Origin of the sequence: Aeromicrobium massiliense JC14 (genome assembly GCF_000312105.1) — a bacterium.
Taxonomy (GTDB): domain Bacteria; phylum Actinomycetota; class Actinomycetes; order Propionibacteriales; family Nocardioidaceae; genus Aeromicrobium; species Aeromicrobium massiliense.
In genome coordinates, this window is record NZ_HE978637.1 from 579,523 (window position 1) to 635,804 (window position 56,282).

The 56,282-nt window shown below is 72.0% G+C and carries 61 protein-coding genes (2 of these 61 only partly in view); 50 read left to right on the plus strand and 11 right to left on the minus strand.

Annotated features, from left to right (window positions below; translation table 11 throughout):
• From rpsB to HGAM_RS18750, 10 genes are all read left to right on the plus strand, one after another.
• On the plus strand, window positions 1-756 hold the 3' portion of the coding sequence (gene rpsB, locus HGAM_RS10085; RefSeq protein WP_019145365.1) for a 30S ribosomal protein S2. Its footprint begins 165 nt before the window's first position; only the last 756 of its 921 coding nucleotides appear in the window; the start codon falls outside the window, past its left edge; the stop codon is at window positions 754-756.
• A 93-nt stretch (window positions 757-849) separates the two neighbouring features.
• Window positions 850-1,665, plus strand: coding sequence for a translation elongation factor Ts (tsf, locus tag HGAM_RS10090; protein ID WP_020691686.1), 816 nt, complete (start codon window positions 850-852; stop codon window positions 1,663-1,665).
• A gap of 41 nt (window positions 1,666-1,706) precedes the next feature.
• Complete coding sequence (gene pyrH, locus HGAM_RS10095; RefSeq protein WP_019145367.1) at window positions 1,707-2,453, plus strand: UMP kinase; 747 nt, start codon at window positions 1,707-1,709, stop codon at window positions 2,451-2,453.
• 87 nt (window positions 2,454-2,540) lie between these two features.
• The gene (gene frr / locus HGAM_RS10100; RefSeq protein WP_218915281.1) at window positions 2,541-3,095 is read left to right on the plus strand and encodes a ribosome recycling factor; all 555 of its coding nucleotides are present in this window, start codon (window positions 2,541-2,543) and stop codon (window positions 3,093-3,095) included.
• 10 nt (window positions 3,096-3,105) lie between these two features.
• Window positions 3,106-3,966: a phosphatidate cytidylyltransferase gene (locus HGAM_RS18740; RefSeq protein ID WP_019145369.1), complete on the plus strand. Its 861-nt coding sequence runs from the start codon at window positions 3,106-3,108 to the stop codon at window positions 3,964-3,966.
• Between the two features lies 1 nt (window position 3,967).
• Window positions 3,968-4,417, plus strand: coding sequence for a PGPGW domain-containing protein (locus HGAM_RS18745; protein WP_019145370.1), 450 nt, complete (start codon window positions 3,968-3,970; stop codon window positions 4,415-4,417).
• 40 nt (window positions 4,418-4,457) lie between these two features.
• Window positions 4,458-5,585: a dual-specificity RNA methyltransferase RlmN gene (rlmN, locus tag HGAM_RS10115; RefSeq protein WP_019145371.1), complete on the plus strand. Its 1,128-nt coding sequence runs from the start codon at window positions 4,458-4,460 to the stop codon at window positions 5,583-5,585.
• 101 nt (window positions 5,586-5,686) lie between these two features.
• Window positions 5,687-6,397, plus strand: a complete 711-nt coding sequence (locus tag HGAM_RS10120; protein ID WP_245532121.1) for an enoyl-CoA hydratase — start codon at window positions 5,687-5,689, stop codon at window positions 6,395-6,397.
• Window positions 6,394-6,846: an AMP-binding protein gene (locus HGAM_RS10125; protein WP_038951720.1), complete on the plus strand. Its 453-nt coding sequence runs from the start codon at window positions 6,394-6,396 to the stop codon at window positions 6,844-6,846. The genes HGAM_RS10120 and HGAM_RS10125 overlap by 4 nt, the downstream gene beginning before the upstream one ends.
• A 14-nt stretch (window positions 6,847-6,860) precedes the next feature.
• Window positions 6,861-7,403 (plus strand): GNAT family N-acetyltransferase, encoded by a 543-nt coding sequence (locus tag HGAM_RS18750; protein WP_019145373.1) that lies wholly within the window; start codon window positions 6,861-6,863, stop codon window positions 7,401-7,403.
• 6 nt (window positions 7,404-7,409) lie between these two features.
• Here HGAM_RS18750 and HGAM_RS10135 read toward each other — a convergent pair whose 3' ends face one another.
• Together HGAM_RS10135 and HGAM_RS10140 are read right to left on the minus strand one after the other, a co-directional pair.
• Window positions 7,410-7,862 carry an Lrp/AsnC family transcriptional regulator gene (locus tag HGAM_RS10135; RefSeq protein ID WP_019145374.1) on the minus strand — a complete coding sequence of 151 codons (453 nt, stop codon included), beginning with the start codon at window positions 7,860-7,862 and terminating at the stop codon, window positions 7,410-7,412.
• Window positions 7,859-9,256, minus strand: a complete 1,398-nt coding sequence (locus tag HGAM_RS10140; RefSeq protein WP_019145375.1) for an aspartate aminotransferase family protein — start codon at window positions 9,254-9,256, stop codon at window positions 7,859-7,861. Before HGAM_RS10140 ends, HGAM_RS10135 begins: the two co-directional genes overlap by 4 nt.
• 202 nt (window positions 9,257-9,458) lie before the next feature.
• Here HGAM_RS10140 and HGAM_RS10145 point away from each other — a divergent pair, with 202 nt between their 5' ends.
• From HGAM_RS10145 to HGAM_RS10180, 8 genes are all read left to right on the plus strand, one after another.
• Window positions 9,459-10,370 (plus strand): ABC transporter ATP-binding protein, encoded by a 912-nt coding sequence (locus HGAM_RS10145; RefSeq protein WP_019145376.1) that lies wholly within the window; start codon window positions 9,459-9,461, stop codon window positions 10,368-10,370.
• Window positions 10,367-11,128 (plus strand): ABC transporter permease, encoded by a 762-nt coding sequence (locus tag HGAM_RS10150; protein WP_019145377.1) that lies wholly within the window; start codon window positions 10,367-10,369, stop codon window positions 11,126-11,128. The genes HGAM_RS10145 and HGAM_RS10150 overlap by 4 nt, the downstream gene beginning before the upstream one ends.
• A gap of 32 nt (window positions 11,129-11,160) precedes the next feature.
• Complete coding sequence (gene dxr / locus HGAM_RS10155) at window positions 11,161-12,363, plus strand: 1-deoxy-D-xylulose-5-phosphate reductoisomerase (RefSeq protein ID WP_019145378.1); 1,203 nt, start codon at window positions 11,161-11,163, stop codon at window positions 12,361-12,363.
• Window positions 12,360-13,658, plus strand: a complete 1,299-nt coding sequence (locus HGAM_RS10160; protein WP_038951722.1) for a M50 family metallopeptidase — start codon at window positions 12,360-12,362, stop codon at window positions 13,656-13,658. The genes dxr and HGAM_RS10160 overlap by 4 nt, the downstream gene beginning before the upstream one ends.
• Window positions 13,655-14,806 (plus strand): flavodoxin-dependent (E)-4-hydroxy-3-methylbut-2-enyl-diphosphate synthase, encoded by a 1,152-nt coding sequence (gene ispG, locus HGAM_RS10165; protein ID WP_019145380.1) that lies wholly within the window; start codon window positions 13,655-13,657, stop codon window positions 14,804-14,806. Before HGAM_RS10160 ends, ispG begins: the two co-directional genes overlap by 4 nt.
• Before the next feature lie 64 nt (window positions 14,807-14,870).
• On the plus strand, window positions 14,871-15,710 hold the full coding sequence (locus HGAM_RS10170; RefSeq protein WP_020691684.1) for a GNAT family N-acetyltransferase: 840 nt from the start codon (window positions 14,871-14,873) through the stop codon (window positions 15,708-15,710).
• 18 nt (window positions 15,711-15,728) lie between these two features.
• Window positions 15,729-16,094: a DoxX family protein gene (locus tag HGAM_RS10175; protein WP_019145382.1), complete on the plus strand. Its 366-nt coding sequence runs from the start codon at window positions 15,729-15,731 to the stop codon at window positions 16,092-16,094.
• Between the two features lie 44 nt (window positions 16,095-16,138).
• A complete protein-coding gene (locus HGAM_RS10180) occupies window positions 16,139-17,881 on the plus strand; it encodes a proline--tRNA ligase (RefSeq protein WP_019145383.1) in 1,743 nt (580 codons plus the stop codon).
• Window positions 17,882-17,891: 10 nt separating this feature from the next.
• Here the strand turns inward: HGAM_RS10180 and HGAM_RS20625 are convergent, their stop codons facing one another.
• Together HGAM_RS20625 and HGAM_RS20630 are read right to left on the minus strand one after the other, a co-directional pair.
• The gene (locus HGAM_RS20625) at window positions 17,892-18,302 is read right to left on the minus strand and encodes a ferritin-like domain-containing protein (protein ID WP_019145384.1); all 411 of its coding nucleotides are present in this window, start codon (window positions 18,300-18,302) and stop codon (window positions 17,892-17,894) included.
• Window positions 18,299-18,724 (minus strand): hypothetical protein, encoded by a 426-nt coding sequence (locus HGAM_RS20630; RefSeq protein WP_019145385.1) that lies wholly within the window; start codon window positions 18,722-18,724, stop codon window positions 18,299-18,301. The genes HGAM_RS20625 and HGAM_RS20630 overlap by 4 nt, the downstream gene beginning before the upstream one ends.
• A 90-nt stretch (window positions 18,725-18,814) precedes the next feature.
• Here HGAM_RS20630 and rimP point away from each other — a divergent pair, with 90 nt between their 5' ends.
• The 8 genes from rimP (at window position 18,815) to HGAM_RS10230 (ending at window position 27,236) form a co-directional block, all read left to right on the plus strand.
• Window positions 18,815-19,261, plus strand: coding sequence for a ribosome maturation factor RimP (gene rimP, locus HGAM_RS10195; protein ID WP_019145386.1), 447 nt, complete (start codon window positions 18,815-18,817; stop codon window positions 19,259-19,261).
• Between the two features lie 4 nt (window positions 19,262-19,265).
• A complete protein-coding gene (gene nusA, locus HGAM_RS18760; RefSeq protein WP_019145387.1) occupies window positions 19,266-20,336 on the plus strand; it encodes a transcription termination factor NusA in 1,071 nt (356 codons plus the stop codon).
• 29 nt (window positions 20,337-20,365) lie between these two features.
• Window positions 20,366-20,647 carry a YlxR family protein gene (locus HGAM_RS18765; RefSeq protein ID WP_020691682.1) on the plus strand — a complete coding sequence of 94 codons (282 nt, stop codon included), beginning with the start codon at window positions 20,366-20,368 and terminating at the stop codon, window positions 20,645-20,647.
• Window positions 20,648-20,786: 139 nt separating this feature from the next.
• Entirely contained in the window at window positions 20,787-23,612 is a 2,826-nt protein-coding gene (infB, locus tag HGAM_RS10210; RefSeq protein WP_019145389.1) for a translation initiation factor IF-2, read from the plus strand.
• A 75-nt stretch (window positions 23,613-23,687) separates the two neighbouring features.
• Entirely contained in the window at window positions 23,688-24,125 is a 438-nt protein-coding gene (gene rbfA, locus HGAM_RS10215) for a 30S ribosome-binding factor RbfA (RefSeq protein WP_019145390.1), read from the plus strand.
• Complete coding sequence (truB, locus tag HGAM_RS10220) at window positions 24,122-25,003, plus strand: tRNA pseudouridine(55) synthase TruB (RefSeq protein ID WP_019145391.1); 882 nt, start codon at window positions 24,122-24,124, stop codon at window positions 25,001-25,003. The genes rbfA and truB overlap by 4 nt, the downstream gene beginning before the upstream one ends.
• A gap of 18 nt (window positions 25,004-25,021) precedes the next feature.
• A complete protein-coding gene (locus HGAM_RS10225; protein ID WP_019145392.1) occupies window positions 25,022-26,257 on the plus strand; it encodes a phospholipase D-like domain-containing protein in 1,236 nt (411 codons plus the stop codon).
• A gap of 43 nt (window positions 26,258-26,300) precedes the next feature.
• Entirely contained in the window at window positions 26,301-27,236 is a 936-nt protein-coding gene (locus tag HGAM_RS10230) for a bifunctional riboflavin kinase/FAD synthetase (RefSeq protein ID WP_019145393.1), read from the plus strand.
• Here HGAM_RS10230 and HGAM_RS18770 read toward each other — a convergent pair.
• On the minus strand, window positions 27,233-28,114 hold the full coding sequence (locus HGAM_RS18770) for an SGNH/GDSL hydrolase family protein (protein WP_019145394.1): 882 nt from the start codon (window positions 28,112-28,114) through the stop codon (window positions 27,233-27,235). The two genes, HGAM_RS10230 and HGAM_RS18770, sit on opposite strands and share 4 nt — an antisense overlap.
• A gap of 176 nt (window positions 28,115-28,290) precedes the next feature.
• On the opposite strand from HGAM_RS18770, the gene rpsO reads away from it, so the two are divergent.
• From rpsO to dapB, 10 genes are all read left to right on the plus strand, one after another.
• Complete coding sequence (rpsO, locus tag HGAM_RS10240) at window positions 28,291-28,545, plus strand: 30S ribosomal protein S15 (protein ID WP_131402585.1); 255 nt, start codon at window positions 28,291-28,293, stop codon at window positions 28,543-28,545.
• A gap of 225 nt (window positions 28,546-28,770) precedes the next feature.
• Window positions 28,771-31,002 carry a polyribonucleotide nucleotidyltransferase gene (locus HGAM_RS10245; RefSeq protein WP_019145396.1) on the plus strand — a complete coding sequence of 744 codons (2,232 nt, stop codon included), beginning with the start codon at window positions 28,771-28,773 and terminating at the stop codon, window positions 31,000-31,002.
• A 177-nt stretch (window positions 31,003-31,179) separates the two neighbouring features.
• A complete protein-coding gene (locus HGAM_RS10250) occupies window positions 31,180-32,271 on the plus strand; it encodes a hypothetical protein (RefSeq protein WP_147543651.1) in 1,092 nt (363 codons plus the stop codon).
• 219 nt (window positions 32,272-32,490) lie between these two features.
• Entirely contained in the window at window positions 32,491-33,771 is a 1,281-nt protein-coding gene (locus HGAM_RS10255) for an ABC transporter substrate-binding protein (RefSeq protein ID WP_019145398.1), read from the plus strand.
• A gap of 152 nt (window positions 33,772-33,923) precedes the next feature.
• Entirely contained in the window at window positions 33,924-34,796 is an 873-nt protein-coding gene (locus HGAM_RS18775; protein ID WP_019145399.1) for a carbohydrate ABC transporter permease, read from the plus strand.
• A gap of 2 nt (window positions 34,797-34,798) precedes the next feature.
• On the plus strand, window positions 34,799-35,620 hold the full coding sequence (locus tag HGAM_RS10265; RefSeq protein ID WP_038951727.1) for a carbohydrate ABC transporter permease: 822 nt from the start codon (window positions 34,799-34,801) through the stop codon (window positions 35,618-35,620).
• Window positions 35,617-37,005, plus strand: coding sequence for a GH1 family beta-glucosidase (locus HGAM_RS10270; RefSeq protein ID WP_019145401.1), 1,389 nt, complete (start codon window positions 35,617-35,619; stop codon window positions 37,003-37,005). The genes HGAM_RS10265 and HGAM_RS10270 overlap by 4 nt, the downstream gene beginning before the upstream one ends.
• 5 nt (window positions 37,006-37,010) lie before the next feature.
• The gene (locus tag HGAM_RS18780) at window positions 37,011-38,018 is read left to right on the plus strand and encodes a LacI family DNA-binding transcriptional regulator (protein WP_049798310.1); all 1,008 of its coding nucleotides are present in this window, start codon (window positions 37,011-37,013) and stop codon (window positions 38,016-38,018) included.
• 59 nt (window positions 38,019-38,077) lie between these two features.
• Complete coding sequence (gdhA, locus tag HGAM_RS10280) at window positions 38,078-39,415, plus strand: NADP-specific glutamate dehydrogenase (RefSeq protein ID WP_038951728.1); 1,338 nt, start codon at window positions 38,078-38,080, stop codon at window positions 39,413-39,415.
• A gap of 29 nt (window positions 39,416-39,444) precedes the next feature.
• Complete coding sequence (gene dapB / locus HGAM_RS10285) at window positions 39,445-40,188, plus strand: 4-hydroxy-tetrahydrodipicolinate reductase (protein WP_019145404.1); 744 nt, start codon at window positions 39,445-39,447, stop codon at window positions 40,186-40,188.
• 3 nt (window positions 40,189-40,191) lie between these two features.
• On the opposite strand, the gene HGAM_RS10290 is transcribed toward dapB, so the two are convergent.
• Genes HGAM_RS10290 through HGAM_RS10300 form a run of 3 tightly spaced genes read right to left on the minus strand, consistent with a single transcriptional unit; the run spans window position 40,192 to window position 41,733 of the window.
• Window positions 40,192-40,497, minus strand: a complete 306-nt coding sequence (locus HGAM_RS10290) for an AzlD domain-containing protein (RefSeq protein WP_019145405.1) — start codon at window positions 40,495-40,497, stop codon at window positions 40,192-40,194.
• Window positions 40,494-41,171: an AzlC family ABC transporter permease gene (locus HGAM_RS18785; RefSeq protein WP_019145406.1), complete on the minus strand. Its 678-nt coding sequence runs from the start codon at window positions 41,169-41,171 to the stop codon at window positions 40,494-40,496. Before HGAM_RS18785 ends, HGAM_RS10290 begins: the two co-directional genes overlap by 4 nt.
• 28 nt (window positions 41,172-41,199) lie before the next feature.
• The gene (locus HGAM_RS10300) at window positions 41,200-41,733 is read right to left on the minus strand and encodes a GNAT family N-acetyltransferase (protein WP_019145407.1); all 534 of its coding nucleotides are present in this window, start codon (window positions 41,731-41,733) and stop codon (window positions 41,200-41,202) included.
• A 50-nt stretch (window positions 41,734-41,783) separates the two neighbouring features.
• Between HGAM_RS10300 and HGAM_RS10305 the strand changes: the two genes are divergently transcribed.
• Complete coding sequence (locus HGAM_RS10305; RefSeq protein ID WP_019145408.1) at window positions 41,784-42,599, plus strand: thymidylate synthase; 816 nt, start codon at window positions 41,784-41,786, stop codon at window positions 42,597-42,599.
• The gene (locus HGAM_RS18790; protein WP_019145409.1) at window positions 42,596-43,084 is read left to right on the plus strand and encodes a dihydrofolate reductase; all 489 of its coding nucleotides are present in this window, start codon (window positions 42,596-42,598) and stop codon (window positions 43,082-43,084) included. Before HGAM_RS10305 ends, HGAM_RS18790 begins: the two co-directional genes overlap by 4 nt.
• Here HGAM_RS18790 and HGAM_RS18795 read toward each other — a convergent pair.
• The 3 genes from HGAM_RS18795 to HGAM_RS10325 all read right to left on the minus strand — a co-directional run bounded on the left by HGAM_RS18795 (window position 43,081) and on the right by HGAM_RS10325 (window position 46,158).
• Window positions 43,081-44,055, minus strand: coding sequence for a glycosyl hydrolase family 18 protein (locus HGAM_RS18795; RefSeq protein ID WP_019145410.1), 975 nt, complete (start codon window positions 44,053-44,055; stop codon window positions 43,081-43,083). The genes HGAM_RS18790 and HGAM_RS18795 overlap by 4 nt on opposite strands.
• Before the next feature lie 77 nt (window positions 44,056-44,132).
• On the minus strand, window positions 44,133-45,344 hold the full coding sequence (locus tag HGAM_RS10320) for a mechanosensitive ion channel family protein (RefSeq protein ID WP_019145411.1): 1,212 nt from the start codon (window positions 45,342-45,344) through the stop codon (window positions 44,133-44,135).
• A 46-nt stretch (window positions 45,345-45,390) separates the two neighbouring features.
• Window positions 45,391-46,158 carry a thioesterase family protein gene (locus HGAM_RS10325; protein WP_019145412.1) on the minus strand — a complete coding sequence of 256 codons (768 nt, stop codon included), beginning with the start codon at window positions 46,156-46,158 and terminating at the stop codon, window positions 45,391-45,393.
• Between the two features lie 88 nt (window positions 46,159-46,246).
• On the opposite strand from HGAM_RS10325, the gene dapA reads away from it, so the two are divergent.
• The 12 genes from dapA to HGAM_RS18810 form a co-directional block, all read left to right on the plus strand.
• Window positions 46,247-47,161, plus strand: a complete 915-nt coding sequence (gene dapA / locus HGAM_RS10330; RefSeq protein WP_019145413.1) for a 4-hydroxy-tetrahydrodipicolinate synthase — start codon at window positions 46,247-46,249, stop codon at window positions 47,159-47,161.
• 10 nt (window positions 47,162-47,171) lie between these two features.
• On the plus strand, window positions 47,172-48,851 hold the full coding sequence (locus HGAM_RS10335; RefSeq protein ID WP_019145414.1) for a ribonuclease J: 1,680 nt from the start codon (window positions 47,172-47,174) through the stop codon (window positions 48,849-48,851).
• A 4-nt stretch (window positions 48,852-48,855) separates the two neighbouring features.
• Complete coding sequence (locus tag HGAM_RS10340) at window positions 48,856-49,074, plus strand: hypothetical protein (RefSeq protein ID WP_019145415.1); 219 nt, start codon at window positions 48,856-48,858, stop codon at window positions 49,072-49,074.
• 194 nt (window positions 49,075-49,268) lie between these two features.
• Window positions 49,269-49,973, plus strand: coding sequence for a sirohydrochlorin chelatase (locus HGAM_RS18800; protein ID WP_019145416.1), 705 nt, complete (start codon window positions 49,269-49,271; stop codon window positions 49,971-49,973).
• 80 nt (window positions 49,974-50,053) lie between these two features.
• Entirely contained in the window at window positions 50,054-52,543 is a 2,490-nt protein-coding gene (locus HGAM_RS10350) for an FtsK/SpoIIIE family DNA translocase (protein ID WP_019145417.1), read from the plus strand.
• 2 nt (window positions 52,544-52,545) lie between these two features.
• Entirely contained in the window at window positions 52,546-53,028 is a 483-nt protein-coding gene (locus HGAM_RS20785; protein WP_049798234.1) for a hypothetical protein, read from the plus strand.
• Between the two features lie 5 nt (window positions 53,029-53,033).
• Complete coding sequence (gene pgsA, locus HGAM_RS10360) at window positions 53,034-53,657, plus strand: CDP-diacylglycerol--glycerol-3-phosphate 3-phosphatidyltransferase (RefSeq protein ID WP_019145419.1); 624 nt, start codon at window positions 53,034-53,036, stop codon at window positions 53,655-53,657.
• A gap of 1 nt (window position 53,658) precedes the next feature.
• The gene (locus HGAM_RS10365; protein WP_019145420.1) at window positions 53,659-54,153 is read left to right on the plus strand and encodes a CinA family protein; all 495 of its coding nucleotides are present in this window, start codon (window positions 53,659-53,661) and stop codon (window positions 54,151-54,153) included.
• A 28-nt stretch (window positions 54,154-54,181) separates the two neighbouring features.
• Window positions 54,182-54,475, plus strand: coding sequence for a helix-turn-helix domain-containing protein (locus HGAM_RS10370; RefSeq protein ID WP_019145421.1), 294 nt, complete (start codon window positions 54,182-54,184; stop codon window positions 54,473-54,475).
• A complete protein-coding gene (locus HGAM_RS10375; protein ID WP_019145422.1) occupies window positions 54,475-54,669 on the plus strand; it encodes a DUF3046 domain-containing protein in 195 nt (64 codons plus the stop codon). The genes HGAM_RS10370 and HGAM_RS10375 overlap by 1 nt, the downstream gene beginning before the upstream one ends.
• Window positions 54,670-54,860: 191 nt before the next feature.
• Complete coding sequence (recA, locus tag HGAM_RS18805) at window positions 54,861-55,964, plus strand: recombinase RecA (protein WP_019145423.1); 1,104 nt, start codon at window positions 54,861-54,863, stop codon at window positions 55,962-55,964.
• Window positions 55,964-56,282, plus strand: partial view of a regulatory protein RecX gene (locus tag HGAM_RS18810; RefSeq protein WP_019145424.1) — the 5' portion only. The gene runs 206 nt beyond the window's last position; only the first 319 of its 525 coding nucleotides appear in the window; its start codon is at window positions 55,964-55,966; the stop codon falls past the right edge of the window. The genes recA and HGAM_RS18810 overlap by 1 nt, the downstream gene beginning before the upstream one ends.

Genomic DNA, 56,282 nt, shown 5'->3' on the forward strand with positions numbered 1-56,282 from the left:
TACGTCAAGAACACCGTCGCCCGCGGCGGCACGATCCTGTTCGTCGGCACCAAGCGCCAAGCGCAGGAGCCGATCGAGGAGCAGGCCAAGCGCGTCGGCATGCCCTACGTGAACCAGCGCTGGCTGGGCGGCATGCTCACCAACTTCACCACGATGCACCAGCGCCTCCAGCGCATGAAGGAGCTCGAGGAGATCAACTTCGACGACGTGGCCGGCTCCGGTCGCACGAAGAAGGAGCTCCTGCAGATGCGTCGTGAGTACGACAAGCTCAACCGCACCCTCGGCGGCATCCGCGACATGGGCAAGACCCCGGCCGCGGTCTGGATCGTCGACACCAAGAAGGAGCGTCTGGCGGTCGACGAGGCCAAGAAGCTGGGCATCCCGGTCGTCGCGATCCTCGACACCAACTGCGACCCCGACGACGTCGACTACCCGATCCCGGGCAACGACGACGCGATCCGCTCGGTCGCCGTCCTGACCCGTGTCGTCGCCGACGCCGTCGCCGAGGGCCTCAAGGCCCGCAGCGGCGCGCAGGCCGCCACCGAGACGCCGGGCGCGGACGAGCCGCTGGCCGAGTGGGAGCAGGAGCTCCTGCAGACCGGTGCCGAGACTCCGGCCGCCGACGCCGCCGCCACGGAGGCTCCGGCCGCCACGACCGAGCCGACCGAGGCCCCCGCCTCGGAGACGGCCGAGGCTCCCGCCGAGACCACCGAGGCGCCCGTCGCCGAGGCTCCGGCCACCACCGAGAACGCCTGATCGGTCGGCTCCGGCCGACCACCCGACCACCGCGGACGGCGGTCGCCGAGCAGCGATGCTCGGCGGCCGCCACCACGACGTAAAGGACACCCCATGGCAATCACCGCCGCAGACGTGAAGAAGCTCCGCGACGCCACCGGCGCGGGCATGATGGACGCCAAGAAGGCCCTCACCGAGGCCGACGGCGACTTCGACAAGGCCGTCGAGATCCTGCGCATCTCGGGTGCCGCCAAGGCCGCCAAGCGCGGCGCCGAGCGCGAGGCCACCGCCGGTCTCGTCGCCAGCAACGGCAACGCCCTGGTCGAGCTCAACGCCGAGACCGACTTCGTCGCCAAGAACGACCAGTTCATCGCCCTGGCCGAGCAGCTCGCCGCCGCCGCCAACGAGAACAAGACCACCGACGCCGCCGCGCTCGCCGCGGTGACGCTCGAGGACGGCCGCACCGTAGCCGACACCGTGAGCCAGCTGGCCTCGGTCATCGGCGAGAAGATCGAGCTCGGCCGCGTGGCCTACCTCGACGGCGACGTCGCCGTGTACCTGCACCGTCGCGCCAGCGACCTGCCGCCGGCCGTCGGCGTCCTCGTCTCGTACGAGGGCCCGGACGAGGCTGCCGCCCGCGGCGCCGCGATGCAGATCGCCGCGATGCGTCCGCGCTTCCTCTCCCGTGAGGACGTCCCGGCCGAGACCGTCGCCAAGGAGCGCGAGATCGCCGAGGCCATCGCCCGCGAGGAGGGCAAGCCGGAGCAGGCGCTGCCCAAGATCGTCGAGGGGCGCGTCAACGGCTTCTTCAAGGAGGTCGCCCTCCTGGACCAGCCGTCGGTCACCGACAACAAGAAGACGGTCAAGGGCGTGCTCGACGAGGCCGGCGTGAAGGTCACCGGCTTCGCGCACATCGAGATCGGCGCCTGATCACCTACGATCGACAGCACGACGAGACGAGAGGGGCCGCAGTGGTCGACAGCTTCAACGAGGCCGACCCTGCGGCCCCTCCGTTCCGTCGGGTGCTGCTCAAGCTCTCCGGCGAGGTGTTCGGCGGCGGACGTCTGGGGCTCGACCCCGACGTCGTCAACGGCATCGCCCGCCAGATCGCCGACGCCGCCCGTGAGGGCGTGCAGGTCGCGATCGTCGTCGGCGGCGGCAACTTCTTCCGTGGCGCCGAGCTGAGCCAGCGCGGCATGGAGCGCTCGCGCGCCGACTACATCGGCATGCTGGGCACGGTCATGAACGCGCTCGCGCTGCAGGACTTCATCGAGAAGCAGGGCGTCGAGACCCGCGTGCAGACCGCCATCACCATGGGTCAGGTCGCCGAGCCGTACATCCCGCGCCGAGCCGTCCGCCACCTGGAGAAGGGCCGCGTCGTCATCTTCGGCGCCGGCGCCGGCATGCCGTACTTCTCCACCGACACCGTCTCGGCCCAGCGCGCGCTGGAGATCAAGGCCGACGCGGTGCTCATGAGCAAGAGCGGCGTCGACGGCGTCTACACCGCCGACCCGCGCAAGGACCCCACCGCGGTCAAGTACGACTCGGTGACCTTCGAGGACGCCCTGCGGCTCAACCTCAAGGTCGTCGACGCGGCCGCGTTCGCGCTGTGCATGGAGAACCACCTCCCGATGGTCGTGTTCGGCATGGAGGGCGAGGGCAACATCGCCCGTGGCCTGCGCGGTGAGAAGATCGGTACGCTCGTCCACTCGTCCTGAGCGGACGCAGCCACGCACCACCGGCCGACGCCTCGCGTCGGCCCTCGAGAGGCGCCGCCCGAGCGGCCCGTGAAGGAGCATGACGTGATCAACGAGACGCTGAACGAGACCGAGGCGAAGATGGCCAAGGCCGTCGAGCACTCCCGCGAGGAGTTCGCCGCGATCCGCACCGGTCGTGCGCACCCGGCGATGTTCTCGCAGATCACCGCCGACTACTACGGCACGCCGACCCCGCTGCAGCAGCTGGCCAGCTTCACGGTGCCCGAGCCCCGCGTCGTCATCATCAACCCGTACGACGCGGGCGCGAAGAACGCCATCGAGAAGGCGATCCGCGACTCCGACCTCGGCGTGAACCCCACCGACGACGGCAAGGTCATCCGGGTGTCGCTGCCCGAGCTGACCGAGGAGCGTCGCAAGGAGTACATCAAGCTGGCCAAGTCCAAGGCCGAGGAGGGCCGGGTCGCGGTGCGCAACCTGCGCCGCACGGCCAAGCAGGCCTTCGACAAGGCCGAGAAGGACTCCGAGATCGGCAAGGACGACAACACCGGTGCGGAGAAGAAGCTCGACGCGCTGACCAAGAAGTACGTCGACTCGATCGACGAGATGCTCAAGAAGAAGGAAGCGGAGCTCCTTGAGGTCTGAGCCGACCCCGGTGGACCCGAACGACCCCGAGCCGGCCGAGCCGGCGGAGGCGCTCAAGCAGAGCCGCGCCGGGCGCAACCTGCCCGCGGCCATCGCGGTCGGGGTCACCCTCGTCGCGCTGGTGATCTGCTCGCTGGTCTTCTGGAAGGCCGCGTTCGTCGGCGTCGTCGTGGTCGCGCTGACCATCGGCGTCGTCGAGCTGGCCCGGGCGCTGGGCACGGCGGGCATCCGCGTCCCGCTGGTCCCGATCGTCGTCGGCGGCGTCGCGATGAACGTCGGCGCCTACGCCGAGGGCGTCGACGTGGCGGCCATCGCCATGGCGCTCACGGTCATCGGCACCTTCGTGTGGCGGATGGCCGAGGGCGCCGACGGCTTCGTCCGCGACACGTCCGCCGGGCTGCTGTGCCTGTCGTACGTCTGGCTCATGGGCGTGTTCGTCCTGCTGATGCTGGCCGAGGACGACGGACCGTGGCGCATCGTCGCCTTCATCGCGGTCACCATCGCCTCCGACACCGGCGGCTACGCCGCGGGCGTCCTGGCCGGCAAGCACCCGATGGCCCCGTCGATCAGCCCGAAGAAGTCCTGGGAGGGCTTCGCCGGGTCGATGACCGCGGGCGTCCTGGTCGGCGTGCTCGTCGTGACCCTCGGCCTCGAGGGCGACTGGTGGGCCGGCGCGATCCTCGGTGTGGTCGGCGTCCTCGCCGCGACGCTGGGCGACCTGTCGGAGTCGCTCATCAAGCGCGACCTCGGCATCAAGGACATGAGCGACCTGCTGCCCGGCCACGGCGGCCTCATGGACCGGCTCGACTCGCTCATCGTGGTCGCGCCCATGGCGTGGCTCGTGCTGCACTACGCCGTCCCGGTGGCCTGACGTGACCCGCCGGGTCAAGCGCGTCGCGCTGGAGGTGCTGGGCTGGCTGCTCGTGCTGGTCGGCCTGGCCGCGCTGGTGCTGCCCGGCCCGGGCCTGCTGTGCCTGTTCGCCGGCCTCGTGGTGCTTTCGCAGCAGTACGAGTGGGCCGAGCGCCGGGTGGACCCGGTGGAGCGGGCCGCGCTGCAGGCCGCCTACGAGGGGGTCAGCACCGCGCCGCGCATCGCCATGTCCGTCGCCGGCGGTGCCGCGCTCGTCGCGCTCGGCGTGCTGTGGATGGTCAGCCCGGACGCACCGGGCTGGTGGCCGCTGCGCGACTCGTGGTGGCTCGTCGGCGGGTTCTGGACCGGCTTCTCGCTGGCCGTCTCGGGCGTCATCTCCTGGGGCCTGATCGTCTACAGCTACCGCCGCTTCCGGGTGCGCGGGGAGAAGCCCCCGGCCCGTCGCGGCTGACGATTCGGTCGATCCTTGCCCCGGGTGGGAGACTGGTTCGGTGAACGACACGCCCCGGACGCTCCCGCTCGTCCTCGAGCAGCCGCGTGGCCGCGCCAAGCCGCCGCGCCACCTCGCCGACCTCGCTCCCGAGGAGCGCAAGGAGGCCGCCGAGAAGCTCGGGCTCCCCGCCTTCCGGCTGAAGCAGGTCGCGAACCACTACTTCGCGCGGCTCGAGCGTGATCCCGAGGCGATGAGCGACCTGCCGGCCGCGATCCGCGCCGAGCTCGCCGAGGGCATGCTGCCGACGCTGCTGACCCCGGTGCGGGTCATGGAGGCCGACAAGGGCACCACCCGCAAGACCCTCTGGCGGCTGTTCGACAACGCGCTCGTCGAGTCCGTGCTCATGCGCTACTCCGACCGCGCCACGCTGTGCGTCTCGAGCCAGGCCGGCTGCGGCATGGCCTGCCCGTTCTGCGCCACCGGCCAGGGCGGCCTGCAGCGGAACATGAGCACCGGCGAGATCGTCGACCAGGTGGTCGACGGGGCCCGCGCCATGCGCGACGGCCTGGTCGCCGGTGGACCCGGACGCCTGTCGAACATCGTGTTCATGGGCATGGGCGAGCCGATGGCCAACTACAAGGCGGTCATCGGTGCCGTGCGCCGCATGGTCACGCCGGCGCCGGACGGACTGGGCATGAGCGCCCGCAACATCACCGTCAGCACCGTCGGCTTGGTGCCGCGGATCAAGCAGCTGGCCACCGAGGGCATCCCGGTGACGCTCGCGGTGTCGCTGCACGCGCCCGACGACGAGCTGCGCGACACCCTCGTGCCGATCAACACCCGCTACAAGGTCGACGAGGTCGTCGACGCCGCATGGGAGTACGCGCGCACCACGAAGCGCCGCGTCTCGATCGAGTACGCGATGATGCGCGACATCAACGACCAGGCCTGGCGCGCCGACCTGCTCGCCGACGTGCTGCAGAAGCGCGGCGACTGGAGCTGGGTGCACGTCAACCTGATCCCGCTCAACGAGATCCCCGACTCCCAGTTCACGCGCTCTCGCGACGAGGACATGGACGAGTTCGTGCGTCGTCTGGAACGTCGCGGCATCAGCACGACGATCCGCGACACCCGCGGCGACGAGATCGACGCCGCCTGCGGCCAGCTCGCCGCCTCCGAGGTCTGAGCTCCTCGGTCCGGGGAGTGGCGGACCGCACACGGGGGCCTGCCGGCGTCTGGGTACGGTGTGGCCAGACCCCCTGGCAAGAAGGAGAACCGTTGCTCGCCGTGACCCGTGAGGGACCCGTGGCCGTCCTGACGCTGCAGCGCCCCGAGAAGCGCAACGCGCTCGACCTCGAGCTGTGCCGCCAGCTGTACGTGGCCGTCGACGAGCAGGTCGAGGCCGGCGCCCGCGTGCTCGTGCTGACCGGCGAGGGCACCGCCTTCTGCGCGGGCGCCGACCTGGACGGTGTGCACGGCGACGAGTTCCTGCACGCGCTCTACGGCATGCTGCACCACCTGGCCGCGGTCGAGATCCCGGTGATCGCCGCCGTCAACGGCCCGGCCATCGGTGCCGGCACGCAGCTCGCCCTGGCCTGCGACCTGCGGGTCGTGGACGAGCGTGCGCGGTTCGCGGTGCCCACGGCGCTCAACGGCATGGCCGTGGACGCCTGGACCATCCGCACCCTGGAGAAGCTCGCCGGCACCGGACGCGCCCGCCGCATGATGCTGGCCGCCGCCACGATCGACCGCGACGAGGCCCTGGTCTGCGGGCTCGCGGACCGACCCGGGACGTTCGCGGACGCGCTCGCCTGGGCCCAGGAGATCGCGGCCATGGCGCCGATGACGCTGGCGTACAACAAGCTCGTGCTCAACGGCACGGCCGACGACGAGCCGGCCGTCGAGGCCGCCTTCGCGAGCGTGTGGCGCAGCGACGACGTGCAGGAGGCCTCGCGCGCCCGCGCCGAGAAGCGCCAGCCGGTCTTCGAGGGCCGATGAGCTCGCTCGCGTTCGAGGCGCTCGACCGGCACGTCGTCGGTGGCCGGGCCGACGACCTCGCCGTCGCCGGTGCCGCTCGTCCGGTCACGTACGCCCGCCTGCTGGAGACGTCCGCGGCGCTCGCCGGCGGTCTGCGCCTGCTGGGCGTGGAGCCCGGCGGCTCCGTCGACCTGCGGCTCGAGCCCGGTCTCGAGCAGGTCGTGGCCGTGCTCGCGGTCGTCCGCCTGCACCTCGAGGTCGAGGACGGCGCGGACCCGCGACTCGGTGGCGACCCGCTGCGCGTCCACCTGGGCGCGGACGAGTACGAGTGGGCCACTGTGCTGAAGGCCGGCGCCAACGACCCGGCCGGCTCGGCCGAGCGCGATCCGGAGGGCTACGCCGACCGCATGCGCACCCGGTTCGGGCACCTGCTCGACCCGCTGCTCGGTGGCGGCACCGTCACGCTGTGACCTTCGGAAGCCCCATGGGGACGTCCGATGTCGTCGTCCGCCGGGTCCGCGAGGACGACTGGTCGCGGCTGCGCGGCCTGCGGCTCGAGGCGCTGCGCGACCCGGTCGCCCACCTCGCGTTCCTGGAGGACGTCGACGAGGCGCTGGCCCGGCCCGACGGCTTCTGGCACGAGCGCACACGCTCGGCGTCGGCGGGCAGGTCCGTGTGCCAGGTCGTCGCCGTGGATGCGGGCGGCGAACCGGTCGGCACCGTGACCGCCCTGGTCGCCGAGCCTGGCGAGCCCGACTACCTCGGCGACGTGGGTCCCGAGCGCCGCGCGGCCGTCGTGGGCGTCTATGTGCGTCCGTCCCACCGCGGCGCAGGAGTCCTGGCGCGGCTGCTGGCCGCCGTGGAGGAGTGGCTCGTCGACGCGGATGTCCCGCGCGTGCGGCTGCACGTCCACGAGCAGAACGAGCGCGCCCGCCGGGCCTACCTGCGCTGCGGCTACACGGACGTGGGCGGTCTCGTCGAGGTCTCCGGCACGCCCCACCACGAGCTCGTGCGCGAGCTCAGCTGAGCGGGCTCAGCGCACGCCCCACGAGTACGTCTGCTTGGCCAGCTTCAGGTACACGAACGTCTCGGTCGAAGTGACCTTGTCCATCGCGGCGATGGTGTCGCCGACGAGCTCGAGCAGCGCGTCGTCGCTCTCGCAGACCACCTCGGCGAGGATGTCGAAGCGTCCGGTCGTCACCACGACGTAGTCGATCTCGGGGATCTTGGCGATCCGCTCGGCGACCTCCGTGATGTGCGAGGCGACCTTCACGCCGACCATGGCCTGCTTGGCGAAGCCGAGCTGAAGCGGATCGGTGACGGCCACGATCTGCATGACGCCGGACTCGGTGAGCCGCTGCACGCGCTGGCGCACCGCGGCCTCCGAGAGCCCGACCTCCTTGGCGATCGCCGCGTACGAGCGGCGTCCGTCCACCTGCAGCTTGGCGATGATCGCCTTCGAGACGTCGTCGAGCGGCGAGGTCACAGCAGCGTTCCGGCCTCGGTCAGGACGCTGCGCAGGATCTGCTCGATCTCGTCGAAGTGCGACTGGTCGCAGATCAGCGGGGGAGCGAGCTGGATGACCGGGTCGCCGCGGTCGTCGGCGCGGCAGTACAGGCCGGCGTCGTACAGCGCCTTGGACAGGAAGCCGCGGAGCAGGCGCTCGGACTCGTCCTCGTCGAACGTCTCGCGCGTCGCCTGGTCCTTGACCAGCTCGATGCCGTAGAAGTACCCGGCGCCGCGGACCTCACCGACGATCGGCAGGTCGAGCAGCTTCTGCAGGGTGCCGAAGAAGGCCGGCTCGTTCTCGCGGACACGCTCGTTGAGCTTCTCGCGCTCGAAGATGTCCAGGTTGGCCATCGCGACGGCGCACGAGACCGGGTGGCCGCCGAACGTGTAGCCGTGCAGGAAGCTGTTGTTGCCCTCCAGGAACGGCTCCATGACCTTCTCCGAGGCGATCATCGCGCCCAGCGGCGAGTAGCCGGAGGTCAGTCCCTTGGCGCAGGTGATCATGTCCGGCTCGTAGCCGAAGCGGGTCGCGCCGAACATCTCGCCGAGGCGGCCGAACGCGCAGATGACCTCGTCGGAGACGAGCAGGACGTCGTAGGTGTCGCAGATCTCGCGCACGCGCTGGAAGTACCCGGGCGGCGGCGGGAAGCAGCCACCGGCGTTCTGCACCGGCTCGAGGAAGACGGCCGCGACGGTCTCGGGTCCCTGGGCGAGGATCGCGTCCTCGATCTGGTCCGCGGCCCAGCGTCCGAACGCGACCGGGTCGACCATGCCGTCCTCGCCGTGCGGCAGGTACGCCGGGGCGCGGTAGGCGTTGGTGTTGGGCACGTGGACGGTCGAGGGCACGAGCGGCTCGAACGGCGCCTTCATGTCCGGGATGCCGGTGATGGAGAGCGCGCCCTGCGGCGTGCCGTGGTACGCCACCTGACGGCTGATCACCTTGTGCTTGAGCGGCTTGCCCTTGAGCTTGAAGTACTGCTTGGCCGCCTTCCAGGCGGTCTCGACCGCCTCGCCGCCACCCGTGGTGAAGAAGACGCGGTTGAGGTCGCCGGGGGCGTAGGACGCCACGCGCTCGGCCAGCTCGATGGCCTTCGGGTGGGCGAAGGTCCAGAGCGGGAAGAACGACAGGTCCTTGGCCTGGTCGTAGGCGGCCTTGGCGAGCTCCTCGCGGCCGTGGCCGGCCTGGACGACGAACAGTCCCGCGAGCCCGTCGAGGTAGCGACGGCCCTGCGCGTCCCAGATATAGGCGCCGTCGCCCTTGACGATCACCGGGATGTCGTGGTCGGCGCCGTACGACCCCTGGCGCGAGAAGTGCATCCAGAGGTGGTCCTTGCCGGCCCGCTGGAGGTGGTCGAGATCGAGGTCGCTCATGACAGGCAGTATCACGCGTCCAGCGGACCAGTCACAAGGGAATCCGTCGTGAAATGCGCGTGTAACGTCGAAATCAGTCGTCGTGACCGAGCCGCTAGAGGCCGCTCGTCACCGACTCGTCACCGGCTGGTCGTCGGACGGACCCCCGGGCGCGCGTGGCGGTGCTGGCGGTCGTGGGGGCGTCTCGGGCAGGGTGGAGCCCATGATCGCGGTCGAGCACCTCTCCAAGACGTACGGGTCGTACCAGGCCCTCCGTGACGTCTCCTTCGTCTGCCGCCCGGGCACCGTCACCGGGTTCCTGGGCCCCAACGGCGCCGGCAAGTCCACGGCGATGCGGATCATGACCGGCCTTACGCCGGCCTCGTCCGGCGTCGCCACGATCGGAGGCGTCGCCTACCGCGACATCCCGAACCCCGGCGTGCAGGTGGGCGTCCTGCTGGACGCGTCCGCCCAGCACGGCGGTCGCACGGGCCGCGAGGTGCTCACCATCGCCGCCCAGACCATGGGCCTGCCCAAGTCGCGCGTCGACGAGATGCTCGCCCTGGTCGGCCTCAACGCCAGCGAGTCCAAGCGTCGGGTCAAGAACTACTCGCTCGGCATGCGCCAGCGCCTCGGCCTGGCCCAGGTCATGCTCGGCGACCCGCAGGTGCTGATCCTCGACGAGCCGGCCAACGGCCTCGACCCGGCCGGCATCCACTGGATGCGCCAGCTGCTGCGGGCGTACGCCGACAAGGGCGGCACCGTGCTGCTGTCGTCACACCTGCTGCACGAGATCGAGGTCATCGCCGACGAGATCATCGTCATCGGTCACGGCCGCATCGTCGCGCAGGGCACGAAGGACGAGCTGCTCAAGGGCACCGGCACCTTCGTGCGCGCCCTCGACCCGTCGGCGCTGGTCAACGCCCTCGTCTCCGCCGGCATCGAGTCGCACGTCTCCGGGGCCGGCCTGGCCACCGACGCGACGCCCGAGCAGGTCGGACGCGCTGCGGCCGCCGCCGGCGTCGTGCTGCTGGAGCTGCGCGCGGCCGAGTCCGCGAACCTGGAGGAGATGTTCCTCCAGCTCACGTCCGACACGCAGCGCGACGCGCTGCCCACCGAAGGAGCCCGCGCATGAGCACCATCGACCTGCAGCGTCCGGCCGTCCCGCTCGGCCGCCTCGTCGCGGTGGAGCTGCGCAAGATGATCGACACCCGGGCCGGGTTCTGGCTCCTGGCGGTCATCGGGATCATCGACCTGCTCATCATGCTGGCGATGGTCCTGTGGGTGGAGAAGGACTTCCTGACGTTCTCCAACTTCCTGTCGGCGATGGCGCTGCCCATGAACCTGCTCCTGCCGGTGCTGGGCATCCTGTCCATCACCCAGGAGTGGGGCCAGCGCACCGCCCTGGTCAGCTTCACGCTGGTTCCCCGCCGCGCGCGCGTGGTCGTGTCGAAGCTGCTCGCGTCGGTCGTGCTGGCGCTGGCGTCGCTGGTCGTCGCCATGGTGCTGGCCGCGATCGGCGCGGTGCTCGGCGGCGGCAACAACGTGTGGGAGATGGAGACCCGCGACTTCGTGGCCTGGCCGATCCTGCAGGTCATCGGCCTGATCCACGGCTTCGCCTTCGGCATGCTGCTGCTCTCGTCGGCGCTCGCGATCGTCGTCTACGTCGTCTACCTGTTCCTGGTGCCGACGGTGTTCCAGGTGCTGTCGGGCGTCACCGACTGGGGCGGCGACGTCCAGCGCTGGCTCGACTTCGGGACGCTGCAGGGCCAGGTGTTCAACGACCCGCAGCCCGACAACATCTGGCTGCGGCTGCTGGTCTCGGGCCTGGTCTGGCTGGGCATCCCGTTCGCGGTCGGGCTGTGGCGGGTGCTGCGCAGCGAGGTGAAGTAACCGCCACAGGGTGGTGCGAGAGGATGGGCGACATGCGCAAGCGTGTCGCCCTTCTCGGTTCCACCGGCTCGATCGGTACCCAGGCCCTCGACGTGATCTCGGCCAACCCCGACCGGTTCGAGGTGGTGGCCCTCGCGGCCGGCGGCTCCGACCCGGCGCTGCTCGCGCGCCAGGCGCTGGACCACGAGGTGCCGCTCGTCGCCGTGGCCCGCACCACCGCGGTGCAGGACGTGCAGCTGGCGCTGTACGCGGATGCCCAGCGCCGCGGCTGGTCCGAGGGCGACGTCCGCCTGCCGCGCATCGTCGCCGGCCCGCAGGCGGCGGTCGAGGCCGTGCGAACCCCGGCGGACGTCGTGCTCAACGGCATGACCGGGGCCGTGGGCCTGCTGCCGACGCTCGCCGCGCTCGAGACCGGGGCGACGCTCGCGCTGGCCAACAAGGAGTCGCTGATCATCGGCGGCGAGCTGGTCACCGGTGCGGCGAAGCCCGGCCAGCTCGTGCCGGTCGACTCCGAGCACTCGGCGATCGCGCAGGCGCTGCGCGGTGAGCGCGTCGAGGACGTGAAGCGGCTGCTGGTCACCGCCAGCGGCGGTCCGTTCCGCGGACGCACGCGCGAGCAGCTCGTCGACGTCACGCCCGAGCAGGCCGCGGCGCACCCGACCTGGGACATGGGGCCGGTCATCACGATCAACTCCGCCACCCTGGTCAACAAGGGGCTCGAGGTCATCGAGGCGCACCTGCTGTTCGGCATCGGCTTCGACCGCATCGACGTCGTGGTGCACCCGTCGTCGATCGTCCACTCGATGGTCGAGTTCGTCGACGGCTCGACGATGGTGCAGGCCTCGCCGCCGGACATGCGGCTGCCGATCGCGCTGGGCCTGGCCTGGCCCGCGCGGCTGCCCGGCGCCGCGCGCGGCTGCGACTGGACGTCGCCAGCCGCCTGGGAGTTCTTCCCGCTCGACGACGCCGCCTTCCCGGCCGTGCGGCTCGCCCGCCGCGCGGGGGAGTTCGCGCGGACCGCCCCGGCGGTCTACAACGCGGCCAACGAGGTGTGCGTGGACGCGTTCGTGGCCGGCGACTTGGACTTCCTTGGCATCGTGGACACCGTGGGCGCCGTCCTCGACGACCACCTCACCGATCCCGACAGCGCCACGCGCGACCTGACGCTCGACTCCGTCCTGGAGGCCGACGCCTGGGCCCGCGGGCGCGCCCGAGTCCTTGTGGAGCAGCGTTGACCGCCCTCGTGTACGCCCTCGGCGTCCTGATCTTCGTGATCGGTGTCGCCGTCTCGATCGCGCTGCACGAGTGCGGCCACATGATCCCCGCGCGCCGCTTCGGCGTGAAGGTCACCCAGTTCTTCGTCGGCTTCGGCAGCACCGTGTGGTCGTTCCGCCGCGGCGAGACCGAGTACGGCCTCAAGGCCATCCCGCTCGGCGGCTACGTGAAGCTCGTCGGCATGCTCCCGCCCGGCAAGGGCGAGGACCCGCACGAGCTGCGCAGCACGAGCACCGGCCTGTTCAGCCAGCTCGCCGCCGACGCACGCGACGCCGAGCGCGAGCACATCGGCCCCGAGGACGAGGGCCGGCTGTTCTACACCCGCCCGTGGTGGCAGAAGGTCATCGTCATGGCCGGCGGCCCGGTGGTGAACCTGGCCATCGCGTTCGTGCTCTTCGCCATCGTGTTCATGGGCTTCGGGGCCAACGAGCCGACCACGACCGTCAACACCGTCTCGGCCTGCGCGATCCCCGACACCGAGGCCGGCCGCACGTGCACCTCCGCCGACCCGGAGACGCCGGCCAAGAAGGCCGGGCTGCAGCCCGGCGACGTCATCACCACGTTCGACGGCGAGCCGGTCGACGGCTGGGACGAGCTCAGCGAGCGCATCCGCGCCAACGGCTCGGGCGAGGCGACGATCGGCTACGAGCGTGACGGCCAGGCCCGCACGGTCGACATCGAGACGACGGTGCTCGCGCGGGCCGACCTGGACGACCCCGACAAGACTGTCGAGGTCGGCTTCCTGGGCGTCTCGCCGACGCTGGAGAAGGAGCGCCAGGGCCCGGTCTACGTGCTGGACGTCATGGGCGACTCGATCGCCGGCACCGTCCACGCGATCATCGACCTGCCGCAGCGGATGGTCGGCGTGGTGAAGGCCGCGCTGGGCGCCGAGCGCGAGGACGACGGCCCTGTGAGCGTCGTCGGCGCCGGGCGGGTGGCCGGCGAGCTGGTCACGTACGACGACCCTTCCTGGGCCGACCGCGCCGTGCGGCTCATGACGCTGCTCGCCTCGGTCAACCTGTTCCTGGGCATGTTCAACTTCGTGCCGCTGCTGCCGCTGGACGGCGGGCACATCGCCGGGGCGCTCTACGAGGCCGTCCGACGTGGGTTCGCCCGCCTGTTCCGCCGGCCCGACCCGGGGTACGTGGACGTCGCCAAGATGCTTCCCGTCGCCTACGCCGTGGGTGCGGTCCTTATGATCATGAGCGTGATCCTGATCTACGCCGACATCGTCAACCCGGTGAGCCTCACATGAGCGCCGTGAGCCTGGGCATGCCTGCCGCGCCGCCGCCGGTGCTGGCCCCGCGACGCCGTTCGCGCAAGATCAAGGTCGGGTCCGTCGACGTCGGCGGCGACGCCCCCGTGTCGGTGCAGTCGATGACCACGACGCTCACGTCCGACATCAACTCCACGCTGCAGCAGATCGCCGAGCTCACCGCCGCCGGCTGCGACATCGTGCGCGTCGCGTGCCCGAGCCAGGACGACGCGGACGCCCTGCCGGCCATCGCCCGCAAGTCGCAGATCCCCGTGATCGCCGACATCCACTTCCAGCCCAAGTACGTGTTCGCCGCGATCGACGCCGGCTGCGCCGCCGTCCGCGTGAACCCGGGCAACATCCGCAAGTTCGACGACCAGGTCGGCGCGATCGCCAAGGCGGCCAAGGACGCCGGCGTCTCGCTGCGCATCGGCGTCAACGCCGGATCGCTCGACAAGCGTCTGCTCGAGAAGTACGGCAAGGCGACGCCCGAGGCCCTCGTGGAGTCGGCCGTCTGGGAGGCGTCGCTGTTCGAGGAGCACGACTTCCACGACTTCAAGATCTCGGTCAAGCACAACGACCCGGTGATCATGGCGCAGGCCTACGAGATGCTCGCCGAGCGCGGCGACTGGCCGCTCCACCTCGGCGTGACCGAGGCCGGCCCGGCGTTCCAGGGCACGATCAAGTCGGCCACCGCCTTCGGCTACCTGCTCGGCAAGGGCATCGGCGACACCATCCGCGTGTCGCTGTCCGCCCCGCCGGTCGAGGAGGTCAAGGTCGGCATCCAGATCCTGCAGTCGCTCAACCTGCGCGAGCGCAAGCTCGAGATCGTCTCGTGCCCGTCGTGCGGTCGCGCCCAGGTGGACGTCTACACGCTCGCCGAGCAGGTGACCGCCGGCCTCGAGGGCATGGAGGTGCCGCTCCGCGTCGCCGTCATGGGTTGCGTCGTCAACGGCCCCGGCGAGGCGCGCGAGGCCGACCTCGGCGTCGCCTCGGGCAACGGCAAGGGCCAGATCTTCGTCAAGGGCGAGGTCATCAAGACCGTCCCCGAGAGCAAGATCGTCGAGACGCTCATCGAGGAGGCCATGCGCATCGCCGAGGGCATGGAGCCCGTCGACGGCGGCGCGCCCTCGGTCTCGGTCTCCTGACGCCGTCGCCGACGAGCGTGACGCCCCCGCGTCGATAGGCTGGCCGCCGAGGGAGGTGGGGACGGTGCTCGGGACGACGAACCTGCGTGTGCTGACGCCCGAGGAGATGCCCCTCGTGCGGTCGCTGACCGCCCTCGACCCCGCCGCCAACGTCTTCCTGCAGCACCGGCTCGACGTGACCGGCATGCGTCCGCGCTGGATGGGTGGGCGCATGTGGGGCTGGTTCCAGGACGAGCGCATCGTCTCGGCCTGCTACGTCGCCTCCAACGTCGTCCCGCTCAACGCCACGCCCGAGGCAGTGGCCGCCTTCGCCGAGCACGCCCTGCCGCCCGCGCCGCGGGCCGCGTCGATCGTGGGACCGCGCGAGACGGTCATGGACCTCTGGACCCGCATGACGCCGCTGTGGGGCCCGGCCCGCTCGGTGCGCGACGAGCAGCCGTTCCTGGTCATCGACCACGACGGGCTCGTGGCCCCCGATCCGCGCGTGCGCCGGGTGCTGCTGGACGAGGTCGACGTGCTCTACCCGGCGTCGGTGGCGATGTTCACCGAGGAGGTCGGCGTCGACCCCGAGGTCATGAGCGGCTCGGCCTACCGCGCCCGCGTCACGCAGCTCGTCGGGCAGGGCTGGTCGTTCGCGATCATCGAGGACGACACGGTGCTGTTCAAGGCCGAGGTCGGGGCCGCGGCCGGCGACGTCTGCCAGGTGCAGGGCGTCTACGTGCACCCGGACGTGCGCGGGCAGGGCCTCGCCGCGCCGGCGATGGCGGCGGTCGTCCAGCAGGTGCGCGCGACCATCGCCCCGGTCGTGACGCTGTACGTCAACGGCCACAACGTCCCGGCCCGCCGGACGTACGACCGGGTCGGGTTCCGCCAGCACACGACGTTCGCCACCATCCTGCTGTGACGCCGTAGGGTCGGGGCCATGCCCAAGTCCCTGGCCGGTCTCGCCACCCTGTTCACCGTCTCCGGAGTGCTCCACCTCGTGCGTCCGCAGGTCTTCGAGTCCATCGTCCCCAAGCAGCTGCCGCGCAAGCGCGAGCTCGTGCACGCGTCCGGCGTGGCCGAGCTGGCCTGCGCCGCGATGCTGGCCGCGCCGCGCACCCGCCGCGTGGGTGGCCTCGCGTCCGCCGCGCTGCTCGTCGCGGTCTTCCCGGCCAACGTGCAGATGGCCGTGAGCACCCGGCGCAGCCGCAGGGCGCCGGCCTGGTTCAAGGCCGGGACGATGCTGCGGTTGCCGCTGCAGTGGCCCATGATCCGCGTCGCGCTGCGCGCCGCCGGCCGGGCCTGACCGCGCGGCCGGGCGGCCGGTCGCCGCTCGGTAGGGTGCAGCCCATGCGCATGTCCCAGCTCTTCCTCCGCACCCTGCGTGACGACCCCGCCGACGCGGAGGTCCCTAGCCACAAGCTGCTCGTCCGCGCCGGCTTCGTCCGGCGCGTCGCTCCGGGCATCTACACGTGGCTGCCGCTGGGCCTGAAGGTGCTGGGCAAGGTCGAGAAGATCGTCCGCGAGGAGATGGACGCCATCGGCGCGCAGGAGGTGCGCTTCCCGGCGCTGCTGCCGCGCGAGCCCTATGAGGCGACCGACCGCTGGACCGAGTACGGCGACAACCTGTTCCGCCTGCACGACCGGCGCGGCGGCGACTACCTGCTCGGCCCCACGCACGAGGAGATGTTCACGCTCCTGGTGAAGGACCTGTACTCGTCCTACAAGGACCTGCCGCTGAGCCTGTACCAGGTGCAGACGAAGTACCGCGACGAGGCGCGTCCGCGCGCTGGCATCCTGCGCGGGCGCGAGTTCGTCATGAAGGACTCCTACTCCTTCGACGTCACCGACGAGGGCCTGGAGAAGAGCTACCAGGCGCACCGCGAGGCGTACGTCCGCATCTTCGACCGGCTCGGGCTCGAGTACGTCATCGTCCAGGCCGACTCCGGCGCGATGGGCGGCTCGGCCAGCGAGGAGTTCCTCGCCGTCGCCGAGACGGGCGAGGACACCTTCGTCCGCTCGCCGGGCGGCTACGCGGCCAACGTCGAGGCGGTCACCACCGTCGTGCCCGACGCGCTGCCCGTCGACGATGCTCCCGCGGCGCACGTCGAGGACACCCCCGACACCCCGACGATCCAGACCCTCGTCGACCACCTCAACGAGGCGTTCCCGCGCGACGACCGTCCCTGGACGGCCGCCGACACGCTCAAGAACGTCCTGGTGATGCTGCACCACCCCGACGGCACCCGCGAGCCGCTGGCCGTCGGCGTCCCCGGCGACCGCGAGGTCGACGCCAAGCGCCTCGAGACGCAGGTGTCCCCGGCCGAGGTCGAGCCGTTCGAGGAGAAGGACTTCGCGCAGCACCCCGCGCTGGTCAAGGGCTACATCGGCCCCGGCGTGCTCGGCACCGAGAACGCCTCGGGCATCCGGTACGTGGTCGATCCGCGCGTCGTCGACGGCACCCGCTGGGTGACCGGCGCGAACGAGCCGGGCAAGCACGTCATCGACCTCGTGGCCGGCCGTGACTTCACCGCCGACGGGACGATCGAGGCCGCCGAGGTGCGCGCCGGCGACCCCGCGCCCGACGGCTCGGGCCCGCTCGAGCTGGCTCGTGGCATCGAGATGGGCCACATCTTCCAGCTCGGCCGCAAGTACGCCGAGCGCCTCGGCCTGCAGGTGCTCGACGAGAACGGCAAGCTCGTCACGGTCACGATGGGGTCCTACGGCGTGGGTGTCTCCCGTGCGGTCGGCGCCATCATCGAGAACTCCTACGACGACGCCGGCATGATCTGGCCGCGCGAGGTCTCGCCGTTCGACGTCCACGTGGTCGTGGCCGGCAAGACGCCGGAGCTTTTCGAGGGCGGCGACCGCATCGTCGCCGAGCTCGAGTCGGCCGGCTTCGACGTGCTGCACGACGACCGCCCGAAGATGTCGCCCGGCGTGAAGTTCAAGGACGCCGAGCTCATCGGCGTCCCGACCATCGTCGTGGTGGGCAAGGGCCTGGCCGACGGCGTCGTCGAGGTCAAGGACCGCGCCACCGGCGAGCGCACCGACGTCCCGGTCGACCAGCTCGTCGCGCACCTGCGGGACTGACCGGGCGCGGTCAGCCCGCGTCGGGGCGGTCGAGCCCGGGGAACGGCCGGGGCTCGGCGTCCCACGCCACCGCGCGCAGCGCTGCCCGCTGCAGCAGCCGCACCGCGAGCCGCCGCTCGTCGCCGCTCGTGACCCGCACGAGCGCCGCGGCCGCCTCGGCGCAGTCGCGCTCGAGCTGCTGGGCCAGACGCCGCGCCGCGGCGAGGTCCGACGGCACGTCGAGCTCGTAGGACGCCGGGGGCGCGGGCGGCGTCGTGCCACGGGCGTCCAGCGCGGCCAGCAGGTCGTCGCGGTCGCGCCGCTGCGACGCGAACGAGTCGTCCGGGCGCGGGTCGTCGAGCCGGGCGCCGAGCACGCCGTACGTCCAGACCGCGCGCTGCGACTGCGCCAGGCTGGCCTCGAGGGCGTCGGTCGTGCTCACGCCAGGCTCCGGGCCTGGAGCAGGCCGGCCGAGGCCGACGCGAGCACCTGGGCGAGGTCGGGGGAGACGGCGCCCAGGCAGGCGGACTCCACCCGGTCCGCGGCGTCCTGCAGCGCGACCTGGAGCCGGGGCACGGGTGCGGTGGCGGCGGCGTCGGCCCCGCCCAGGGCGTCCAGCTGCTGGCGGACGAGGGCGGCCACGGCGGGGGAGTCCTGGGCCTCGGCCGCGGCCAGCACGCCGCTGAGGGTGGTGCGGACGGTGGCGAGCCGGCGCTCGTCGCCCCGATCGGGCTGGGGCACCGGCACCACGCCGGTGGCGCGCACCGCGTCGTCCAGGACGCCGGCCCGCTCGGCCGCGTAGACGGCACCGCCGGCGAGCACGAGGGCGCCCGTGCCGACGATCACCCCGCGACGTCCGATCACGGTGGCAGGCTACCGGCCCGGACCCGGTAGGCTGGTCCGGACCCGCAAGGGCCGCACACGGACCGACAAGTACATACGGAGGACGACCCCATGGCCGACACAGTCGAGAACCTCGTCGAGAGGTGCGTGGCCGACCTGGGCCTCGACCTCGAGGCGGTCGAGCTCGCTCCCGCCGGCAAGCAGCGCATCCTGCGCGTGGCCGTCGACACCGACGGCGGCATCACCATCGACCACGTCGCCGAGCTGACCCGCGCCCTGTCGCGCGAGCTCGACGAGTCCGACGTGATGGGCGACGGCGCCTACACGCTCGAGGTCACCTCGCGCGGCGTCGACCGTCCGCTGAGCCTGCCGCGCCACTGGCGCCGCAACGCCGGCCGCCTGGTCAAGGCCACCACGGCCGAGGGAACCAAGGTCGTCGGCCGCATCGGCGAGAGCGACGACGAGGGCGTGACCCTGGACGTCGGCGGCACCCCCACCCGCTACGCCTACGACGAGCTGACGAACCCGCTCGTCCAGGTCGAGCTGAACCGGAAGTAGGACCATGGACATCGACATCGCCGCGCTCCGCCTCCTCGAGCGCGAGAAGGACATCTCGTTCGACGTCGTCGTCGAGGCCATCGAGCAGGCCCTGCTCTCGGCGTACCACAAGACGAGCGACGCCCACTCCCACGCGCGCGTCGAGCTGGACCGCAAGAGCGGCCACGTGACCGTCTGGGCCAAGGAGCGCCTGGAGATCCCGCCGCCGGCCGAGGGCGAGGAGCGTCCCGCGCCCCGCTTCAGCGAGGAGTTCGACGACACGCCGAAGGACTTCGGCCGCTACGCGGCCACCGTCGCGCGCCAGCTGATCATGCAGCGGCTGCGCGACGCCGAGGACGAGCAGAAGTTCGGCGAGTTCTCCGGCAAGGTCGGCGACATCGTCTCCGGCGTCGTCCAGCAGGGCCGCGACCCGCAGGACGTCCTGATCAACCTGGGCCGGCTCGAGGCGCTCCTGCCGGCGACCGAGCGCGTCCCCGGCGAGACGTACAGCCACGGCGAGCGGGTCAAGGCGTACGTCTACTCGGTCGAGAAGGGCATGCGCGGCCCCCGCGTCCGCGTCTCGCGCACCCACCCCGGCCTGGTCAAGAAGCTGTTCGAGCTCGAGGTGCCCGAGATCGCCGACGGCACCGTCGAGATCGTCGAGATCGCCCGCGAGGCCGGCCACCGCAGCAAGATCGCCGTCCGCTCGCGCGCCCAGGGCGTCAATGCCAAGGGCGCCTGCATCGGCCCGATGGGCCAGCGTGTCCGCAACGTCATGAGCGAGCTGCACGGCGAGAAGATCGACATCGTCGACCACAGCGACGACCCGGCCGACTTCATCGCCCACGCGCTGTCGCCGTCGCAGGTGAAGAGCGTCACGCTCGTCGACCCCACGGCGAAGGCCGCGCGCGTCGTCGTGCCCGACTTCCAGCTGTCGCTCGCGATCGGCAAGGAGGGCCAGAACGCCCGGCTCGCCGCGCGTCTGACCGGGTGGCGCATCGACATCCGCTCCGACACCGACCCGCGCGGTGACCAACCGTCGGCGCCCGCCGGTGGCACCGCGTCCGGTCGTCCCGGCGCGCCCGGCGGCGCGTGACGACCAAGGAGCCGCTAGACTCGTCGTTGGTGATCCGCACGTGCATCGGCTGTCGAGAGCGAGCGGAGAAATCCACCCTGGTACGCGTCGTCGCGACGGGGGACTCGCCGGTGACGGTGGTCCTCGACCGCGACGGCCGACTTCCGGGCCGAGGGGCGCACCTGCACCCCGATCCCGGATGCCTGGAGCTGGCCCAGCGTCGCAAGGCGTTCGGCCGGGCCCTGCGTGTCGCCGGCACGCTCGACCTGACCTCGGTCGTCGAGCAGCTGGCACCCGGCGCAGGGCACGCACCACCCGCACGACCCACGTAAACCCGGCGGGGCCCACCCAGGGCCCCCGAGACGAAATCGGAGCACTCGCTCATGAGCACTCGATGAGTTCTTTCCGATGAGCCTGTACGACAACTAGTGGTCTGCGCCCTTCAGGGTGTGGGCCCCCTGAAGGAGAAGAGTGGCTGTCAGAGTCCACGAGCTCGCCCGCGAGTTCGGTGTTGAGAGCAAGGTCGTCCTGTCCACCCTCAAGGACATGGGCGAGTACGTGAAGTCCGCCTCGTCCACGATCGAGGCGCCGGTCGTCCGCCGCCTCACCGAGGAGCACGGCGACGCGCTGCGCGCCCAGGGCGCGAAGAAGGGCGGCGCCAAGAAGGCGGCCGCCAAGCCCGCCGACAAGGCGGCGCCCAAGCCCGGTCCCAAGGCTCCGGCTGCCGAGGCGCCCGCCGCCCCGGCTCCCGAGGCCCCCGCTGCCGAGGCACCGGCTGCTCCGGCCGCCGAGGCCCCCGCGGCTCCGGCCAAGCCGCGTGGTCCGGTCCCCGGTCCGGCCGCCCCGAACCCGGCTCCGGCTGCCCCGCCGGAGGCCCCCGAGTCGGCCGCGCCGAGCGCCCCGACCCCGCCGCGCACCCCCGGCCCGCGTCCTGCGGCTCCCGGCCCGCGCCCCGGTCCGGGTCGCCCCGGCGCCCGTCCGGGCAACAACCCGTTCTCGTCGAAGCAGGGCATGCAGCAGGAGCGCCCGCCGCGTCCGCCGGCCGCCCGTGAGGGTGGTCAGGGTGGTGGCGCCGCGGCGCCGCGCCCGGGCATGCCGCGTCCCAACCCGGCGATGATGCCCAAGCAGTCCGGTCTCCAGCGTCCCGGCCCGGCCGGTCGCGGCCCGGGTGGTCCCGGCGGTCGTCCCGGCCCCGGCGGCCGTGGTCCCGGTGGACCCGGTGGCCGTCCCGGCGGCGGCGCCGGCGGCGGTCGTCCCGGTGGTGGCGGCGGCGGCGGCTTCGCCGGTGCCGGTCGTCCCGGTGGCGGCGCGCCCGGTGGCTTCGCCGGTCGTCCCGGCGGCGGTGGCAACCGTCCCGGTGGACGTGGTGGCACGCAGGGCGCCTTCGGTCGCCCCGGCGGCCCGGCCCGTCGCGGACGCAAGAGCAAGCGCGCGAAGCGTCAAGAGTTCGACCAGATGCAGGCGCCCGCCATCGGCGGCGTCCGCGTCCGGAAGGGCAACGGCGAGATCGTGCGCATGGCGCGCGGCGCCTCGCTGACCGACTTCGCCGAGAAGATCGGCGTCGACGCGGCGTCCCTGGTCCAGGTGTTGTTCCACCTGGGCGAGATGGTCACCGCGACCCAGTCGGTCAACGACGAGACGCTGCAGATCCTCGGCGAGGAACTGAACTACGACGTCCAGGTCGTCTCGCCCGAGGACGAGGACCGCGAGCTGCTCGAGTCCTTCAGCCTCGGCTTCGGCGAGGACGAGGGCTCCGAGGAGGACCTCGAGGCGCGTCCGCCGGTCGTCACGGTCATGGGTCACGTCGACCACGGCAAGACCAAGCTGCTGGACGCGATCCGCAGCACGAACGTGGTCGCGAAGGAGGCCGGCGGCATCACCCAGGCCATCGGCGCCTACCAGGTCACGACCGAGGTCGACGGCAACGAGCGTCCGATCACGTTCATCGACACCCCCGGTCACGAGGCGTTCACCGCCATGCGTGCCCGTGGTGCCCAGTCCACCGACATCGCGGTGCTGGTGGTCGCGGCCGACGACGGCGTCATGCCGCAGACGGTCGAGGCGCTCAACCACGCCAAGGCCGCCGGTGTGCCGATCGTCGTCGCGGTCAACAAGATCGACAAGCCCGACGCCGACCCGACCAAGGCCCGCGGTCAGCTGACCGAGTACGGCCTGGTCCCCGAGGAGTACGGCGGCGACACGATGTTCGTCGACGTCTCGGCCCGCTCGGGCACGAACATCGAGGGACTGCTCGAGGCGATCATCCTGACCGCCGACGCGTCGCTGGACCTGCGGGCCAACCCGCACCAGCACGCCGAGGGCGTCGCCATCGAGGCGCACCTGGACCGCGGTCGCGGCCCGGTCGCCACGGTGCTGGTCCAGCGCGGCACGCTGCGCGTCGGTGACTCGCTCGTCGCCGGTCCGGCCTTCGGCCGCGTCCGCGCGATGCTCGACGAGCACGGAGCCAACATCGAGGAGGCGACCCCGTCGCGTCCTGCCCTGGTGCTCGGCCTGACGGCCGTGCCCGGTGCCGGTGACAACTTCATGGTGGTCGAGGACGACCGTCTGGCCCGTCAGATCGCCGAGAAGCGGGAGGCCCGCGAGCGCAACGCCACGCTGGCCAAGCGCAGCGGCCGTCGCACCCTCGAGGACTTCATGTCCTCGATGGAGAAGGGCGAGACCGACGAGTTGCTGCTCATCCTCAAGGGCGACAGCTCCGGTGCCGTCGAGGCGCTGGAGGACTCGCTGGCCCAGATCGACGTCGGCGAGGACGTCGCGCTGCGGGTCATCGACCGCGGTGTCGGTGCGATCACCGAGACCAACGTCGACCTGGCCGCCGCGTCGAACGCCGTCATCATCGGCTTCAACGTGCGACCGCAGGGCAAGGCCACCGAGCTGGCCGACCGCGAGGGCGTCGACATCCGCTACTACTCGATCATCTACCAGGCGATCGAGGAGATCGAGGCGGCGCTCAAGGGCATGCTCAAGCCCGAGTTCGAGGAGGCCCAGCTGGGCACGGCGGAGATCCGCGACATCTTCCGCTCGTCCAAGATCGGCAACATCGCCGGCTGCATGGTCCAGTCCGGCACGATCCGCCGCAACAGCAAGGCTCGCCTGCTGCGCGACGGAGCCGTGGTGGCCGACAACCTCGACCTCGCGAGCCTGCGCCGCGAGAAGGACGACGTCAGCGAGGTCCGCGAGGGCTTCGAGTGCGGCATCGTCCTGCGAGGCTTCAACGACATCAAGATCGGCGACGTCATCGAGACGTTCGAGATGCGCGAGAAGCCGCGCGACTGACCGTCGCACGACCATGTCGGCCCGGTCTTCCGCAGCTGCGGGAGGCCGGGCCGACGTCTCACCCTAGGAGGAGCAGTGCCCGGACCCCGCGTGAACAAGGTGGCCGACCGCATCAAGGTCGTCGTCGCCGAGATGCTGGAGCGCCGCATCAAGGACCCCCGCCTCGGCTTCGTGACCGTCACGGACGTCCGGCTGACCGGCGACGCCCAGCACGCGTCGGTGTTCTACACCGTCATGGGCGACCAGAAGGCGATCGACGGCACCGCGCAGGCGCTGGAGAGCGCCAAGGGCGTCATCCGCTCGGAGGTCGGCAAGCAGCTCGGCGTGCGGCACACGCCGTCGCTGGAGTTCCACCTCGACGCCGTGCCCGAGAACGCCAAGGCGATCGAGGAGCTGCTCGAGCGGGCGCGCCAGCGTGACGCCGAGGTGGCGGCGCGGGCCGCCGGGGCCGACTTCGCCGGCGACCCCGACCCGTACAAGAAGAAGGACGACGCGGACGACGAGGACGCGTGAGCGAGCCCCTCGCCGGCATCGTCGTCGTCGACAAGCCGGCCGGGTGGACGTCCCACGACGTCGTGGGACGCACCCGGCGGCTTGCCGGCACCCGCAAGGTCGGTCACGCCGGCACGCTGGACCCGATGGCGACCGGCGTGCTGGTGCTCGGCATCAACCGCGCCACCCGGCTGCTGGGTCACCTCATGACGACCGAGAAGGAGTACCTGGCCACGATCCGGCTCGGCCAGGCGACGATCACCGACGATGCCGAGGGCGAGGTGACGTCCACGACGCCGGCGGGCGACGTGGACGCGGCCGCGGTCGAGGCGGCGCTCGCGCCGCTGCGCGGCGAGATCATGCAGGTGCCCTCGTCGGTGTCGGCGATCAAGGTCGACGGCCAGCGTTCCTACGCCCGCGTCCGCGGGGGCGAGGACGTCCAGCTGGCCGCGCGCCCGGTCACGGTCTCCACGCTGGAGGTCACCGACCTGCGGCACGACGGCGACGTCACCGACGTCGACGTGCGGGTCGTCTGCTCCAGCGGCACCTACGTGCGTGCCCTCGCCCGCGACGCCGGCACCGCGCTGGGCGTCGGGGGACACCTGACGATGCTGCGGCGCACCCGGGTCGGCGGCTTCACGCTCGACCAGTCCCGCAGGCTCGAGCAGCTCGAGGAGTCGTTCGACGTCGTAGGCATGGACGACGTGGCGCGCCGCTCGTTCACGACCTGGACGGCCGACGAGCGCAGTGCGGCGGACGTCCGGTTTGGTCGCCGGCTCACCGCCACCGACCTGGGTGGCGACGGCGGCCCCGTGGCGGTGCTCGACCCCGACGGGCACTTCCTCGCGCTGTACGAGCAGGCGGGCGGCACGGCGCGTCCGGTGGCCGTGTTCGTCTGAGCCCCTAGGGTGATCGCCATGGCAGACCGCATGCGCCCGGGCCGGATCCTGCGACGCGCGCTCCTGACGCTGCTCGCCGCCCAGGCCACGGTCGTGGCCGCGCTCATGGGCACGACGAAGGTCCGCAAGATCCTGCGCGGCGACCACGCGGCCGAGTTCCCTGTCACCCCGCCGGTCCCGCTGCCGCTCGACGAGAACGTCGCCACGGTCTACACGTACGGCGAGGACCTGTTCGAGGACATGATCGCGGCGATCGAGAACGCCCAGCACCGCGTCCTGTTCGAGACCTACATCATCAAGGCCGACGCGACGGGCCGGCGGTTCAAGGCCGCGCTCGAGGCGGCGGCTGACCGCGGCGTCGAGGTGCGCGTCGTCTACGACGCGTTCGCCAACCTGGTGGTGCCGCCGAGCTTCCTGCGCTTCCGCCCGCCCGTGCAGGTGCTGCGCTACCCGGTCTTCGGGCCGGGCTGGCGTGTCTTCGACTTCCGCCGCTACGGCCGCGACCACCGCAAGATCCTCGTGGTGGACGACGTGGTCGGCTACGTCGGCGGCTACAACATCGGCTCGCTGTACGCCACGGAGTGGCGCGACACCCACGTGCGCATCACCGGCCCCGCCGTGTGGGACCTGGACAACGCGTTCGTCGACTTCTGGAACCTGCGCAGTCCCGACCGCATCGTCCGCGAGTCCGGCGCGTCGTGCTGGGGCGCGCACGTGCGGGCCCATCGCAACGTCCCGCGCGTGCTGCACTTCCCGATCCGGGGCATGTACCTGGAGGCCATCGACCGGGCCAGCGACCACGTCCACATCACCGCGGCGTACTTCATCCCCGACCACGACATCCTCCGTGGCCTGCTCGAGGCGGCCCGCCGCGGCGTGGACGTGCGCATCCTCGTGCCCGAGGTGTCCAACCACGTGCTGGCCGACTGGCTCTCGCGCGGGTTCTACTCCTCGCTGCTGGACGGCGGCGTGCGGATCTTCCTGTACCAGGACGCCATGGTGCACGCGAAGACCGCCACGATCGACGGCATCTGGTCGACCGTCGGCACGGCCAACATCGACCGGCTGAGCCTCACCGGCAACTACGAGATCAACCTCGAGATCCTCGACGCGGGGTTCGCCGGGCACCTGGAGACGGTGTTCGCCAACGACGTCGCCCACGCGCGCGAGCTCACCCGCGACGAGTGGTCGCGCCGCCCGTACATCGCCAAGGGCTGCGAGCTGCTGCTCGCCCCGCTGCGCCCGTTCCTCTGAGCGCGTCCTGCCGCGTCGGCGGCGGGTGGCTACAGTGTCCGGCGTGGCGATCTGGGCTGAGGTGGACGGAGCGACGGGCGTGCCGCGCACGCACGCGTGCGTGGTGACGATCGGCAACTTCGACGGCGTCCACCGCGGGCACCGGCTGGTGCTGGAGCACACCCGCGAGGACGCGCACCGACGCGGCATCGCCACGGTGGCCGTGACGTTCCACCCGCACCCGCTCGAGGTCATCGCCCCGGCCCACGCCCCCAAGCGGCTCACCTCGATCGAGCGCCGCATCGAGCTGCTGCGCGAGGCCGGCGCCGACGAGGTCTACGTGCTCGACTTCGACCGCGAGATGGCGTCGTGGAGCCCCGAGGAGTTCGTCACGCGCGTGGTCGTCGACCAGCTGCACGCCGCCAACGTCGTCGTCGGCGACAACTTCCGCTTCGGCCACAAGGCCCAGGGCGACGTGGCCTACCTGCGCGAGGCCGGGGAGCGGCTCGGCTTCGCCGTCGACGACCGCAGCCTGCTCGGCGACGGCGAGGCGTTCTCGTCCACCCGCGTGCGCGAGCTGGTGGCCGAGCGCCGTCTGGACGAGGCCGCCGAGGTGCTGGGCCGCCCGGTCGAGGTGACCGGCACGATCGTCGGCGGCGACCGCCGCGGGCGCGAGCTCGGCTTCCCGACCGCGAACGTGCCCGTCGACGAGGCCTACGCGGTGCCGCCGGACGGCGTGTACGCGGGCTGGCTCGTGCGGGCGTCGGGGGAGCGGCTGCCCGCCGCGATCTCGGTTGGCTCGAACCCCACGTTCGACGGCACCGAGCGCCGGGTCGAGTCGTACGTGCTCGACCGCGACGACCTCGACCTGTACGGCGAGCACGTGCGGGTCGAGCTGGTCGCCCCCGTGCGCGAGATGGAGCGCTTCGACGGGGTCGAGGCCCTGGTGGCGCGGATGCACGACGACGTCGCGCGCACCCGCGCCCTCCTGGCGCTCTAGGCGTCCTGGTCGACCGCGTCGGCGACGGCGTCGGCGACCGCTTCCATGCCCTCGGCGTTCGGGTGCAGCGTGATGCCGTCGCCGAGCGGGGCGGTGAGCCCGTTGGTCCACGGGTCCTCGCTGCACGCGTGATGGTCCTCGGACGCCGCGGTCATCGACACGTAGGTGACGCCGGCAGCCTGGGCCGCCTTGGCCAGCGCCGCGTCGATCTGCTTCTCGCCCTGGGCGACGCCGGACGTGTCGACGCCGCTGCCGCCGAGCAGCTCGCAGCTCTGGCCGTTGGCGGTCACGCGCAGGTAGCCGACCAGCAGCACCTCCGCGTCGGGCGCCTTCTCCTTGACCGCGTCCAGCACGGTGGTGACGCGCGTGGTCGTGGCGGCCAGCACCTTCGGCAGCTTGGTGCGCAGGTAGGCGCCGCAGGCGTCGCCGGGGGCGACGCACACGCTGGCCAGGCTGCTGAACAGCCCGTCGTCGTTGCCGCCGATGCCGACCGTCACCAGGGAGGTGCTCTCGTCGACGGCGTCGAGCTGGGCCGGCACGGGCTCGGTGCTGCCCGGGATCGGCACGGCCTGCAGGATGTTGTCCGACGTCGCGCCGCCGCAGCTGACGTCGGTGAAGGACGCGACGTCGAGCTCCTCGGCGAGCACGCTGGGGTAGTTGCGCGTCGACCGGCCGCACTGGCCGGAGTCGCCGTCGACCGGGTTGATCGAGGGTCCTGCGGTGTACGAGTCGCCCAGGGCGACGTAGCGCAGCGCGTCGGCGTCGGCGGACGCGGCGGACTGCTCGTCGGGGGCGTCGTCGTCGCCTCCGGAGCAGGCGGGCAGGACGAGCAGGGCGGCCGCGCACAGGGCGGCGCTGGTTCGGGATCGCAGACGCATGGGTCGCAGCGTAGGCGATGGGATTACCGCCGGGGATCACCGCGCTGGTAGGCTTGGGACGCCGTCAGAACGGCCACGGACAGAGAGTGCCCCGGTGAACCGGCCCGGGCGCGCCGTGCAACGAGACCCACAGGAGTCACATGTCGAAGAAGACTGCCGCCCCCACCGTCGTGGACATGTCCAAGGCGGACATCATCAAGGAGTACGCGACCGCGGAGGGCGACACCGGCTCCCCGGAGGTCCAGATCGCTCTGCTCACCGGTCGCATCGCGCACCTGACCGAGCACCTCAAGGAGCACAAGCACGACCACCACAGCCGTCGTGGCCTGCTGCTGCTCGTCGGTCAGCGTCGTCGCCTGCTCAACTACCTGCAGAACAACGACATCGAGCGCTACCGCTCGCTGATCGAGCGTCTCGGCCTGCGTCGCTGACGTGACAGGAGGCGGTCACCCCTCGGGTGGCCGCCTCTGCTGCACCTCCCACAACTGAACAAGCGCCAACACCACCGGACGAGGCCGCCAGGCACGACGAGCCCGGTCCTCGGTAGTGGCTCTCGGGACGCCGTCCCGCGGGCCTCGATCGAAGATCGGCACCACCAGCGCCGGCCGGCGTCCTCGTCCCGACGAGCGGGCATCGTGCCCGCGGAAGGGACTTCCATGTCCGAACCCACCGTCCACTCGGTCGAGACGACCATCGACAACGGCCGCTTCGGCACGCGCACCGTGCGCTTCGAGACCGGCCTCCTGGCCCGCCAGGCCGGCGGCGCCGTGTCCGCCTTCCTCGACGACGACACCATGCTGCTGTCGACGACCACCGCCAGCAAGCAGCCGAAGGATCACTTCGACTTCTTCCCGCTGACGGTCGACGTCGAGGAGCGCATGTACGCCGCGGGTCGCATCCCCGGCTCGTTCTTCCGTCGCGAGGGCCGTCCCAGCGAGGACGCCATCCTGACCTGCCGCCTGATCGACCGCCCGCTGCGCCCGACCTTCAAGAAGGGCCTGCGCAACGAGGTCCAGGTCGTCATCACGGTCATGGCCCTGAACCCCGACACGCCGTACGACGTCCTGGCGATCAACGCCGCGTCGGCGTCCACGCAGATCTCCGGCCTGCCGTTCTCGGGCCCGATCGGTGCCACGCGCATCGCGCTCATCGACGGCCAGTGGGTCGCGTTCCCCACCCACGCCCAGCTCGAGGACGCCGTCTTCGACATGGTCATCGCCGGCCGTGTCGCCGGTGACGACGTCGCCGTGATGATGGTCGAGGCCGAGTCCACCGAGAAGACCTGGGAGCTCGTCCAGGTCGGCGTCCAGGCGCCCACCGAGGAGGTCGTCGCCGAGGGCATGGAGGCGGCCAAGGCCGTCATCAAGCAGATGTGCGAGGCCCAGGCCGAGCTCGCCGCGTCCGCGGCCAAGCCGGTCCAGGACTTCCCGGTCTTCCTCGACTACGAGGACGACGCCTACGACGCGGTCAAGGAGATCGCGTCGGAGTCGATGAAGCAGGCGCTGACCATCGTCAGCAAGGCCGACCGCGAGGCCCGCGAGGCCGAGATCAAGGCCGACGTCGTCGACCAGCTCGGCGAGCGCTTCGCCGGCCGCGAGAAGGAGCTCGGCGCCGCGCTGCGCTCGCTGACCAAGGCCCTGGTGCGCGAGCGCGTCCTGCGCGACAAGGTGCGCATCGACGGTCGTGGCCTGGCCGACATCCGCGAGCTGTCGGCCGAGGTCGGCGTCATCCCGCGCGTCCACGGCTCGGCCCTGTTCCAGCGCGGCGAGACCCAGATCCTGGGCGTCACCACGCTGAACATGCTCGACCTGGAGCAGAAGCTCGACACGCTCTCGCCCGAGAAGACGCGTCGCTACATGCACAACTACAACTTCCCGCCGTTCTCCACCGGTGAGACCGGACGCGTGGGCTCGCCCAAGCGTCGCGAGATCGGCCACGGCGCGCTGGCCGGCCGGGCGCTCATGCCCGTCCTGCCCCCGCGCGAGGAGTTCCCCTACGCGATCCGTCAGGTCTCGGAGGCGCTGAGCTCGAACGGCTCGACGTCGATGGGCTCGGTCTGCGCCTCGACCCTCGGCCTGCTCAACGCCGGTGTGCCGCTGCGTGCGCCGGTCGCGGGCATCGCCATGGGCCTGATCTCGGGCGAGGTCGACGGCCAGACCCAGTACGTCACGCTGACCGACATCCTCGGCGCCGAGGACGCGTACGGCGACATGGACTTCAAGGTCGCCGGCACCCGGGAGTTCGTCACCGCGCTGCAGCTCGACACCAAGCTCGACGGCATCCCCGCCGACGTGCTGGGCGGCGCGCTGAAGCAGGCCCGCGAGGCCCGCTTCACGATCCTGGACGTCATGGCCGAGGCCATCGACGAGCCGGACGAGATGAGCCCCTTCGCCCCGCGGATCATCAGCATCAAGATCCCGGTCGACAAGATCGGCGAGGTCATCGGCCCGAAGGGCAAGATGATCAACCAGATCCAGGACGACACGGGCGCGAAGATCTCGCTCGAGGACGACGGCACCGTCTACATCGGCGCCGACAACGGCGACGCGGCCGACGCCGCCCGCGCGGCGATCAACGCGATCGCCAACCCGACGATGCCCGAGGTCGGCGAGCGCTACCTCGGCACCGTCGTCAAGACGGTCGACTTCGGCGCGTTCATCTCGCTGCTCCCGGGCAAGGACGGCCTGCTGCACATCAGCAAGCTGCGCGAGCTCAACGGCGGCCAGCGCGTGAACAACGTCGAGGACGTCCTGTCGGTCGGCCAGAAGATCCAGGTCGAGATCGCCGAGCTCGGCGACCGCGGCAAGCTGTCGCTGATCCCCGTGGTCGAGGGCAAGGCGGAGGCCTCCGAGGAGGCCCCCGCCGAGGAGCCGGCCACCGAGGCCTGATCCGCCACTCCTGACGCGCCGGCGTCCGGGCCACGTGCCCGGGCGTCGGCGCTGTCGTTCCCGAAACCGCCCCAGCGCCGGCGCGGTCGGCCAGGATGACGGCAGGTCCCCGAGAGCCGGGCCGGAGGGGGAGCTGTGGGAGCCGTCGGAGTCGTCCGAGCAGCGTTGGCGGTCGCCGTGTCCCTGGGCGTGGTGGCGTGCTCCGACGGCGGCTGGGAGCCGTCGGACGCGGTGACGCTCGAGGAGGCGTCGGCACCCGGCTACACCGAGGACGTCGTGGCGGCGGTGCTGGTGGCCCAGGCCCCGGACAAGTTCCAGGACACGGACGACGGCGCGATCGTGCTCGTGGCCTCGGACGGGAGCACCCGCGTCGTGGAGGCCGAGGGCGTCGGGAACGAGGGCGACCTGGCCATGAACGCCCACGGGCACGTCGCGTGGGCGGGGGTCTCCGGACTCCGGGTCGTGGCCGGGGAGCGAAGCGTGACCGGGCCGCCGTCGGAGCTGAGCATGGGGGCCGCAGTCGTGCCCGACGCGCAGGGCCGCTTCCACTGGCTCGACGGCGTGACCCGCTGGGTCACCCCGACCGGCGTGTCCGGCCGCCGCGCCTACCTGCTGGAGCTGGGCGCCGCCGACGGACCGGACGGCTCGCTGCTCGCGACGAAGCTCGGCTCCGGCACCGAACCGAGCCGGGTGGCCACCTGGGACCTCCGCCGGCACCACCGGAGCAGTCCGGCGCCGGAGTCCTGCGGGACCAGCGACCCGTTCGACCAGGGTGGCCGGCTGTGGTTCCTCGATCAGTGGTGCGACGGCGGCGCGACCGACCAGGTCCTGGCCCTGGCCTCCGTCGACCCGGTCCGCGGGACCTATCGCGCCGCGCCCCTGCGCGGCTACGGGATGCACGGTCACCGTTCGACGTCGGATGGAGGGCCCAGCCCGCTGGCCGACGCCGCCGAGCGCGGACACCTGCACGACGGGCGCCTGTACACCGTCGACCACCGCGGGGTCCTGGTCGCGGCCGACCTGCGGCGCGGACGACTGACCGATGTGGGGCGGCTGAGCGAGCGAGCACGCCGGGCCCGGGACGTCCGCGTCGCGTGGGCCGCTGGGCGGATGTCCGTGCTGGTCGTGGACGGGCGGGGCGACGACGCGGTGCTGGAGACGTACGACCTGGCGCACGGGACGCTGGAGCGGACCCTGGCGGTGCGGAAGCTGGCTGGGCTCGTGCCCGGCGACGGCTCACGTGTGGTGACGGGGTTCGCCGTCCGGTAGGGCTGTCGTCCCGAGCGGTCCGGTCCTCAGCGCTCGCGCCGCTGAGGTTCGTCGACCGGGTGCCCCTGACCCTCGGACCCGGGCAGGATCGGTCGCGGACGCGCCCGTTTGGGAACGCTCCCAAAAAGCCCTTGACGCTCGATGTGACGCGGGTCATACTCGTGGGAACGCTCCCACAGAGGGCCGTCCGGGCCGGCGGGGCAGTCAAGGAGGCATGACGTGAAGACCACACGACAGCTCGTCGGCGCCGCTGTGCTGACGCTCGTGACGGCTGCGGTCGCGGCCGGTTGCGGTGGCTCGAGCGGCGACGGCGACGACGTCACGCTCCGGGTGAACCTGTTCGGCAAGTTCGGCTACGAGAAGGCCTACGAGCAGTTCGAGAAGGACCACCCCGGCGTCAAGATCGTCGAGACCGCCGAGGGCGACCTGGGCAAGTACAACACCAAGCTCAGCCAGCAGATCGCCGCCAACGGCTCGGCCGGCGACGTGGTGGCGATCGAGGAGGGGCAGACGGTCTCGTTCCTGGCCGCCGCCGACAAGTTCGTCAACCTGCAGGACGCCGCCGGCGACACGAAGGACCAGTGGCTGCCCTGGGTGTGGGACAAGGCCACGACGGCCGACGGCAAGACCACGATCGGTCTCGGCACGGACGTCGGCGGCCTGGCCATGTGCTACCGCCGTGACCTGTTCGAGAAGGCGGGCCTCCCGACCGATCGCGCCGAGCTGGCCAAGATGTGGACCACCTGGGACGACTTCATCGAGGTCGGCAAGCAGTTCCAGTCCGGCATCAAGGACGACAAGGTCCACTTCATCGACGCCGCCACCAACAACTACAACTCGATCCTCATGCAGAGCGGCGACTACACCTACTTCGACCGCGACGACGAGCTCGTCGTGGAGGAGAACCCGGCCGTCAAGTCGTCGTGGGACACCGCGATGAAGATGATCGACGCCGACCTGAGCGCCAAGCTGGTCGCGTTCTCGGACGAGTGGAACGCCGGCTTCAAGAACGGCTCGTTCGCCACCGTGACGTGCCCGGCCTGGATGACGGCCTACATCACCGAGCAGGCGGGCGACGCGGGCAAGGGCCTGTGGGACATCGCCACCGTGCCCGGTGGTGGCGGCAACTGGGGCGGCTCGTGGCTGGGCGTGCCCAAGACCAGCAAGCACCAGAAGCTGGCCACCGAGCTCGTCGAGTACCTGAGCGGCGAGGAGGGCCAGATGATGGCCTACGAGTCGGCCGGACGCCTGCCGTCCCTGCCCGCGCTGTACGACGACCCGGCGCTGACCGAGGACACCAACGAGTACTTCAGCGACGCCCCCACCGGTCAGCTCTTCGTGGCCGGCGCGAGCAGCCTGCAGCCGGTGTACCTGGGCACCAAGAACGTCCCGGTGCGTGACGCGGTGGAGAACGCGATGCGCAGCGTGGAGAACGGCCAGCGATCGGCGAGCAAGGGCTGGTCGACCGCGGTCTCGGACGCCGAGAAGGCGGCCCGCTGATGTCGGACGTGCGCCGCGCCGATCGTGCCACCGCGGCACGGCGCACGTCCGCCACCGGCCCCGTGGTGCCCGCACCGACCCTCCAGGCGGTGCGGGCCCCACGCGGTTGGCGGAAGCGTGGCGGGGGCGGACGGCGGGGGACCGAGGCGCGTGTGGCGCCCTACCTGTTCGTCTCGCCGTTCTTCCTGATCTTCGCCGTCTTCGGCCTCTTCCCGCTGCTGTACACGGCCTGGGTGTCGATGCACGACTGGAGCCTGCTGTCGGGCAACGAGGGCTTCGTGGGCCTGGGTAACTACCGCGACCTGGCCACCGACTCGCAGTTCTGGCGGGCGCTGGTCAACACGATGGGCATCTTCGTCATCGCGACGATCCCGCAGCTGGTCCTGGCCACGCTGCTGGCCCAGGCGCTCAACCACGGGCTGCGGGCCCGGACGTTCTGGCGGATGAGCGTGCTCGTCCCCAACGTCACGTCGGTCGCGGCGGTCGGCATCATCTTCTCGCTGATCTTCGCCCGCGACTTCGGCATCGTGAACTGGATGCTGGACTCCGTCGGCATCGGCGCGATCGACTGGCAGGCGCACCGCTGGTCGTCCTGGCTGGCCATCTCGGTGATGGTCGACTGGCGCTGGACCGGCTACAACGCGCTCATCCTGCTCGCCGCCCTGCAGTCGGTGCCCAAGGAGCTGTACGAGGCCGCCCGCATCGACGGAGCCTCGGCCTGGCGGCAGTTCTGGAGCATCACCGTGCCGATGCTGCGTCCCACGCTCGTCTTCGTGACGATCGTGGCCACCATCGGCGGCGTCCAGTTGTTCACCGAGCCGCTGCTGTTCGGCTCCGGCGTCAACGCCATCGCCGGTGGCACCACCGGCCAGTACCAGACCGTCGCGATGTACCTGGTGCAGGAGGCCTTCACCGGCCAGCGCTTCGGCTACGCGGCGACGATCGCGTGGGTGCTGTTCCTGCTCATCGGCCTGGTGTCGGCCATCAACCTCCTGCTCCTGCGACGCATCCGATCGGCGGACTGACCATGCGACGTGCCCCAGTCACCCTCTACGTGGCGCTGGCCCTCACCGGGCTGCTCTCCATCGCGCCGCTGTACTTCATGCTGGTCATGGCCTCGCGCACGACCAGCGAGATCCTCAGCCTGCCGCCGCCGCTCATCCCCGGCGGGGAGCTGTTCGGCAACATCGAGCGGGTCTTCGCCAACGAGGACGTCATCTTCGGCCAGGCGCTGCTCAACAGCCTGATCGTCGCCGGCGTGACCACGGTGTCGGTGGTCGTGTGCTCGTCGCTGGCCGGCTTCGCGTTCGCGAAGCTGCAGTTCCGCGGCCGCAGCGCGCTGCTGCTGGTCGTCGTCGGCACGATGATGATCCCCGTGCAGCTGGGCCTGGTGCCGCTGTACATGCTCATGAACAAGCTCGGCCTCAACGGCCAGCTGTCGTCGGTGATCCTGCCGTTCCTGGTCACCGGGTTCGGCGTGTTCATGATGCGCCAGTACGCCAGCCAGGCGATCCCGGACGAGCTGATCGAGGCCGCGCGGCTGGACGGGGCGTCCACGTGGCGCATCTTCCGCAGCATCGTCTTCCCGGTGCTGCGACCGGCGGCCGCCGTCCTGGGCCTGCTGACGTTCATGGAGCGCTGGAACGACTTCCTGTGGCCCTACCTCGCGCTCGACGCCGAGCACCCCACCGTCCAGGTCGCGCTCTCGCGGCTGTCCGGCGGCTACTACACCGACCAGGCGCTGGTGATGGCCGGGACCCTCATGGGCACCCTGCCGCTCGTCGTGGTCTTCATCCTGTTCGGCCGCCAGATCATCGGCGGCATCATGGAAGGCGGTCTCAAGGCATGACGCTCGACCTGGCGGCACTGCGCCACGACTTCACCTGGGGCGTCGCGACGTCCTCGTACCAGATCGAGGGAGCCGTGGACGTCGACGGCCGCACCCCGTCGATCTGGGACGCCTTCTGCGCCACGCCCGGGCGCGTCCGTGACGGCGACACCGGCGAGCCCGGCTGCGACCACTACCGCCGCTGGGAGGACGACGTGGAGCTCATGACCGGGCTCGGCGTTGACGCCTACCGGCTCTCGCTGTCGTGGCCGCGGCTGCAGCCCGGCGGCAAGGGCCCGGCGAACCAGCTCGGCGTCGACTTCTACGACCGCCTGGTCGACCGGCTGCTGGAGCGCGGCATCACCCCGTGGATCACGCTGTACCACTGGGACCTGCCGCTGGAGCTCGAGCAGGGCGGTGGCTGGCCGGTGCGCGAAACCGCCGAGCGGTTCGCCGACATGACGACGCTGGCGGCGGAGGCGCTGGGGGACCGGGTCAAGCACTGGATCACGCTGAACGAGCCGTGGTGCTCGGCGTTCCTGGGCTACGGCAGCGGCGTGCACGCCCCGGGTCGCACCGACCCGGCCGACGCGCTGGCCGCCTCGCACCACCTGATGCTCGGCCACGGGATGGCCGTCGACCGGCTCCGGGCTGCTGTGCCGGACGCGCAGGTCGGCGTCACCGTCAACCTGTACCCGGTGAGCCCGGTCGACGACTCCGGCCGCCATGACGACGCCGTCCGGCGCGTCGACGGGCTCATGAACCGCTGGTTCCTCGACCCGATGCTGCGGGGGAGCTACCCGGCCGACGTGCTCGAGGACGTCCGCAGCGTCACCGACGCCTCGTTCGTGCAGGACGGCGACCTGGAGACCATGTCGCCGGCGCTGGACTTCCTCGGCGTCAACTACTACACGCGGCACGTGGTGGGGTCGACCCCGTGGCCGTCGGCCTCGTTCGCCCAGTTCCACAGCCGCGACGTGCCCAAGACGGCGCTCGGCTGGGACGTCGACCCGGCCGGCCTCACCGAGGTGCTGGAGCGGCTGCACCGCGAGTACCCGCGGCTGCCGCTGTACATCACCGAGAACGGGGCGGCGTTCGACGACGTCCTGGAGGGCGACGCCGTGCACGACGAGCGGCGCGTCGCCTTCCTGCGCGACCACCTGGGTGCCGTGACCGACGCGTGCCGGACCGGCGCCGACGTGCGCGGGTACTTCGCCTGGTCGCTCATGGACAACTTCGAGTGGGCCGAGGGGTACGCCTCGCGGTTCGGCATCGTCCACGTCGACTACGACACCCAGGAGCGGACGCTCAAGGACAGCGCGCACTGGTACAAAGACCTCATGAACGCCCACCGCGGACAGGCCGGCCGGTCCGGAGTCCCGCACGACGGGAGCCGCGCCGGGTGAGCGCCATGGGGCCGCCGACGCTGGAGCAGGTCGCCGCGCGGGCGGGAGTCGGACGCGGCACGGCGTCGCGCGTCATCAACGGCTCCTCCCAGGTGTCGCCGCGCACCCGGGAGGCGGTGCTGCAGGCCGTCGCCGACCTCGGCTACGTGCCCAACCAGGCGGCCCGCGCGCTGGTCACCCGGCGCACCGGCATGGTGGCCCTGGTCATCGCTGAGTCCGAGGAGCGGATCTTCGGCGAGCCGTTCTTCGCCGGCGTGGTGCGCGGCATCTCCGCCGAGCTGGCCGACGCCTCGCGCCAGCTGGTCCTGTCCCTCGTGCAGTCCGAGGAGCAGGCCGAGCGCCTGCATGGCTTCCTGTCGCCGGCTCACGTAGACGGCGTGCTGGCGCTGTCGATCCACGACGACGGCGCGCTGCCGGTCGACCTCAGCGCCCGCGGCATCCCGACCGTGCTCGGCGGCCGCTCCGAGCGCTGGCCCGAGGCGTCGTACGTCGACGTCGACAACCGGGCCGGCGCCCGCACCGCCGTGCAGCACCTGCTGCGACGCGGACGTCGCACGATCGCCACCGTCACCGGCCCGCAGGGCATGACCGCCGGACGTGACCGGCGCGACGGCTACGGCGACGCCCTGCGCGACGCCGGTCTCGCCGCCGACCCGGCGCTGGTGGCCGAGGGCGACTTCAGCGAGGCGTCCGGCCACGCCGCGACGCGGGCGCTGCTCGAGCGCTGCCCCGGACTGGACGCCGTCTTCGCGGCCAGCGACCTCATGGCGCTGGGCGCGATCCGCGCGCTGCGCGAGGCCGGCCGCTCCGTGCCCGGTGACGTCGCCGTGGTCGGCTTCGACGGCATCCCGCGGGGGGCCGCCCACGAGCCGCCGTTGACCACCGTCGTCCAGCCGCTCGACCGGCTCGGCCGCGAGATGGCGCGCATGGTGCTGCGCCACGTCGACGGCGCGCCCACGGGCCCCGAGCAGCTCGTGCTGCCGGTCGAGCTCACCGTCGGCGGCACCTCCTGAGCGACGCCCGGCCCGGCGACGGGGGAGCGCGTCGTTAGGCTGCTGGGGTGATCGAGCAGCTGCACCCCGCCCTCCGTCCGTCCTTCGAGGCCGTGCTCCAGCGCAACCCCGGGGAGCCCGAGTTCCACCAGGCCGTGCTGGAGGTGATGCTGAGCCTCGCGCCCATCGCCGACAGCCGGCCCGACTACACGCAGTGGTCGATCCTGTCGCGCATCTGCGAGCCGGAGCGGCAGATCATCTTCCGCGTCCCGTGGACCGACGACGACGGCGTCGTGCACATCAACCGCGGCTTCCGCGTCGAGTTCAACTCCGCGCTCGGCCCGTTCAAGGGCGGACTGAGGTTCCACCCGTCGGTCAACCTGAGCATCATCAAGTTCCTGGCCTTCGAGCAGGTGTTCAAGAACGCGCTGACCGGCATGCCCATCGGCGGCGGCAAGGGCGGCTCGGACTTCGACCCCAAGGGCCGCTCGGACGCCGAGATCATGCGCTTCTGCCAGTCCTTCATGACCGAGCTGTACCGGCACATCGGCGAGTACACCGACGTCCCGGCTGGTGACATCGGCGTCGGCGGCCGCGAGATCGGCTACCTGTTCGGCCAGTACAAGCGCATCACCAACCGCTACGAGTCCGGCGTGCTGACCGGCAAGGGCCTGTCCTGGGGCGGCTCGCAGGTGCGCACCGAGTCCACTGGCTACGGCACGGTGTTCTTCGCCGCCGAGATGCTGGCCGCCCGCGACGAGTCGCTCGAGGGCAAGCGCGTCGTCGTCTCCGGCTCGGGCAACGTCGCCACCTACGCCATCGAGAAGGCCCAGGCGCTCGGCGCCACCGTGGTGGCCTGCTCGGACTCGGCCGGCTACGTCGTCGACGAGGACGGCATCGACCTGGCGCTGCTGCGCGACGTCAAGGAGGTGCGCCGCGAGCGGCTCACCGCGTACGCGGACGAGCGTCCCTCGGCCACGCACGTCGCCGACGGCTCGATCTGGGACGTCCCGTGCGACGTGGCGCTGCCGTGCGCCACGCAGAACGAGCTGGAGGCCGAGCACGCCCGCGTGCTGGTGAAGAACGGCGCGCGTCTCGTCGCCGAGGGCGCCAACATGCCCTGCACGCCGGAGGCCGTGGCGGTGTTCCGCGACGCCGGCGTCGCGTTCGCTCCTGGCAAGGCGGCCAACGCGGGCGGCGTCGCCACCAGCGCGCTGGAGATGCAGCAGAACGCGAGCCGTGACTCGTGGGCGTTCGGCTACACCGAGGACCGGCTGCGCTCGATCATGCGCGACATCCACACGTCCTGCGTCGAGACGGCGGCCCGCTACGGCGAGCCGGGCAGCTACGTCATGGGTGCGAACCTGGCCGGCTACACCAAGGTGGCCGACGCGATGGTCGCCCAGGGCGTCATCTGAGCCGCCCGGAGGTCGATAGCATCGGCGCCATGACACGGGTCGCGGTGCTGGGAGCCAAGGGACGCATGGGCACGGAGGCGGTCAAGGCCGTCGGTGCCGCCGACGGCCTGGAGGTCGTCGCCGAGATCGGGTCGGGCGACCCGCTCGAGGCCATCGTCGAGGCCGGGGCCGAGGTCGCGGTCGAGCTGACCCGCCCGGACGTCGCCATGGAGCACGTCCGCTTCTGCGTCGAGCACGGCATCCACGTCGTCGTCGGCACGTCCGGCTTCGACGACGCCAAGGTGGCCCAGGTGCGCGAGCTGCTGGCCGACCACCCGGGCGTCGGTGTCGTGGTGGCGCCGAACTTCTCGATCGGCGCGGTGCTGATGATGCGCTTCGCCGCGATCGCCGCGCCGTTCTTCGAGTCCGTCGAGGTGGTCGAGATGCACCACCCGGACAAGGTGGACGCGCCGTCGGGCACCGCCGTCCGCACCGCCGAGCTCATCGCCGCCGCGCGGCGCGAGGCCGGCTCGGCGTCGCTGCCGGACGCGACCCGCACCGACCCGGACGGCTCGCGCGGCGCGACCGTCGACGGCATCCCGGTGCACGCCGTGCGCATGCGCGGCTTCACCGCCTCGCAGGAGGTGCTGCTCGGCGACCCGGGCGAGATCTTCTCCATCCGGCACGACTCCTCGCACCGGGAGTCGTTCATGCCCGGCGTGCTGGCCGCCGTCCGCGCCGTGCCGCAGCGTCCGGGCGTGACGGTCGGCCTGGACTCGATTCTCGGGCTGTAGCCGCTAGAACAGCAGGCGCACGACGGCCGCGACCAAGGCGGCGCCGACCACCACGGGCAGGAACGACATCCTCAGCGCGAGCATGCCGGCCGCCGCGAGCAGCGCGACCGCGCGCGCGTCCAGCACGAGGTCCGACCCGTCGGCCAGCACCTGCACCGCCACGAGCGCCCCGAGCAGGGCCACGGGGATGAGGTCGGAGACGCGCCGGGTGAACGGGTGGTCCAGGACGCGCTGCGGGACGGCCAGTCCGGCCAGCTTGAGGGCGTAGGTGCCGACGACGAGCACGCCGATCGCGAGCCAGAGCGTCACGCGGCCCGCTCCTTCTGCGTCAGCAGCCCGACGAGGACGGCCACCGCGCCGCCGGCGATGATCGGGACCCCGGCGGGGGAGAGCGGCACCAGGCCGGTGGCGACGGCGGCACCGACCAGCGCGACCGAGCGCGCGTGCCACGTGGTCAGGCGGGGCCACAGCAGCGCCAGGAACGCGGCACCCACCGCGGCGTCGAGCCCGTACGTGCGCGGGTCACCGATGGCCTCGCCGGCCAGGGCCCCGAGCAGCGTGAACAGGTTCCAGAGCACGAGGATGCCGACACCCGTCCACCAGAACGCCACGCGGGCTGACCGGGTGTCGTCCTGGCCGAGCGCCATCGCCGTGGACTCGTCGATCACCACGTGGGCCGCGGGCAGCCGGGCCGCGCCGCGCAGCCGCAGCAGGGGAGCGAGGCTGATGCCGTAGAACGTGTTGCGGGTGCCCAGGAGGAGCGCGGTCAGGGCACCGGCGAACGGGTTGCCACCGGACGCGACGACGCCGATGAACGCGAACTGCGACGCCCCGGTGAACACGAGCAACGACAGCAGGCAGGTCTGCAGCACGTCCAGGCCGGACGTGACGCCGATGGCACCGAACGAGATGCCGTAGGCGCCCGTCGGGACGGCGACGCCCAGCGAGTCGGCGATGATCCGGCGGTCGGTCGGCTCGGTCATGCCGTCACCGCCAGGGGAGGGCGCTCGCTCATGCCGTGAGCGCGGTGTGCAGCCGGACCTGGCGCAGTCGGGCGCCGCCGGGACCCTCGAGCTCGCGGAACGCGCCGTCGGCGGCCCAGCCGGCGCCGAGCGCGAACGCCCGGACGTCGTCGGCGGTCGACGGGATCCACCAGGTCGCGCGGGTGAAGCCGTCGGCGACGAGGGTGTCGGCCGCGGCCTGCAGCAGCCGCGAGCCGTGGCCGGCGCCGCGGTGCTCGGGCGACACGACGAGCTCGCCGAGCTCGCCGTCGGCGACCGGGTCGGCGTCCGCGTCCTGGGCCGGGTGGAGCAGGGCGTAGCCGCGCAGGTGGGGTCCCTCGGTCGCGACGAGCACGCGGGCGCGGGCGTCGGCCGGGCGGGCCAGCACCGACGCCCAGGGGCCGGCGAGGTCGTCGGCGGTCAACCCCACGAGCGCCGGCCCGAGCGTGTCGCCGTAGTCGTGGCGCCACGCGGCGAGCTGCAGCGCGCCCAGCACCGGGGCGTCGTCGGGCCAGGCCAGCCGGGCACCCAGGTCAGCGTCCACGGGCGCGAGTCTCCCACAGCCCGTCGGTCCGCTGTCGTAGCCTGGGCGCCATGCGCGCGTACCTCGACCTCGTCCAGCGGATCCTCGACGAGGGGGTCGAGAAGTCCGACCGCACGGGCACCGGCACGCGCAGCGTGTTCGGCCACCAGATGCGCTTCGACCTCACCGAGGGCTTCCCGCTGGTGACGACCAAGAAGATCTACACGCGCGCCGTGTTCGCCGAGCTGCTGTGGTTCATCGCCGGCGACACCAACAACAACACGCTGCGCGAGCAGAACGTCACGATCTGGGACGAGTGGGCCGACCCCGAGACCGGCGACCTCGGCCCGGTCTACGGGGCGCAGTGGCGCTCGTGGCCGACCCCCGACGGCGGCCACGTCGACCAGCTGGCGAAGGTGATCGCCGACCTGAAGGCCAACCCCGACTCGCGCCGGCACATCGTCAGCGCCTGGAACGTGGCCGAGCTCGACAAGATGGCCCTGGCCCCGTGCCACGCGTTCTTCCAGTTCTACGTGGTGCCGGCCGTCGACGGCGGACGTCCGCGGCTGTCGTGCCAGCTCTACCAGCGCAGCGCCGACGTCTTCCTCGGCGTGCCGTTCAACATCGCGTCCTACGCGCTGCTCACCCACATGGTGGCCCAGGTGTGCGGCTACGACGTGGGTGACTTCGTGCACACCTTCGGCGACGCCCACCTGTACCTCAACCACCTCGACCAGGCCCGCGAGCAGCTCACGCGCGACCCCCGTCCGCTGCCGACGCTGCACCTGGACCCGGCGGTCACCGACATCGACGGGTTCACGCTGGAGTCGATCACGCTGGAGGGCTACGACCCGCACCCGGCGATCAAGGCGCCGATCGCCGTATGACGGTCACGATCGTCGTCGCGGTCGGCCGCAACGGCGTCATCGGACGCGACGGCGGCATGCCGTGGCCGCGCACCGGCGACATGCGCCAGTTCAAGGAGCTGACCTGGGGCCACCCGGTCGTCATGGGCCGGGCCACGTTCGAGTCCATCGGCCGGCCGCTGCCCGGACGCACGTCGGTCGTGCTGACCCGGCGGTCCGACTGGCAGCCGGGTCACGACGACGTCGTCGTGACGCACGACCTGCGCGAGGCGCTCGCCGCGGCGTCCGCCCTCGACGACGAGGTGTTCCTGGTCGGCGGGGCCCAGGTGTACGCCGAGGCGCTCGAGGCCGGGCTGGTCGACCGCATGGTCGTGACCCACGTGCCGCTCGAGCCGGAGGGCGACGCCTCCCTGGCGCCGATCGACGCGGACGTGTGGCGCGAGGTCGGGCGCACGTCCCACACGGGCACGCCCGACTACGAGATCGCGACCTACGAGCGGCGCTAGCGCAGCCGGCCGGACGACCCGACCTGCCAGATCGCGACGCCGCGGACGCCCGCCGCCCGGGCGACCTGCTCGCGGGCCCGCAGCGACCGGCGGTCCGACCACCAGATCGTCCGTCCGCCGGGCAGCCGCGCGTGCCACTCGGCGTGCTTGCGGCTCCAGCGCGCGCGGTCGCCGGCGAGGCGACGGGCCTGCGGCACGGTGAGGGTCCCCGCTCCGCCGCCCCACTGGTAGCCGTAGGCGGCGACACCGAGGTCGACCTTGCGCCGCGGCACGCGGCTGACCAGGAAGCGCAGCTCGGAGCGCACCCACCGCACCGAGCCGATCGTGCCCGGTCCCGACCAGGTCGGGCCGTGCTGGTCGTAGGCCATGAGCACGACGCGGTCGAGGCTGCGGGCGAGCCGTCGCAGGTCGTAGCCGCGGGCGCGGTAGCCGGCGTCGTCCGAGGACGCCATGACGGCCATCGACAGCGAGGCGCGGCGGGGGAGCGCCTGGCGCAGCTCGCGGGTGAACGCGACGAGGCCGGCCGTGTCGCGGGGCGCCAGCGACTCCAGGTCGACCTGGACGCCGTCGAAGGCGCGGGCCCGGCGCACCAGGCTGCGGACGACCGCCGCCCGGTTGCTGCGCGACGACAGCATGCGGTATGCCAGTGCCTCGTCGAAGTCGCCGAGCGCGTCGGTGTAGTTGGAGACCAGCAGCACCGCCTTGCGGTCGTGGCGCTGCGCGGTGCGGCGCAGGGCGTGCGCCTCGCGGCTCACGGATGTCACGGCGCGGGGACCGTCGAGCACGACGCCGTCGACGCCGATGGTCCGCAGGTAGCGGCCGTCGCGCGTGACGTCGGCGGGACGGGTGTCGCCGGCCAGGGCGTACCCGGTGACGTCGAGCCGGCGGGACGCGCTGGCGTCCGCCGCGTACGCCGGTGCCAGGAGGGCGACGGAGACGAGCAGGGCGACGAGTCGGGGCGCGCGGGTCACGGGCCCAGTGAACACGAGCGCTGCCGTCCGCGTCCGCCCCACTCCCGGGACGTCGCGCAGGTCACCGTCGGTGCGGCTCAGGCGTCGCCGTCGTGGCTCTCCTGGGTGGTGCGCTCGGGACGCTCGGGCAGCTCCGCGTCGATGACCGGGATCTGCCCGGTCACCCGGGCCGCGCGGGCCTCGGCGTCGGCGTCGCCGGTGAACAGCCCCTGCGGCTCGCTCTCGTGCTGCGGGCCGCGCGGCGTGACGGACCGCTGCACGTTCTCGACCCGGAAGCGGGGCAGGCCGGCTCCGTGGTCGCCACCGATCCACTCGACCATCCGCTCACGGACGTGGCAGCGCAGGTCGAACAGGGTCGGTGCGTCCTGCGCGCTGACCAGGATGCGCACGCGCACCCATCCGTTGACGGCGTCGGTCACCTGCAGCACCTTCGTGCGTCCGTCCCACAGGTCGGTGTCGGCCAGGACGGTGTCGAGCTGGGCGCGCATCTCGTGCGGGGAGACGCCCCAGTCGAGGTCGAGCTCGACGGCGCCCAGCAGCTCGGAGTGCTTGCGGGTCCAGTTCTGGAACGGCGTGGTCGTGAAGTAGGTGGACGGGAGCACGAGCCGTCGGTCGTCCCACAGCCGGACGACGACGTAGGTCAGCGTGATCTCCTCGATCCAGCCCCACTCGTCCTCGACGATCACCGCGTCGTCGAGCCGGATGGAGTCGCTGAACGCGATCTGGATGCCGGCGATGACGTTGGCCAGGGTCGACTGGGCGGCGAGACCGGCGACGATGGACAGCACGCCGGCCGAGGCGAGCACGCTGGCTCCGATGGCGCGGACCCCGTCGAAGGTGAGCATGACCGCACCCAGGGCGACCACGACGACGGCGGCGACGGTGAGGCGACGCACCACCTGCATCTGGGTGCGGGCCCGCCGGGCGAGACGGTTGTCGGCCACGTCCACGTCGTACCGGTTCGCGCCGGAGTCCTCGATCAGCAGCAGCACGCTGGCGACCAGGCCGGCGACGGCGAGGATGGTGAGGATCTGCAGCGTGTGCCGGATCAGCTCGTCCCACCGGTACGTGTAGTCGATCTGCGGCATGGCCGTGCGCACCGCGATGGTCACCGCGATGACCAGGACGAGCAGCCGGAACCACAGCTTGGAGCGCCGCTCCAGCTGCCGGGCCACCTCCCACCGGCGTCCGCCCAGCTGCACCACCACCTTGGCGGCGACGATGACGATGCCCGCCACCAGCAGCGCGACGGCCAGTGCCCTGACGAAGTCCTCCCATGCGTCGGTCATGGTTCCCATCGTGGCAACCGGACGGTGAGACCTCGACTCGAGCGGACTAGAGCAGGATGCCGAGCTGCCGGCTCTGCGCCAGCAGGTTGCCGTCCTCGTCCCACAGCTCGCAGTCCTCCTCGTGGTAGCCGCCGGCGACGTGCCGGGTGCTCACGACGGTGGCGACCCACGGGGTGACCGGGACACGGTGCAGGTGCACGGTGAGCTGCACGGTCACCGACCCGCCCGGGCTGACCTCGAGCACCGGCGGCGGGCACGAGTCGACCAGGAAGGCCAGGGCGTACAGGTCGGGCACGCGCTCGCCGGCCATGCGCTGCCAGAGCCGGTAGGTGGGGTCGCCGGCTCCGCCCGCTCCCTGGTGCGGCATCCGGTACTCGACCCGGTGCATCAGGCCCGCGTCGGGACGGGCGTCCGCGAACGGGTCCAGGCAGTCCTCGGGACGGGGGAGGGCCGGCGGCGCGCCCAGCTCCAGCGAGGTGCCGACCCGGTCGCCGTAGCTGGCGGTCACGTGGGCAACGGTCCGGTCACCGCAGACGAGCTCGGCCGTCCCCGTGCTCAACCGCCGGCCCGCCTTCAACGCCGACGTGCGCAGCTGCGCCGGTCCCGGACGGGCCGGGCTCAGGTACGAGATCGCGGCGACGAGCGGCTGGTCCGAGCCCAGCTCCTCGCCCAGCCCGCGCAGCATCGTGGCGAGGACGTACCCGCCGTTGGGCGTCCCGACGGGCGTGTTCCAGCGGTCGGTCACGGTCAGGTCGCGCACGCCGTCGCCGCTCGGCACGGAGGCGGTGTCGGTGGGGTAGAGGTCCTCGGTCACGTGCGACATTGTGCAGCAGGTCACGCGGACGCCCGCGCGTGGCGACGCGACGCAGCCCGGACGGCCCGCAGACGGTAGCCTCGTGCCCATGACCTCGCCGTTCGCCACCGACGCCGCGCCGTTCGGGCGCGTGCTCACCGCCATGGTCACGCCCTTCACCGTCGACGGTGAGCTCGACCTGGCGGCGGCGCAGAAGGTGGCGACCCACCTGGTCGACCACGGCAACGACGGCCTCGTGGTCAGCGGCACGACGGGGGAGTCCCCGACCACGTCCGTCGACGAGGACGGACGCCTGCTGGCGGCCGTCGTCGAGGCGGTCGGCGACCGGGCCACGGTGGTCGCGGGCGTCGGCACCAACGACACCCGCCACTCGGTCGCGCTGGCCGAGCAGGCGGCGAAGGTCGGCGCCGACGGCATGCTCGTGGTCACCCCGTACTACTCCAAGCCCCCGCAGCGCGGCATCGTCGCCCACGTCGACGCCGTCGCGGCGGCCGGCGACGGGCTGCCGGTCATGCTCTACGACATCCCCGGACGCACCGCGACCACCATCGCGCCGGAGACGTACGTCGAGCTGCGCCGCAACCCGGCCGTCGTCGCGGTGAAGGACGCCGTCGGCGACCTCGACCGCGGGGCGCGGATCATGGCCGAGACCGGCATCGTCTACTACTCCGGCGACGACCAGCTGACCCTGGGCTGGCTGGCCTACGGCGCCGCCGGCACGGTGAGCGTGGTCGGCCACGCCGCCGGCGAGCAGTACGCCGAGATGGTCCGGGCGGTCGATGCCGGTGACCTGGCCTCGGCCCGTGCGGTGCACCAGCGGCTGTCCCCGCTGGTGACCGCGATGATGACTTACACGCAGGGCGCGATCACGGCGAAGGTCGCGCTGAACCTGCTCGGTGTGCTCGACCACACCACCATGCGCCTTCCCTTGCCCGACGCGAACGAGGAGGAGGTCGCCATCGTGCGTGCCGGCCTCGTCGCGTCCGGGCTGCTCGAGAGCTGAGGAGCTCGTCTTGACCCACCTGTACACCGATCTGACCACCCCGCCGCCGCTGCCGGAGGGCGCCCTGCGCGTCGTCCCGCTGGGCGGCCTGGGCGAGATTGGCCGCAACATGACCGTCTTCGAGTACGGCGGCAAGCTGCTGATCGTCGACTGCGGCGTCCTGTTCCCCGAGGAGCACCACCCGGGCGTCGACCTGATCCTGCCCGACTTCGCGCCGATCCGGCACCGGCTCGACGACGTCGTCGGCGTCGTCCTGACCCACGGCCACGAGGACCACATCGGCGGTGTCCCGTACCTGCTGCGCGAGCGCGGCGACATCCCGCTGGTCGGCTCCAAGCTGACGCTGGCGTTCGTCGACTCCAAGCTGCGCGAGCACCGGCTCAAGGACGTCCCGAAGCACGTGGTCGTCGCCGACGAGACGCTGTCGCTCGGCCCGTTCGACCTGGAGTTCGTCGCGGTCAACCACTCCATCCCCGACGCGCTCGCCGTGGCCATCACCACCGGTGCCGGCGTCGCGCTGCACACCGGCGACTTCAAGATGGACCAGCTGCCGCTCGACGGCCGCATCACCGACCTGCGGGCGTTCGCGCGGCTGGGCGAGCAGGGCGTCGACCTGTTCCTCACCGACTCGACCAACGCCGACGTGCCCGGCTTCACCACCGCCGAGCGCAACATCGGCCCGGCGATCGACGCCGTCTTCGCCAACAGCAAGAAGCGCATCATCGTCGCCTCCTTCGCCTCGCACGTGCACCGCGTGCAGCAGGTGCTCGACGCCGCCGCCAAGCACGGCCGCAAGGTCGCCTACGTCGGACGCTCGATGGTCCGCAACATGCAGATCGCCCGCGAGCTGGGCTACCTGCACGTCCCGGACGGCGTCGTGGTCGACAAGCTCGACGCGGCCCCGCCGGAGAAGATGGTGCTGATGAGCACCGGCTCGCAGGGCGAGCCGATGGCGGCCCTGTCGCGCATGGCCAACCGCAGCCACCAGCAGGTCAGCCTCGAGCCCGGCGACACGGTGCTGCTCGCGTCCTCGCTCATCCCGGGCAACGAGAACGCCGTCTACCGGGTGATCGACGGCCTGACGAAGCTCGGCGCGAACGTCGTGCACAAGGGCAACGCGCTCGTGCACGTCTCGGGCCACGCCTCGGCCGGCGAGCTGCTCTACTGCTACAACATCGTGCAGCCGTCGAACGTCATGCCGGTGCACGGCGAGATCCGCCACCTGCACGCCAACGCGAAGCTGGCCACGCAGACCGGCGTCCCCAACGTGGTCATGGCCGAGGACGGGTACGTCGTCGACCTGGTCGACGGCCACGCGTCCGTGGTCGGTGCGGTCGAGTGCGGCTACGTCTACGTCGACGGCTCGTCCGTGGGCGACCTGACCGAGACCGAGCTCAAGGACCGCCGCGTCCTGGGCGACGAGGGCTTCGTGTCGGTCGTCGTCGTGGTCGACTCCACGACCGGCAAGATCATCACCGGCCCCGAGATCCACGCCCGGGGCATGGCCGAGGACGACAGCGTCTTCGACGAGATCGCGCCGAAGCTGGTCGCCGCGCTGGAGCAGTCGATCGCCGACGGCGCCCGCGACGAGTACCAGCTCAAGCAGGTCCTGCGCCGCACGCTCGGCTCGTTCGTCGGCCGCAAGCTGCGTCGCCGCCCGATGATCCTGCCGATCGTCCTCGAGGCCTGACCCGGTGAACCGCCTGCCGCCGTGGGCGCGCCTCGTCGCGGCCACGGCGCTGGGCGGCGTCGTGGCCTGGGTGACGGTGCACCTGGTGTTCCGCGCCTCCGAGGGCACGTGGGCGCCGACCCGCTCGTGGGTCGTGTTCACGGTGTTCTTCGCGGTCTTCGGCCTCGTGCTGGCCGTCCTCGAGGAGCGCCGGCAGCGCCGGGAGCGTCACGGACGCTCCTGAGCGAACTGTTACGCGTCCGAAACCTCGGGTCGTCCCGCCGTTCACACGCGTTCCCTACCGTCGATCCCAAGATGGGGCCGGCACCAGGGTCGGTCCCGATGGATCGCAGCAGTCCCGGCCGGCGCCGGATCGGTGGGTCACGCACGCACCGTCCGGTCGCCGGCCGTGACCGTCCGCGGCCTGAGGGGGCGGTCGTGAGCGTGGAGGTGCTGCTCGCCTGCTCGCCGGCGCCGACGACCCCGGTCGAGCGCGCCGCGCTGGCCGGCCTGGCTAACGCGGTCCGGCGCGAGGAGCCCGGGCTGGACGTGCGTCAGGTGGTCGTCTCGGGTCCGCTCGCCGACTCCCTGCCCGTGCTGGACGTGCCCGCCGTGGCCGTCCCGATCGGCCTGTCGCCCCAGCGCGACGTCGTCCGGGCCCTCGCCTCGGCCCGGGCCCAGTCCCCGCGACTACGGCTCGCCGCACCGCTGGGCCCGGACTGGTCGCTCGCCGAGATCGGCGTCGAGCGGCTCATCGCGGCCGGAGCCCGCAAGGGCGACACCATCGTGCTGGGCGTCCCCGGCTCCACCGAGGGCCAGGAGCTGGCCGCGTTCGCCCGCGCTGCGCGCCTGCTCAGCGCCGTCTGGGGCGGCCGCGTCCACCTGGGCTCGCTCACCGGCAGCGACACGTCCCTGCCCGACGCGATCGACATCGCCCGCGCCTACGGGCGTCGCGTCGTCGTCTCGTCCTACCTGCTCAGCGGCGGGCCGCAGCTCGGCGCCCTGCGAGCCTGCGGCGCGGACCTCGTGACCGCGCCCTACCTCGACGGCGGTCCGCCCGACCCGCGGCTGGCCGGCCTGGTGCTGACCCGGTTCGAGCAGGCCCTGGGACGCTCGGCGCTGGCCAGCGACCCCGGCGCCTGAGGGCGGGACTCCCGAAGTCCCGGGCCTCGACGGGCGTGTACGGACGCCCAACTCTCGACTCTTGCTTTAGGCTTGCGCCCATGGCGACCCGTACGTCTTCCCCGCCGCGCAAGCGGCCGTCCGGCAGCCAGGCCCGCAAGCGACCCGCGAGCAAGAAGCCCGCGGCGCGCAAGCCGGCGGCGCGCAAGCCCGCCGCCGCGTCCGGTCCTGGCCCCCTCGTGCTTGCCCTGGGCGGCCTCGGCCGCCTCGTGCTCGCGTGCTGGACCGGCCTGGCCGCGCTCGTCGGCACCATCACCCGCAGCGTCGGCCGCAGCGCCCGCGACCTGGACCCCGAGCAGCGTCGTGACGGCATCGGCCTGGCGGTCCTCGCCCTGGCCATCGTCGTCGCCGCCTCCGTGTGGTGGCACATCCCCGGCTTCGTCGGCCGCGCCGTCCGTGGCGCCACGATGGGCAGTGTCGGCGTGCTCGCCTGGGCCGTCCCCGTCGCGCTCCTGGTGCTGGCCTGGCGCACCATGCGTCCCTCGCAGGAGGAGACGCCCGCCGGACGCACGCTGCTGGGCTGGTTCTGCCTGGTCGGCGGACTGCTCGGCCTCGTCCACCTGGCGCACGGCGTCCCGCGCCCGTCCGACCACGACGCCGAGGCGATGCGCGAGGCCGGCGGTGCGATCGGCTACCTGGTCTCCGCCGTGCTGGTCGACCTGCTCAAGTCCCCGTGGGTCGTGGCGCCCATCCTGGTGCTGCTCACCGCCTTCGGCGCCCTCACCGTGCTCAACACCCCGCTCTACGCCGTCCCGGCTCGCCTCGCCGCGGGCCGCGACCGGCTGCTCGGCCGCTCGGCCACGCCCGCCGCGGACGTCCCCGAGCCGGTCGCCGAGGAGAAGCCCGCCCGCAAGCGTCACCCGCGCACGCCGGCGCCGGTCGACGAGGTATACGAGAACCCGCTGGTGGAGGACCCCGACGACGTCGCGGCGGGCCAGAGCGTCGAGCCCGCCGCAGCGCTGGCCGACGTCGAGTCCGAGGTGCTGGTCACCGAGGAGCCGGCCAAGCCGGAGAAGCCGTTCGAGCCGATCCCGCCGCGCACCGAGCAGCTCGCGCTGTCCGGCGACATCGTCTACAACCTCCCCGAGCCGACCATGCTGCGCGAGGGCACCCCGCCCAAGGCGCGGTCGGCGGCGTCCGACGACGTCGTGAAGCGGCTCACCGAGGTGCTCGAGCAGTTCCAGATCGACGCCGCCGTCACCGGCTACACGCGCGGCCCGACGGTCACGCGCTACGAGGTCGAGCTCGGCCCGGCGGTCAAGGTCGAGAAGGTCACCGCGCTCACCAAGAACATCTCCTACGCCGTGGCCTCCAACGAGGTGCGCATCCTGTCGCCGATCCCGGGCAAGTCGGCCATCGGCGTCGAGATCCCGAACGTCGACAAGGAGATGGTGTCGCTCGGCGACGTGCTGCGCTCGGGCAAGGCCCGCGGCGACCACCACCCGATGATCGTCGGCCTCGGCAAGGACGTCGAGGGCGGCTTCGTCGTGGCGAACCTGGCGAAGATGCCCCACCTGCTGGTCGCGGGCGCGACCGGCTCGGGCAAGTCGTCGTTCGTGAACTCGATGATCAGCTCGATCCTCATGCGGGCCACGCCCGACGAGGTGCGCATGATCCTGGTCGACCCCAAGCGCGTGGAGCTCACCAGCTACGAGGGCATCCCGCACCTGATCACGCCGATCATCACGAACCCGAAGAAGGCGGCCGAGGCGCTGCAGTGGGTCGTGCGCGAGATGGACATGCGCTACGACGACCTGGCCAACTTCGGCTTCCGCCACATCGACGACTTCAACAAGGCGGTGCGCGCCGGTCAGGTCGAGCTGCCCCCGGGCAGCGAGCGCGAGCTGGCGCCGTACCCGTACCTGCTCGTCGTCGTCGACGAGCTCGCCGACCTCATGATGGTGGCCCCGCGCGACGTGGAGGACTCGATCGTCCGCATCACGCAGCTCGCCCGTGCCGCCGGCATCCACCTCGTGCTGGCCACCCAGCGCCCGTCGGTCGACGTCGTCACCGGCCTGATCAAGGCCAACGTGCCGAGCCGCCTGGCCTTCGCGACCAGCTCGCTGGCCGACAGCCGGGTCATCCTCGACCAGCCGGGCGCCGAGAAGCTGGTCGGCCAGGGCGATGGCCTGTTCCTGCCCATGGGCGCCAACAAGGCGATGCGCATGCAGGGCGCCTGGGTCGACGAGGCCGAGATCAAGGCCGTCGTCGCCCACGTCAAGGAGCAGCTGCAGCCCACGTACCGCGAGGACGTGACCGCCGCCAAGGAGTCCAAGCGCGAGCTGGACGACGACATCGGCGACGACATGGACCTCGTGCTGCAGGCCATCGAGCTCGTCGTCACGACGCAGTTCGGCTCGACGTCGATGCTGCAGCGCAAGCTCCGCGTCGGCTTCGCGAAGGCCGGCCGGCTCATGGACATCATGGAGAGCCGCGGTGTGGTCGGCCCGAGCGAGGGCTCCAAGGCGCGCGACGTCCTGGTCAAGCCCGACGACCTCGAGGACGTCCTCGCCTCGGTGCAGGTGGGATGAGCGTGACCTCGCTGCACGTCGTCGACGACCGCGGATCGGTCGACCCCGACCCGGCCTACGAGATCCATCGCCGTGGCCTGCTGTTCGTCACGCTCGGCGTGCTCTGCCTGGCGCTGGGCGCCGGCTTCGCGGTGCTGGCCCTCGAGGGCGAGGGGCCGCGTTGGTGGTACGGCGCCGCCGCGGCGCTCGTCGTCCTGGGCCTCGTGCACCTGGCGGCGACGGCGGACGCGCGCACACCGGTGCTGGTCGCCGACGACCTGGGCCTGCGGCTGCGGCAGCGCCGCTCGTGGGTCGGGCTGCCGTGGCGCGAGGTGGGCGACCTGCGCGTCGAGCCCCGTCACGGGCTGCTGCGCGACCCGCACGTCAAGGTCGTCACGCGTCAGGGGGAGCGGGTCTTCACCGTCCCGCTGGGGCTCGCGATGTCGTCCTCGCCGGCCGCCGCGCAGGACCGCCTGGCCCGCCTGCGCCGTACTGCCTCATACTGAGCGACGTGTCGTCCCCGCAGGAGAGCGCTCAGCAGCCGCCGAGCAACCTCAACATCGCCAACGCCCTGACCGTCGTACGGATTCTCGGCGTCCCCGTCTTCGGGTGGCTCCTGCTGGCCGACGGCGGCGAGTCGGTGGGCCTGCGGATCGCGGCCTGGGTCGTGTTCGTGCTCCTCATGATCACCGACAAGATCGACGGCGACCTGGCTCGCAGCCGCAACCTGGTCACCGACTTCGGCAAGCTGGCCGACCCGATCGCCGACAAGGCGCTCACCGGCATGGCGTTCATCGGCCTGGCGATCATCTTCGACAGCTGGCTGTTCTGGACCGTGACGATCCTCGTGCTCGTCCGCGAGTGGGGCATCACCGCGATGCGCTTCGCGGTCAAGAAGTACGGCGTCATGCCGGCCAGCCAGGGCGGCAAGCTCAAGACGATGCTGCAGGCGATCGCGCTCGGCGGCTACGTCCTGCCGCTCGAGCTGTGGGACAACCCCGCGGCCGACGTCCTGCGCTGGGCCACCCACCTCGTCATGGCGGCTGCGGTCGCCCAGACGCTCTGGACGGGTGCCGTGTACGTCCGCGACGCGATCACGCTGCGGCGCGAGGCCCGCGACCGCAGCGCCGGCTGACATGACGTCCGAGGTCGCCGAGCGCGTGGTGGCGCTGCTGCGGCAGCGCGGCGAGACCGTGGCCACCGCCGAGTCGCTGACCGGCGGACGCGTGTGCGCCGCCCTCGTCGACGTCCCGGGCGCGTCCACGGTCGTGCGCGGGGGAGTCGTGGCCTACGCGGCCGACCTGAAGGTCGGGCTGCTGGGCGTCCCGGCCGACCTGGTGGCCGAGCGAGGCACGGTCGACGCCGACGTGGCCGCCGCGATGGCCCAGGGCGTGCGCGACCGGCTCGGCGCGACCTGGGGCGTGTCGACCACGGGCGTGGCCGGCCCCGGCCCCAGCGAGGGCAAGCCGCAGGGCACGGTGCACGTCGCCGTCGCCGGGCCCGACGGCGTGAGCGGCGAGCTGCTCGCGCTGTCCGGCGACCGCGACGACGTCCGTTCCTCGACCGTCCTGGCGAGCCTGTCGTCCCTGGTCGCTAGGCTGGGGGAACATCTCGGCCCACGGACGGGTTGAACGAGACGATGACACCGGAGGTGCAGGCATGACGCTGATGCGACAGTTCGTCGGTGAGGTCCTGCGCGCCCGCCGGATCGCCCAGGGGCTGACCCTGCGCGACGTCTCGGCGAAGGCCCGGGTCAGCCTGGGCTACATCTCCGAGATCGAGCGCGGCCACAAGGAGCCGAGCTCGGAGCTGCTGGCCGCCCTCGCCGGCGCGCTCGACGTCCCGCTCTCCAAGGTGCTGGTCGACGTGAGCGCCCTGCTCGAGGTCGAGGAGGCCACCGAGCTGGCCAGCGTCTCGTCCATCGCCCCCGACGTCTCGATGTCCGCTGCTTGATGCGTCACAGCGAGTTCTGGGAGCGCATGGAGCTCCACCTGGGCGAGGCCTACGCGCACGTGTGGGCATCCACGCAGTCGCTCGGCGAGCTGGGCAGCCGCACTCCGATCGACGCCCTCGACGCCGGGGTCGACCCCAAGCAGGTGTGGCGCGCGGTGCACGCGAACCTGCAGCTCCCCGCGTCCGAGCGCTGACCTGGTCCACCCCGGCGTGTCGCACGTCGGTCGAACACGTGTTCGTGTAGCGTGAGGTCCACAGGTTGACGTCGGGAGGACGTCCTCCACAGACGGGTCGACGAGGCCCAGCATGTCAGTGGGTCCTCCTACCGTTGAAGACGCCTGGCCATCCGGCGCCTCGGTGCCCCTCGCAGAAACGGAAACGCCCCATGCCTCCCAAGACCTCCTCCCGCTCCGCCGTCAAGCCCGACGCGGACAAGGGCAAGGCGCTCGACAACGCGATCGCGCAGATCGACCGTTCCTACGGCAAGGGCGCCGTCATGCGCCTGGGTGACCAGGCCCGTGCCCCGATCGAGATCATCCCCACCGGCGCCACCTCGCTGGACGTGGCCCTCGGCATCGGCGGACTGCCGCGTGGCCGCATCGTCGAGATCTACGGCCCGGAGTCCTCGGGCAAGACGACGGTCGCCCTGCACGCGGTGGCCAACGCGCAGAAGGCCGGCGGCGTCGCCGCCTTCATCGACGCCGAGCACGCGCTCGACCCCGAGTACGCCCGCAAGCTGGGCGTCGACACCGACGCGCTGCTCGTGTCGCAGCCCGACAGCGGCGAGCAGGCGCTCGAGATCGCCGACATGCTGATCCGCTCCGGCGCGCTCGACATCATCGTCATCGACTCCGTCGCGGCGCTCGTGCCCCGCGCCGAGATCGACGGCGAGATGGGCGACAGCCACGTCGGCCTCCAGGCCCGGCTCATGAGCCAGGCGCTGCGCAAGATGACCGGCGCGATCAACGGCTCGGGCACCACGGCGATCTTCATCAACCAGCTGCGCGAGAAGATCGGCGTCATGTTCGGCAGCCCCGAGACCACCACCGGTGGCAAGGCGCTGAAGTTCTACGCCTCGATCCGGCTCGACGTGCGACGCATCGAGACGCTCAAGGACGGCACCGACATGGTCGGCAACCGCACCAAGGTCAAGATCGTCAAGAACAAGCTCGCGCCGCCGTTCAAGATCGCCGAGTTCGACATCATGTACGGCCAGGGCATCAGCCGCGAGGGCAGCCTGATCGACCTCGGTGTCGAGACGGGCATCGTCCGCAAGGCCGGCGCCTGGTACACCTACGACGGCGACCAGCTGGGCCAGGGCAAGGAGAACTCGCGCAACTTCCTGCGCGACAACCCCGACCTCGCCGAGGAGCTCGAGAAGCGCATCAAGGAGCACCTGGGTGTCGGGCCCAACGTGGCCGAGCCGGCCGACGAGGTCGCGGCGGGTGCCGTCGACGCGGCCGAGGCGGACGACGCCACCGCGTTCTGATGTCGCTCCCGCACGACCCGCAGCAGGACCTGCCGGAGGCGGACACCGAGTCGTTCGCCCGGCAGATCCTGCTGCAGCGGCTGACCGACCAGCCGCGCAGCCGCGCCGAGCTCGCCGAGTCGCTGGCCAAGAAGAACGTCCCGGCCGACGTGGCTCAGCGCCTGCTCGACCGGTTCGAGGAGGTCGGCCTGATCGACGACGCCGCCTTCGCCCGCATGTGGGTGGAGTCGCGGCAGCGGTCGAAGGGCCTCGGTCGGTCGGCCCTCGCGCGCGAGCTGCGCAAGAAGGGCATCGACGACGAGCTGGCCGGCGAGGCGC

Coding starts and splice junctions, on each gene's coding strand:
- tsf (WP_020691686.1), top strand. CDS start 850: ATGGCAATCACCGCCGCAGACGTGAAGAAGCTCCGCGACGCCACCGGC.
- HGAM_RS10125 (WP_038951720.1), top strand. CDS start 6,394: ATGAGCTCGCTCGCGTTCGAGGCGCTCGACCGGCACGTCGTCGGTGGC.
- HGAM_RS18750 (WP_019145373.1), top strand. CDS start 6,861: ATGGGGACGTCCGATGTCGTCGTCCGCCGGGTCCGCGAGGACGACTGG.
- HGAM_RS10140 (WP_019145375.1), bottom strand. CDS start 9,256: ATGAGCGACCTCGATCTCGACCACCTCCAGCGGGCCGGCAAGGACCAC.
- HGAM_RS10145 (WP_019145376.1), top strand. CDS start 9,459: ATGATCGCGGTCGAGCACCTCTCCAAGACGTACGGGTCGTACCAGGCC.
- HGAM_RS10150 (WP_019145377.1), top strand. CDS start 10,367: ATGAGCACCATCGACCTGCAGCGTCCGGCCGTCCCGCTCGGCCGCCTC.
- dxr (WP_019145378.1), top strand. CDS start 11,161: ATGCGCAAGCGTGTCGCCCTTCTCGGTTCCACCGGCTCGATCGGTACC.
- ispG (WP_019145380.1), top strand. CDS start 13,655: ATGAGCGCCGTGAGCCTGGGCATGCCTGCCGCGCCGCCGCCGGTGCTG.
- HGAM_RS10175 (WP_019145382.1), top strand. CDS start 15,729: ATGCCCAAGTCCCTGGCCGGTCTCGCCACCCTGTTCACCGTCTCCGGA.
- HGAM_RS10180 (WP_019145383.1), top strand. CDS start 16,139: ATGCGCATGTCCCAGCTCTTCCTCCGCACCCTGCGTGACGACCCCGCC.
- rimP (WP_019145386.1), top strand. CDS start 18,815: ATGGCCGACACAGTCGAGAACCTCGTCGAGAGGTGCGTGGCCGACCTG.
- nusA (WP_019145387.1), top strand. CDS start 19,266: ATGGACATCGACATCGCCGCGCTCCGCCTCCTCGAGCGCGAGAAGGAC.
- HGAM_RS10225 (WP_019145392.1), top strand. CDS start 25,022: ATGGCAGACCGCATGCGCCCGGGCCGGATCCTGCGACGCGCGCTCCTG.
- HGAM_RS18770 (WP_019145394.1), bottom strand. CDS start 28,114: ATGCGTCTGCGATCCCGAACCAGCGCCGCCCTGTGCGCGGCCGCCCTG.
- rpsO (WP_131402585.1), top strand. CDS start 28,291: ATGTCCAAGGCGGACATCATCAAGGAGTACGCGACCGCGGAGGGCGAC.
- HGAM_RS10245 (WP_019145396.1), top strand. CDS start 28,771: ATGTCCGAACCCACCGTCCACTCGGTCGAGACGACCATCGACAACGGC.
- HGAM_RS10265 (WP_038951727.1), top strand. CDS start 34,799: ATGCGACGTGCCCCAGTCACCCTCTACGTGGCGCTGGCCCTCACCGGG.
- HGAM_RS10270 (WP_019145401.1), top strand. CDS start 35,617: ATGACGCTCGACCTGGCGGCACTGCGCCACGACTTCACCTGGGGCGTC.
- HGAM_RS18780 (WP_049798310.1), top strand. CDS start 37,011: ATGGGGCCGCCGACGCTGGAGCAGGTCGCCGCGCGGGCGGGAGTCGGA.
- dapB (WP_019145404.1), top strand. CDS start 39,445: ATGACACGGGTCGCGGTGCTGGGAGCCAAGGGACGCATGGGCACGGAG.
- HGAM_RS18785 (WP_019145406.1), bottom strand. CDS start 41,171: ATGACCGAGCCGACCGACCGCCGGATCATCGCCGACTCGCTGGGCGTC.
- HGAM_RS10305 (WP_019145408.1), top strand. CDS start 41,784: ATGCGCGCGTACCTCGACCTCGTCCAGCGGATCCTCGACGAGGGGGTC.
- HGAM_RS18790 (WP_019145409.1), top strand. CDS start 42,596: ATGACGGTCACGATCGTCGTCGCGGTCGGCCGCAACGGCGTCATCGGA.
- HGAM_RS10320 (WP_019145411.1), bottom strand. CDS start 45,344: ATGACCGACGCATGGGAGGACTTCGTCAGGGCACTGGCCGTCGCGCTG.
- dapA (WP_019145413.1), top strand. CDS start 46,247: ATGACCTCGCCGTTCGCCACCGACGCCGCGCCGTTCGGGCGCGTGCTC.
- HGAM_RS10350 (WP_019145417.1), top strand. CDS start 50,054: ATGGCGACCCGTACGTCTTCCCCGCCGCGCAAGCGGCCGTCCGGCAGC.
- HGAM_RS10365 (WP_019145420.1), top strand. CDS start 53,659: ATGACGTCCGAGGTCGCCGAGCGCGTGGTGGCGCTGCTGCGGCAGCGC.
- HGAM_RS10370 (WP_019145421.1), top strand. CDS start 54,182: ATGACGCTGATGCGACAGTTCGTCGGTGAGGTCCTGCGCGCCCGCCGG.
- HGAM_RS10375 (WP_019145422.1), top strand. CDS start 54,475: ATGCGTCACAGCGAGTTCTGGGAGCGCATGGAGCTCCACCTGGGCGAG.
- recA (WP_019145423.1), top strand. CDS start 54,861: ATGCCTCCCAAGACCTCCTCCCGCTCCGCCGTCAAGCCCGACGCGGAC.